52 protein-coding genes (2 of these 52 cut by a window edge) are annotated in these 56,893 nt (G+C 65.8%); 32 read left to right on the forward strand and 20 right to left on the reverse strand.

The genetic code is table 11. The annotated features are described in order from the left end of the window. The 6 genes from ACQR0U_RS10545 to ACQR0U_RS10570 form a co-directional block, all read left to right on the forward strand. Positions 1-214: the 3' portion of a gamma-butyrobetaine hydroxylase-like domain-containing protein gene (locus ACQR0U_RS10545; protein ID WP_315713523.1), read on the forward strand. The gene continues 77 nt to the left of window position 1, outside the view; 214 of the gene's 291 nt are visible here — the last part of the coding sequence; its start codon lies off the left edge, out of view; the stop codon is at positions 212-214. A 74-nt stretch (positions 215-288) separates the two neighbouring features. Then, complete coding sequence (locus ACQR0U_RS10550) at positions 289-1,074, forward strand: Crp/Fnr family transcriptional regulator (protein WP_315752353.1); 786 nt, start codon at positions 289-291, stop codon at positions 1,072-1,074. A gap of 163 nt (positions 1,075-1,237) precedes the next feature. Continuing rightward, on the forward strand, positions 1,238-2,653 hold the full coding sequence (locus ACQR0U_RS10555; RefSeq protein WP_434843166.1) for an ABC transporter substrate-binding protein: 1,416 nt from the start codon (positions 1,238-1,240) through the stop codon (positions 2,651-2,653). Further along, the gene (locus tag ACQR0U_RS10560) at positions 2,650-3,537 is read left to right on the forward strand and encodes an ABC transporter permease (protein ID WP_434843167.1); all 888 of its coding nucleotides are present in this window, start codon (positions 2,650-2,652) and stop codon (positions 3,535-3,537) included. Before ACQR0U_RS10555 ends, ACQR0U_RS10560 begins: the two co-directional genes overlap by 4 nt. Beyond that, positions 3,534-4,406: an ABC transporter ATP-binding protein gene (locus tag ACQR0U_RS10565; protein WP_434843168.1), complete on the forward strand. Its 873-nt coding sequence runs from the start codon at positions 3,534-3,536 to the stop codon at positions 4,404-4,406. The genes ACQR0U_RS10560 and ACQR0U_RS10565 overlap by 4 nt, the downstream gene beginning before the upstream one ends. 310 nt (positions 4,407-4,716) lie before the next feature. Continuing rightward, positions 4,717-5,475, forward strand: a complete 759-nt coding sequence (locus ACQR0U_RS10570; protein ID WP_434843169.1) for an SDR family NAD(P)-dependent oxidoreductase — start codon at positions 4,717-4,719, stop codon at positions 5,473-5,475. Positions 5,476-5,488: 13 nt separating this feature from the next. Here the strand turns inward: ACQR0U_RS10570 and ACQR0U_RS10575 are convergent, their stop codons facing one another. Both ACQR0U_RS10575 and ACQR0U_RS10580 read right to left on the reverse strand, forming a co-directional pair. Continuing rightward, positions 5,489-6,514, reverse strand: a complete 1,026-nt coding sequence (locus tag ACQR0U_RS10575) for a LacI family DNA-binding transcriptional regulator (RefSeq protein ID WP_316184077.1) — start codon at positions 6,512-6,514, stop codon at positions 5,489-5,491. 18 nt (positions 6,515-6,532) lie between these two features. Further along, positions 6,533-6,799, reverse strand: a complete 267-nt coding sequence (locus ACQR0U_RS10580; RefSeq protein WP_315713664.1) for a hypothetical protein — start codon at positions 6,797-6,799, stop codon at positions 6,533-6,535. Between ACQR0U_RS10580 and ACQR0U_RS10585 the strand changes: the two genes are divergently transcribed. The 5 genes from ACQR0U_RS10585 (at position 6,738) to ACQR0U_RS10605 (ending at position 12,894) form a co-directional block, all read left to right on the forward strand. Beyond that, on the forward strand, positions 6,738-7,877 hold the full coding sequence (locus tag ACQR0U_RS10585) for a sugar ABC transporter substrate-binding protein (protein ID WP_434843170.1): 1,140 nt from the start codon (positions 6,738-6,740) through the stop codon (positions 7,875-7,877). The two genes, ACQR0U_RS10580 and ACQR0U_RS10585, sit on opposite strands and share 62 nt — an antisense overlap. A 76-nt stretch (positions 7,878-7,953) precedes the next feature. Continuing rightward, the gene (locus tag ACQR0U_RS10590; protein ID WP_434843171.1) at positions 7,954-9,495 is read left to right on the forward strand and encodes a sugar ABC transporter ATP-binding protein; all 1,542 of its coding nucleotides are present in this window, start codon (positions 7,954-7,956) and stop codon (positions 9,493-9,495) included. Next, positions 9,492-10,472: an ABC transporter permease gene (locus tag ACQR0U_RS10595; protein ID WP_315713531.1), complete on the forward strand. Its 981-nt coding sequence runs from the start codon at positions 9,492-9,494 to the stop codon at positions 10,470-10,472. The genes ACQR0U_RS10590 and ACQR0U_RS10595 overlap by 4 nt, the downstream gene beginning before the upstream one ends. Next, entirely contained in the window at positions 10,469-11,449 is a 981-nt protein-coding gene (locus ACQR0U_RS10600) for an ABC transporter permease (protein ID WP_316192808.1), read from the forward strand. The genes ACQR0U_RS10595 and ACQR0U_RS10600 overlap by 4 nt, the downstream gene beginning before the upstream one ends. A gap of 461 nt (positions 11,450-11,910) precedes the next feature. After that, entirely contained in the window at positions 11,911-12,894 is a 984-nt protein-coding gene (locus ACQR0U_RS10605) for a phosphatase PAP2 family protein (protein ID WP_434843172.1), read from the forward strand. 79 nt (positions 12,895-12,973) lie between these two features. On the opposite strand, the gene ACQR0U_RS10610 is transcribed toward ACQR0U_RS10605, so the two are convergent. From ACQR0U_RS10610 to ACQR0U_RS10640, 7 genes are all read right to left on the reverse strand, one after another. After that, the gene (locus ACQR0U_RS10610; RefSeq protein ID WP_315713534.1) at positions 12,974-13,669 is read right to left on the reverse strand and encodes an ABC transporter ATP-binding protein; all 696 of its coding nucleotides are present in this window, start codon (positions 13,667-13,669) and stop codon (positions 12,974-12,976) included. Then, entirely contained in the window at positions 13,669-14,418 is a 750-nt protein-coding gene (locus ACQR0U_RS10615) for an ABC transporter ATP-binding protein (protein WP_316165893.1), read from the reverse strand. The genes ACQR0U_RS10610 and ACQR0U_RS10615 overlap by 1 nt, the downstream gene beginning before the upstream one ends. Next, complete coding sequence (locus ACQR0U_RS10620) at positions 14,415-15,707, reverse strand: branched-chain amino acid ABC transporter permease (protein ID WP_434843173.1); 1,293 nt, start codon at positions 15,705-15,707, stop codon at positions 14,415-14,417. The genes ACQR0U_RS10615 and ACQR0U_RS10620 overlap by 4 nt, the downstream gene beginning before the upstream one ends. Continuing rightward, on the reverse strand, positions 15,704-16,651 hold the full coding sequence (locus ACQR0U_RS10625) for a branched-chain amino acid ABC transporter permease (RefSeq protein WP_315752342.1): 948 nt from the start codon (positions 16,649-16,651) through the stop codon (positions 15,704-15,706). Before ACQR0U_RS10625 ends, ACQR0U_RS10620 begins: the two co-directional genes overlap by 4 nt. Before the next feature lie 118 nt (positions 16,652-16,769). After that, positions 16,770-18,002: a branched-chain amino acid ABC transporter substrate-binding protein gene (locus ACQR0U_RS10630; protein ID WP_434840896.1), complete on the reverse strand. Its 1,233-nt coding sequence runs from the start codon at positions 18,000-18,002 to the stop codon at positions 16,770-16,772. Between the two features lie 246 nt (positions 18,003-18,248). Continuing rightward, positions 18,249-19,520 carry a serine hydrolase domain-containing protein gene (locus tag ACQR0U_RS10635; protein WP_434843174.1) on the reverse strand — a complete coding sequence of 424 codons (1,272 nt, stop codon included), beginning with the start codon at positions 19,518-19,520 and terminating at the stop codon, positions 18,249-18,251. Positions 19,521-19,639: 119 nt separating this feature from the next. Continuing rightward, positions 19,640-20,860, reverse strand: a complete 1,221-nt coding sequence (locus ACQR0U_RS10640; protein WP_434843175.1) for an ABC transporter substrate-binding protein — start codon at positions 20,858-20,860, stop codon at positions 19,640-19,642. Positions 20,861-21,142: 282 nt separating this feature from the next. On the opposite strand from ACQR0U_RS10640, the gene ACQR0U_RS10645 reads away from it, so the two are divergent. Both ACQR0U_RS10645 and ACQR0U_RS10650 read left to right on the forward strand, forming a co-directional pair. After that, positions 21,143-21,835 (forward strand): TetR/AcrR family transcriptional regulator, encoded by a 693-nt coding sequence (locus ACQR0U_RS10645; RefSeq protein WP_315713541.1) that lies wholly within the window; start codon positions 21,143-21,145, stop codon positions 21,833-21,835. A gap of 51 nt (positions 21,836-21,886) precedes the next feature. After that, the gene (locus ACQR0U_RS10650; protein ID WP_434843177.1) at positions 21,887-23,932 is read left to right on the forward strand and encodes an acetoacetate--CoA ligase; all 2,046 of its coding nucleotides are present in this window, start codon (positions 21,887-21,889) and stop codon (positions 23,930-23,932) included. A gap of 21 nt (positions 23,933-23,953) precedes the next feature. Here the strand turns inward: ACQR0U_RS10650 and ACQR0U_RS10655 are convergent, their stop codons facing one another. Next, a complete protein-coding gene (locus ACQR0U_RS10655) occupies positions 23,954-24,859 on the reverse strand; it encodes a ribonuclease Z (RefSeq protein ID WP_434843239.1) in 906 nt (301 codons plus the stop codon). 232 nt (positions 24,860-25,091) lie between these two features. Here ACQR0U_RS10655 and dinB point away from each other — a divergent pair, with 232 nt between their 5' ends. The 17 genes from dinB (at position 25,092) to ACQR0U_RS10740 (ending at position 44,168) form a co-directional block, all read left to right on the forward strand. Continuing rightward, the gene (dinB, locus tag ACQR0U_RS10660) at positions 25,092-26,198 is read left to right on the forward strand and encodes a DNA polymerase IV (RefSeq protein ID WP_434843178.1); all 1,107 of its coding nucleotides are present in this window, start codon (positions 25,092-25,094) and stop codon (positions 26,196-26,198) included. 165 nt (positions 26,199-26,363) lie between these two features. Continuing rightward, complete coding sequence (locus ACQR0U_RS10665; protein WP_434843179.1) at positions 26,364-27,185, forward strand: chromate resistance protein ChrB domain-containing protein; 822 nt, start codon at positions 26,364-26,366, stop codon at positions 27,183-27,185. Further along, positions 27,182-28,573 (forward strand): chromate efflux transporter, encoded by a 1,392-nt coding sequence (gene chrA, locus ACQR0U_RS10670; RefSeq protein ID WP_315752339.1) that lies wholly within the window; start codon positions 27,182-27,184, stop codon positions 28,571-28,573. Before ACQR0U_RS10665 ends, chrA begins: the two co-directional genes overlap by 4 nt. 51 nt (positions 28,574-28,624) lie before the next feature. Then, the gene (locus ACQR0U_RS10675; RefSeq protein WP_316174313.1) at positions 28,625-29,539 is read left to right on the forward strand and encodes a DUF1259 domain-containing protein; all 915 of its coding nucleotides are present in this window, start codon (positions 28,625-28,627) and stop codon (positions 29,537-29,539) included. Positions 29,540-29,799: 260 nt separating this feature from the next. After that, on the forward strand, positions 29,800-30,468 hold the full coding sequence (locus ACQR0U_RS10680) for a Crp/Fnr family transcriptional regulator (protein WP_316174377.1): 669 nt from the start codon (positions 29,800-29,802) through the stop codon (positions 30,466-30,468). 88 nt (positions 30,469-30,556) lie between these two features. Further along, a complete protein-coding gene (locus ACQR0U_RS10685) occupies positions 30,557-30,760 on the forward strand; it encodes a YgaP family membrane protein (protein WP_315752337.1) in 204 nt (67 codons plus the stop codon). A gap of 70 nt (positions 30,761-30,830) precedes the next feature. Beyond that, entirely contained in the window at positions 30,831-31,718 is an 888-nt protein-coding gene (locus ACQR0U_RS10690; RefSeq protein ID WP_434843180.1) for an MBL fold metallo-hydrolase, read from the forward strand. Positions 31,719-31,869: 151 nt separating this feature from the next. Further along, the gene (locus ACQR0U_RS10695; RefSeq protein ID WP_434843181.1) at positions 31,870-32,217 is read left to right on the forward strand and encodes a hypothetical protein; all 348 of its coding nucleotides are present in this window, start codon (positions 31,870-31,872) and stop codon (positions 32,215-32,217) included. A gap of 180 nt (positions 32,218-32,397) precedes the next feature. After that, entirely contained in the window at positions 32,398-34,512 is a 2,115-nt protein-coding gene (locus ACQR0U_RS10700; RefSeq protein WP_434843182.1) for a protein-disulfide reductase DsbD family protein, read from the forward strand. After that, positions 34,509-35,147, forward strand: a complete 639-nt coding sequence (locus tag ACQR0U_RS10705) for a DsbA family protein (RefSeq protein ID WP_434843183.1) — start codon at positions 34,509-34,511, stop codon at positions 35,145-35,147. Before ACQR0U_RS10700 ends, ACQR0U_RS10705 begins: the two co-directional genes overlap by 4 nt. Before the next feature lie 497 nt (positions 35,148-35,644). After that, complete coding sequence (locus tag ACQR0U_RS10710) at positions 35,645-36,547, forward strand: LysR substrate-binding domain-containing protein (RefSeq protein ID WP_315713553.1); 903 nt, start codon at positions 35,645-35,647, stop codon at positions 36,545-36,547. 134 nt (positions 36,548-36,681) lie between these two features. Beyond that, positions 36,682-37,626, forward strand: a complete 945-nt coding sequence (kdgD, locus tag ACQR0U_RS10715; protein WP_315825338.1) for a 5-dehydro-4-deoxyglucarate dehydratase — start codon at positions 36,682-36,684, stop codon at positions 37,624-37,626. Between the two features lie 156 nt (positions 37,627-37,782). Continuing rightward, a complete protein-coding gene (gene gudD, locus ACQR0U_RS10720) occupies positions 37,783-39,138 on the forward strand; it encodes a glucarate dehydratase (protein ID WP_434843184.1) in 1,356 nt (451 codons plus the stop codon). A gap of 53 nt (positions 39,139-39,191) precedes the next feature. Next, positions 39,192-40,640: an aldehyde dehydrogenase family protein gene (locus ACQR0U_RS10725; protein WP_315713556.1), complete on the forward strand. Its 1,449-nt coding sequence runs from the start codon at positions 39,192-39,194 to the stop codon at positions 40,638-40,640. 147 nt (positions 40,641-40,787) lie between these two features. Next, positions 40,788-42,329, forward strand: a complete 1,542-nt coding sequence (gene garD, locus ACQR0U_RS10730; RefSeq protein ID WP_434843185.1) for a galactarate dehydratase — start codon at positions 40,788-40,790, stop codon at positions 42,327-42,329. 174 nt (positions 42,330-42,503) lie between these two features. Continuing rightward, positions 42,504-43,298, forward strand: a complete 795-nt coding sequence (locus ACQR0U_RS10735; protein WP_434843186.1) for a class II aldolase/adducin family protein — start codon at positions 42,504-42,506, stop codon at positions 43,296-43,298. Between the two features lie 291 nt (positions 43,299-43,589). Beyond that, positions 43,590-44,168, forward strand: a complete 579-nt coding sequence (locus ACQR0U_RS10740; protein WP_434843187.1) for a hypothetical protein — start codon at positions 43,590-43,592, stop codon at positions 44,166-44,168. A gap of 719 nt (positions 44,169-44,887) precedes the next feature. On the opposite strand, the gene ACQR0U_RS10745 is transcribed toward ACQR0U_RS10740, so the two are convergent. After that, complete coding sequence (locus ACQR0U_RS10745) at positions 44,888-46,336, reverse strand: PLP-dependent aminotransferase family protein (RefSeq protein WP_434843188.1); 1,449 nt, start codon at positions 46,334-46,336, stop codon at positions 44,888-44,890. Between the two features lie 64 nt (positions 46,337-46,400). Here ACQR0U_RS10745 and ACQR0U_RS10750 point away from each other — a divergent pair, with 64 nt between their 5' ends. Further along, positions 46,401-47,123, forward strand: coding sequence for a pyridoxamine 5'-phosphate oxidase family protein (locus tag ACQR0U_RS10750; protein ID WP_434843189.1), 723 nt, complete (start codon positions 46,401-46,403; stop codon positions 47,121-47,123). 323 nt (positions 47,124-47,446) lie between these two features. Here the strand turns inward: ACQR0U_RS10750 and ACQR0U_RS10755 are convergent, their stop codons facing one another. Genes ACQR0U_RS10755 through ACQR0U_RS10785 form a run of 7 tightly spaced genes read right to left on the reverse strand, consistent with a single transcriptional unit; the run spans position 47,447 to position 54,037 of the window. Then, positions 47,447-48,493: an ABC transporter substrate-binding protein gene (locus ACQR0U_RS10755; protein WP_316184107.1), complete on the reverse strand. Its 1,047-nt coding sequence runs from the start codon at positions 48,491-48,493 to the stop codon at positions 47,447-47,449. Further along, entirely contained in the window at positions 48,490-49,662 is a 1,173-nt protein-coding gene (locus ACQR0U_RS10760) for an NAD(P)/FAD-dependent oxidoreductase (RefSeq protein ID WP_434843190.1), read from the reverse strand. The genes ACQR0U_RS10755 and ACQR0U_RS10760 overlap by 4 nt, the downstream gene beginning before the upstream one ends. Then, entirely contained in the window at positions 49,646-51,040 is a 1,395-nt protein-coding gene (locus ACQR0U_RS10765) for an FAD-dependent oxidoreductase (RefSeq protein WP_434843191.1), read from the reverse strand. Before ACQR0U_RS10765 ends, ACQR0U_RS10760 begins: the two co-directional genes overlap by 17 nt. After that, positions 51,033-51,326 carry a (2Fe-2S)-binding protein gene (locus ACQR0U_RS10770; protein ID WP_315713565.1) on the reverse strand — a complete coding sequence of 98 codons (294 nt, stop codon included), beginning with the start codon at positions 51,324-51,326 and terminating at the stop codon, positions 51,033-51,035. Before ACQR0U_RS10770 ends, ACQR0U_RS10765 begins: the two co-directional genes overlap by 8 nt. Positions 51,327-51,330: 4 nt before the next feature. Further along, entirely contained in the window at positions 51,331-52,125 is a 795-nt protein-coding gene (locus ACQR0U_RS10775) for an ABC transporter permease (protein ID WP_315754392.1), read from the reverse strand. A 5-nt stretch (positions 52,126-52,130) separates the two neighbouring features. Beyond that, on the reverse strand, positions 52,131-52,985 hold the full coding sequence (locus tag ACQR0U_RS10780; RefSeq protein ID WP_316165860.1) for an ABC transporter permease: 855 nt from the start codon (positions 52,983-52,985) through the stop codon (positions 52,131-52,133). Further along, entirely contained in the window at positions 52,982-54,037 is a 1,056-nt protein-coding gene (locus tag ACQR0U_RS10785; RefSeq protein WP_434843192.1) for an ABC transporter ATP-binding protein, read from the reverse strand. Before ACQR0U_RS10785 ends, ACQR0U_RS10780 begins: the two co-directional genes overlap by 4 nt. 176 nt (positions 54,038-54,213) lie before the next feature. On the opposite strand from ACQR0U_RS10785, the gene ACQR0U_RS10790 reads away from it, so the two are divergent. Continuing rightward, a complete protein-coding gene (locus ACQR0U_RS10790) occupies positions 54,214-55,035 on the forward strand; it encodes an IclR family transcriptional regulator (protein WP_434843193.1) in 822 nt (273 codons plus the stop codon). A gap of 191 nt (positions 55,036-55,226) precedes the next feature. Here the strand turns inward: ACQR0U_RS10790 and ACQR0U_RS10795 are convergent, their stop codons facing one another. Both ACQR0U_RS10795 and ACQR0U_RS10800 read right to left on the reverse strand, forming a co-directional pair. After that, positions 55,227-56,237, reverse strand: coding sequence for a CobW family GTP-binding protein (locus ACQR0U_RS10795; protein WP_316171633.1), 1,011 nt, complete (start codon positions 56,235-56,237; stop codon positions 55,227-55,229). Beyond that, on the reverse strand, positions 56,234-56,893 hold the 3' end of the coding sequence (locus ACQR0U_RS10800; protein ID WP_410051831.1) for an amidohydrolase family protein. The gene runs 945 nt beyond the window's last position; only the last 660 of its 1,605 coding nucleotides appear in the window; its start codon lies off the right edge, out of view; the stop codon is at positions 56,234-56,236. Before ACQR0U_RS10800 ends, ACQR0U_RS10795 begins: the two co-directional genes overlap by 4 nt.

The raw sequence follows: 56,893 nt of genomic DNA on the forward strand, positions 1-56,893 counted from the left end.
TCCCGCGGAGCTGTCCGCCGAACGGCTGCGGCTGTCCTGCATGTGCGCGCATTGCAGGCGGGCCCGCCTCGACGGCCGCTTCCCGGCGCAGTTTCCCGGGATCGGCATCGTCGGGGTCGGAGATCTCGGTTACGGCTTGAACATCGCGTTTTCCGACGGCCACAATCGCGGCATCTATCCGAAATCATACCTTTGGGAACTCGTTGCCGCCTGAGGTGCGTCGCGCGGTGACGGATGGCACGAACATTGCTCCGCTTCTGATCAGTATGATCAATGCGGAGGCAAGACATGTTGCTGCAGGCAGCCAAATCAGCTGCGGACGCCGTGCCCTCTCCCATGACGTCAGCGCGCGCGGTGACCAGTTCGTCGCTCCTGCTCACCGAAAGCCAGCAATCCATCGGCGGCCCGCCGTCGCTGATCGAAAGGCTCAGCCTGCGCGAGCGTGAGCAGGTGCTCAAGCAGGGCCGCCGCAAGGTGCTGAACCGCGGCCAGACGCTGTTCAGCCAGGGCGCCAGGCACGACGGCATCTTCCTGGTCGAGAGCGGCCGCATCCGCGTGTTCTATACGTCGCCGCAGGGGCGCGAGATCACGCTGGCCTATTGGCATGTCGGCAATTTCGTCGGCGGTCCCGAGGTGTTCGACACCGGCGTGCATCAATGGTCCGGCATCGCCGCCAGCAATGCCAGCGTGATCCAGCTTCCCGGCAAGGAGCTGCGAACGCTGGTGGCGGAGATCCCCAATCTCGCGATCGGACTGATCGAAGGGTTGAGCTTCAAGGGAAAATGCTACTCCGCCCTGGCCCAAATGCTGGGGACGCGTTCGATCACCGAGCGGCTCGCTCATCTGCTGCTGCATCTCGTCGACCTCTATGGCGTGGATGATCCCGACGGCAAGGTCATTGCCGCGGCCTTCACCCATGCCGACATCGCCCACATGGTCGGGGCGACGCGGCAGTGGGTGACGATCAGCCTCAAGCGGATGCAGGAAAAGAATATCGTCCGCACCAGGCGTTCGCAGATCGTGGTCTGCCGGCCCGACGTCCTGGACGAGATGCGCGGCCAGGCCGCGGATTAGCCGGCCTGCTCATGCAAGCGGCTGTCATGAGCGAAATTGCCCAAGGAGTACGCAACCGGATTTTGACGGCAACTAATCCACCCGCTGCCGAACTCCGGATTTGCGCTCGTGGACGCGGCCTTCATCATGGCGCCATCAGCCATCCAACCGAACGGGGATGAGAATGGTCCGCTGCCGTCACGCGCTCTTGCTATCCGTCACCTGTCTGTCCCTGATCGCGGCGCAGCCCGTCGCAGCAGAGACAGTCACGATCGGCATAGGCACCCAGGACACCACGACCAACACGGTGACGGCCGGCACCATCGTGCGGCAGCTTCACCTGCTGGAGAAGTATCTGCCCAAGGACGGCAAATACGCCAACATCAAGTTCGAGATCGAGTGGCAGAACTTCACCTCCGGTCCGCCCGTCACCAACGGGATGATGGCGAACAAGCTGCAGTTCGGCATGATGGGCGACTACCCGCTGATCGTGAACGGCTTCACCTTCGAGAACAATCCCGAGAGCAAGAGCCGGCTGATCGCCGTCGCCGCCTACAGCCTCGCCGGCTCCGGCAACGGCATCGTCGTTCACAAGGACTCGCCCTACTACGAACTCTCCGACCTCAAGGGCAAGCTGGTCAGCGTGCCGTTCGGCTCGGCCGCACACGGCATGGTGCTGAAGGCGCTTCAGGACGGCGGCTATCCGGCGGATTTCTTCCAGCTGGTGAGCCAGACGCCGGAGGTCGGCTCGACCAACCTGCAGGAAAAGAAGATCGACGCGCACGCCGATTTCGTGCCGTTCGCGGAACTGCTGCCGTTCCGCGGCTTTGCGCGCAAGATCTTCGACGGCGTCCAGACCAACCTGCCGACATTCCATGGCGTCGTCGTCCGCACCGACTTCGCGGAAAAATATCCCGAGGTCGTCATCGCCTATGTCAAGGCGGTGATCGCCGCCAACCAGTGGCTGCGCCAGGATCCGAAGGCGGCGGCCGAAAAGATCCAGGAATGGACCGGGATCAACAAGGAGGTCGTCTACATCTTCCTCGGCCCCGGCGGCAACATGACCACGGATCCGACGATCAAGCCGGCGCTGGTGGATGCCGCCGCAACCGACGTCAAGGTGTTGCAGAGCCTCGGCCGCATGAAAGAGTTCGATCCGAAGACATGGGTCGACGACAGCTACATCCGCAAGGCCTATACCGAGCTGAAGCTGGACTACGACAAGGATCTCGCCAGCACCGCGAACTACGAAATCTCCGGCGAGGACAAGTTCTGCAACAGGCCGATCACCGAGCCGCGCAAGGCCGGCGAGGTCTGGGTCGACGGCGAGGGCATCATAGCCTTCAGCAGCGCGACCTGCACGCTCGGCGCCTATGCCGACTACAAGGCCAAGGGCAAGAAGATCAACGTCGCCTACGTCTTCGACACCGCGCGCGGTATCAAGCTGTTCGCCGACCAGGCGTTCTTCGCCGCGGCCAATGGCGAGATCGCGCCGTTCCTGCTGAAGAAGGATGCCGAGGCCTATGCCGCCAAGATCGGCGGCAAGGTGATGGGACTTGATGACGCCGTGAAGCTGGCGATGGCGGGAGGCAAGACTTGAGCAGCCCCGCTTTGATGACATCCCCCGACCAGGCTGCGGCGACCGCCGCGCCTGGCACCGCGATCCCGCCGAGCCGTCCGGACGTCTCCGCCCGCGCGGCACGCTGGTTCCGGCTGAACCAGGACAGGCTGCAGTCGGTGCTGATCGGCACCGCGTCGCTGATCCTGTTCCTGATCGCCTGGCACATGCTGACGACCTACCGCGTCGTCTTCTTCGTGAAGTTCGTCAACGTGCCGGCGCCGCTGGCGGTCTATGCGAGCTTCACCAAGGCGATCCACGATCCGAAATTCCTGATGCACATCCTGCTCAGCTGCCGCCGGATCTTCATCGGCTTCTCGCTGGCCGCATTGGTCGGCGTGCCGCTCGGCCTGATCATGGGCCGGTTCAAGCTGGTGCACGAGATCGTCTTCCCGGTCGCCGAGGTGCTGCGTCCGATCCCGGCGATCGCCTGGGTGCCGATGGCGATCATGCTGTGGCCGACCAACGAGCAGAGCATCGTCTTCATCACCTTTCTCGGCTCGTTCTTTCCGATCCTGGTCAACACGCTGCACGGCATGACGCTGGTCGACCCCGTGCTGGTGCGGGCCGCCAAGTGCCTCGGCGCGCGGGAGACCGCGATCTTCCGCGAGGTCTATTTCCCGGCGTCGCTGCCGCACATCTTCACCGGCCTCACCGTCGGCATGGGCGTCGCATGGGTGTCGCTGATCGCGGCCGAGATGATCTCGGGGCAGTTCGGCATCGGCTACTTCACCTGGGAAGCCTATTCGCTGGTCCAGTATGCCGACATCGCGCTCGGGATGATCGCGATCGGCGTGCTCGGGCTCGGCTCGAGCCTCGTGATCCGCGCAGCCGGACAGTTGGTGATGCCCTGGAGGTCGCGATGAGCCAAGCCGCAGCGGATACGAGACAGGGCCATATCGAGGTCCGCAACTTCGCCCTGAGCTACGAGACCATCGACGGCGCCGTCGAGGCCGTCACCGACACCCAGATCCACGTCGAGCCCGGTGAGTTCGTCTCGATCGTCGGACCGTCGGGTTGCGGCAAGTCGACACTGCTCAACGCCGTCGCGGGTTTCCTCAAGCCCACCAGCGGCGTCGTCACGGTCGACGGCCATGCCGTGACGGGTCCGAGCGCCGAGCGCGGCATGGTGTTCCAGCAATATTCGCTGTTTCCCTGGAAGACGGTGCGCGAGAACGTCGAGTTCGGGCTGAAGATGCGCGGCATGCCGAAGTTCGAGCGCGCACGCGCGGCGCGCACTCTGCTCGGGCTCGCCGGCCTCGAGGCGTTCGAGAACCATTATCCCGAGCGCCTCTCCGGCGGCATGAAGCAGCGCGTCGGCATCGTGCGCGCGCTCGCCACTGGTCCCAAGGTGCTGCTGCTCGACGAGCCGTTCGGCGCGCTCGACGCGCAGACCCGCATCATCATGCAGCAGATCCTCACCAACATGTGGCAGCGGCTGAAGATCTCGGTGCTGTTCGTCACCCACGACATCGACGAGGCGATCTTCCTGTCCGACCGCGTCTACTGCATGACCGCGCGCCCGGGCTCGATCAAGGCCGAAATCCAGATCCCGCTCGAGCGGCCCCGCCAGCAAGCGATGATGATGTCGTCGGAATTCCTGGCGCTGCGGCGCGGGCTGATGTCGCTGATCCGCGAGGAAAGCCTGAAGGCGATGGGCGGCGAGATCACCGATCTCGGCATGCAGGGACTCAGTATCGAGCTGCAGGGCCAGTCGATCGCCGAAATCCTCTGAGGCGCTCGATCCGCGACGTCCGCTCCAGCTACGCCCGAAGCGCCCGATGGTCGCACCCGGGCGGCGCATCAGTGCTGGCGTCCCTGCCGGTCCTGACGCAGAATGCCGGAAAGCCAAACAAGGGCATCGCAGGGGAGCGCCCGGATCCGTCAGCATCGGCATCGGGCGCGAGAGTTGCCCGCAGGCGCACATGAAGGGGTTCAGGCGAACGCGCACCGGCCGTGCATCGCACGGCACGGACGACGTTCGAGATCCGGCCAGTGTCGTCGTCGGGCGCGGCTGCTCTCCAGGCGCAACTGAGAGGAAGCCAATGCAGGGCACCATCTATCCAAGCCTCAAGGATCGGGCCGTCCTCGTGACCGGCGGCGGCTCCGGCATCGGGGAAGCCATCGTGCGCAATTTCGTCGACCAAGGCGCGCGTGTCGGATTCATCGACATCGATCTGGAGGCGTCGCAGCAGCTGCTGGCGAGCCTGCCCGCGGAGGCGAAGGTGCACTTCGCGCATGCCGACCTTCGCGACATCGGTGCGCTGAGGGCTGCGGTCGCCGGCGCCCGTGCGGCGCTGGGGCCGATCACCATTCTGGTGAACAACGCCGCGCGTGATGACCGCCACGCGATCGAGGACGTCACGCCGGACTATTGGGACGAGCGCATCGCCGTGAACCTCAAACATCAGTTCTTCGCGGCCCAGGCGGTCGCACCGGACATGATCCAGGCCGGAGGCGGCGCGATCGTCAATCTCGGCTCGGTGAGCTGGGTGCTGGGCCAGGGCAACATGCCCTGCTACACCACGGCGAAGTCGGCGATCCAGGGACTGACCCGCGCCCTCGCCCGCGATCTCGGACCCAGCAACGTGCGGGTCAATTCCATTCTTCCGGGCTGGATCATGACCGAGCGGCAGCAGAGACTCTGGCTGACGCCCGAGGGCGAGGCCGAGCTCATGCGCCGCCAATGCCTCAAGCGCAAGCTCGTGCCGGACGACATCGCCCGCGTGGTGCTGTTCTTCGCCGCCGACGACAGCGGCGCCTGCACCAACCAGAACTACATCGTCGACGGCGGCTGGGCCTGAGGCTCGACCATCATCACGAAGCCACGAGGTGCGGTCCGGTGCTGCCGCGTGCGACGATCTCGAAGCCGAGGTCGATCCGCCGCGTTCTCGGCCGCTTGCCGGTGGCGATCACCTGAAGCACCAGTTCGGACGCCACGCGCCCCATGTCGGCGCGCGGCGTCAGCACGGTCGACAGCGGCGGATTGGAGGCCGCCGCGAATTCCAGGTCGTTGAAGCCGATCAGCGACATCCGGCGCGGGACCTCCAGCCCCGCCTGCTGGCAGGCGAATAGCGCACCAAGCGCGATGTTGTCATCGCAGCAGAAGATCGCATCGGGAACTTCGCTCGCGAGCATCTCCTCGGTCAGCTTCCGCCCCAGCGAGATCGTCGCCTGCGCCGGCAGCCAGGCCACCAGCGACGTGCCGTCCAGCCCCGCTTCGGCCAGCGCCGCGCGATACCCCTCGAGCCGGGCGCGGGCCCGGTCGTCGCGCTGTCCCGAGAGATAGGCGATCCGCCGATGTCCCAGCTCGATCAGGAAGCGGGTCGCGGCGTAGCCGCCCTGGCGCTGCGAGAGTCCGACATTCAGATCGATCGGATCGTCGGTCAGCTCGAACGTCTGCACCACCGGAATCCGCGATCGTTCGAGAACGCGCCGCGCGGCCCGCGTCTGGTTCACTCCGACGAGGATCAGCGCCTCGATGTTCTGGCCCAGCAGCGTCCTGATCGCGCCCTCTTCCTCCTCCGCCGAGTAGCGGCTGCTGACGACGACGGGACGAAAGCCGAGCGGCAGCAGGGTGTCGTAGATCGCCTGCAGGTAGTCCGCGAAGATGCCGTTGGAGAGCGACGACACGACGATGCCAATCGAATGCGTGCGGGTCGAGGCGAGCCGGCTCGCCGCGAAGTTCGGCACATAGGCCAGCCTGTCGACCGCGGCATCGATCCGCTTGCGCAACTCCGGCGACACCATATCGGGCCGCCGCAGCGCCCGCGACACAGTGACAGCGCTGACATGGGCGATGCGCGCGACGTCCTCCAGCGTGGTGCGACGCTTCTGAGACATGATCCTTGCAACATTGATTCACGCGGATTTGTCCGAACCATATTCATGACATGCGACCGGCCGCTTGGCAAAAGCCGCGCGACGGTAATTGACAGCGCTGTCATTGATCAGTAACGCTTGGCGGGTCGAGATGACGAGCAATGCTCGCACAACCTCCGGAAACAAAGAGGCGTCTCGCACATGCGTCATTGATTTGGCGCGACAACAACAGGGGAGGTCACGAATGTCGTCCATGTCGATGAGGGCGCGATGCCTTGCCACTTGTGCATCGCTGGTGTTGGTCACGGCGTTTGCCGGCAAGGCGCTGGCGGAGCCGGAGATGGTCAAGGGACCGGCGACCGAGCCTGAATGCATGGTGCCGTGGACCGCGAACACCAAGTTCTTCAAGTTTCCGGCCAAGAAGGGCCCGTACCGCATCGCACTGGCGAACGGCTACATCGCCAATACCTGGCGCATCCAGATGATCCAGACCGCGAAGGCCTATGCGGCGCAGCCGGAGGTCAAGGCCAAGCTGAAGGAATTCAAGGTCGTCTCGACCGGCGAGGACGTGCCGGCCCAGATATCGGCAATCAACAACTTCATCGACTCCGGCTATGACGCCATCGTCGTCAACGCGCAGAACCCGACCGCGTTCGGGCCGGTGATCAAGCGCGCCAAGCAGGCCGGCGTGATCCTCGTCGCCTTCGACAACATCCTCGCGACGGAAGATGCGATCAACGTCAACGTCGACCAGAAGGGTCTCGGCGAACTCTGGGCGAAGTGGCTGGTCAAGAACGTGCCCAGCGGCGGCAAGGTGCTCGAGGTGCGCGGCGTCGCCGGCACCTCGGTCGACACCGACCGGCACAACGGCTTCCACTCCGTTCTCGATGCCTCCGGCAAGAAGTGGCAGGTCACCGAGGTCGTCGGCAAATGGGACGACGGCGTCGCCCAGAAGGCCACGGCGGATGCGATCGCGACCAATGGCCCGTTCGATGCGATCTCCGGCCAGGGCGGCGACACCGGCATCGTGCAGGCCATGCTCGACGCCAAGCACAAGATGGTGCCGTTCGGCGGCGAGACCGAGAACGGCTTCCGCAAGTTCTGCGCCGCCAAGGCGTCCGAAGGCCTGAAATGCTCTTCCGCCGGTACCGGACCTGCGCAGGTCGCGGTCGCGATCAAGGTCGCGCTCGCCGCGTTGGAAGGCAAGGTGGTGCCGCAATCGGTCAAGCTGCCGCTCGCCGTCGTGGAAGATCCGAACTTCAAGAAGGATCAGGACTACTTCCCGGCCCAGTCCGACAACTTCTTCGTCGGCAACTCCTTCCCGACCTGCGGCATCAACTTCACGGCGCAGGAGATCATGGGTCAGTCGAAGGAAAATCAATAGGCCGGTGTGATCGCTGGTCCGCGAGTTCTCTCGCGGCCAGCCCGTCCCTATTGCCCAAACGACTGAGGGAGCAAGCATGATCGCGGCCGAGCCGCTGTTTCGCGCCGAAGGACTGTCCAAGCGCTACGGCGGCGTGATCGCCCTCGACGGTGCGGACCTGGAGGTCCATCCCGGCCGCATCCACGCCATTCTCGGCGAGAACGGCGCCGGCAAGTCGACGCTAATCAAGCTGATGGTCGGCGTGGTCGCGCCGGACGAAGGCCGGATGACGCTTGAAGGACGCGCGGTCGCCTTCAGCGGTCCCTCCGCCGCGAACGATGCCGGCGTCGTCTGCATCTTCCAGGAGCTGTCGCTGATCCCCGACCTGTCGGTCGCCGACAACATCATGATCTCGCATCCGCCGACGCGGTTCGGCATGATCGACCGGCGCGCCCAGCGCCGACTTGCCGAGGAGGCGCTGCACCGCGCCGGCGCCAGCGACATTCATCCGCGCGCGCTGGTGAAGGACCTGCCGCTGTCGCGCCGCCAGATGGTCGAGATCGCGAAAGCGCTGTCGCGGCAGCCGAAGATCCTGATCCTCGACGAGGCAACCTCGGCGCTGACCGCATCCGACGTGACCAAGGTGTTCAAGGTGCTGAAGCGCCTGCGCAGCGAGGGGCTGGCGCTGCTCTACATCTCCCATCGCATGCACGAGATCGCGGAGCTCGCCGACGATTGCAGCGTGTTCCGCAACGGCCGCCGCATCTCGACCTTCCCGGCCGGCACCAAGACGGATGCCGAAGTGATCGAGCTGATGATCGGCCGTGAGTACAAGCATGCCTTCCCGGAAAAGCCGCCGCGGAAAATCATTGGCCGGCCGCCCGCGCTGCAATGCAGGAGCATCAGTTGGGGCGACCGGCTGAAGGACATCTCGTTCTCGCTGCAGGCCGGCGAGATCATCGGTCTCGGCGGGCTCGATGGCCAGGGCCAGCGCGAGCTGCTGCTGGCGCTGTTCGGCGTGCTGCGCGACTGTCGCGGCGACATTCTGATCGACGGCAACAAGGTGACGATCGACAGCCCCGTCACCGCCAAGTCGGAGCGCATCGGTCTCGCGCTCATCCCGGAGGACCGCAAGACCGAAGGACTGATGCTGCCGATGTCGGTGCGCGACAATCTCTCGGCCGCCGCCTTCGACCGGTTCGCGACATTCGGCATCATCGACCGGCAGCGGCAATCGATGCTGATCGAGGAGATGATCCGCCTGATCGAGATCAAGTCCGCCTCCCCCGATCTCGCCGTCAGCGCGCTCTCCGGCGGCAACCAGCAGAAGGTCGTGATCGCGAAATGGCTGATGAACAAGCCGCGCATCATCCTGCTCAATGATCCGACGCGCGGCATCGACGTCGGCACCAAGCAGGAGATCTACCGGCTGCTGCGCCGGCTTGCCGACGAGGGCGCCGCGATCCTGCTCTATTCGACCGACTATGACGAGCTGATCGGCTGCTGCGACCGCGTGCTGGTGATGTACGATGGCGCGATCAGGCGCGAGCTCGCGGGCGCCGAGATCACCGAGCGCGCGCTGGTCAGCAGTGCGCTCAATGTCGACGAAGGCGAGCGAGCGGAAGCGAGTCTGGCATGACCGAGTGGCGGTACTGGCTCTCCGAACAGCGCGGCACCCTGCTCGCGATCGGGATCTTCGTCGCGATGTTCCTGCTCTATGCGACCAATCATCCGGCCGGCTTCAGCGCCAACATGGTGCAGACCGCGGCCAACAAGGCGACGCTGCTGGCCTTTGTCGCGATGGCGCAGGCGATCGTGGTGATCACCGCCGGCATCGATCTGTCCGTCGGCATGATCCTGACCCTGACCAACTGCCTCGCATCCTGGATCGTGGTCGGCACCGCCACCGAGACCGCGCTGGGCGTGGCCGGCGTGCTCGGCACCGGCATCGTCTGCGGCATGATCAACGGCGCGATCGTGATCTTCGGGCGCCTGCAACCGATCGTGACGACGATCGCCACCGGGGCGATGTACTACGGCATCGCGCTGTTCCTGCGGCCCAATCCCGGCGGATCCGTCAACGAGACTCTGGCGGATGCCTTGACGGGAAGATTGTTCGGCGTGCTGCCCACGAGCCTCGTGGCACTGGCTGCGGCGGCGCTGCTGATCTGGGTACCCTATAGCCGCTCGGTCATCGGCCGCGCCGCGTTCGCGACCGGCTCCTCCGAGGTCGCAGCCTACATGTCCGGCGCGCCGATCCGGGCGGCCAAGTTTGTCGCCTACACCTTGGCTGGCCTGTTGTCGGCGATCGGCGGCCTGTTCCTGACGTTCTTCTCCTACACGGGCGAAGCCGCCTATGCGAGCGGCAATGCCTACACGCTGTTCTCGATCGCGGCCGTGGTGCTCGGCGGCGTATCGCTGATGGGCGGACGCGGCAGCGCGATCGGAGCGATCTTCGGCGCGCTCGCCTTCCGCACCATCGGCGATCTGCTGTTCGTGTTCGATTTCGATCCGCTGTGGCAGCCGCTGTTCCAGGGTCTCGTGCTGATGCTCGCGGTCTCGATCGGCGCGTTCGGCCTGGTGCGGGTGCGCAATCGGCTGGAGTGGTTCGGATGAGCGACGCAACGGCACCACGACCGGCCCATCGCGGGATCGCCATGCTGCGTCGGATCGATCCGGCGGTGGCGGCCTCGTTCGGCTGCATCCTGCTGCTGCTGCTGGTGGGCAGCCTCTATTCGCGCAGCTTCCTGTCGCCGGATTATCTGCTGCAGCAGTTGAAGGTCGCGAGCTTCCTGGGCGTGATCGCCACCGGCATGATGCTGGTGATCCTGCTCGGCCAGATCGATCTCTCGGTGCCCTGGGTTGTCACGACGGGCGCGATGATGGCCTGCGCGGCGGCCGCCCATGGCACGACCGGCGCCATCATCGCGATTCCCTGCGGCATTCTCTGCGGAGCCGCCATCGGTCTCCTGAACGGCATCGGCGTCGCCTATCTGCGCATTCCCTCGATGATCATCACCCTGGCGACCAACGCGGTCGCGCAAGGGCTGATGGTCGCCTACACCGGAGGCTTCGCGCCGCAGGATTCCGCCTCCAAGGCGATGCGCTATCTCGCCACCGGCAATATCGTGCCCGGCCTTCCCAACGCGGTGCTGGTGTGGGCGATCATCGGCGGCGCCGCGATCTGGCTGCTGTCGCGGACCACGTTCGGCCGCGCCATCTATGCCATCGGCAATCGCGAGCGCGCGGCCTATCTCTCAGGGATCGATACACGCCGCATCACCATGCTGGCGTTCGCGCTGTCCGGCGCCCTCTCCGCCTGCGGCGGCGTACTGCTCGCGGGCTACGCCTCCAAGGCGGCGCAGTCGATGGGCGACGCTTATCTGCTGCCCTCGATCGCAGCCGTCGTGCTCGGCGGCACGCACATCCTCGGCGGCCGCGGCAGCTATCTCGGCACCGTCGCCGGCGTCGTGCTGATCACCCTGCTGCAATCCATTCTGTCGGTGATGCAGATCAGCGAGGCCGGCCGCCAGCTGATCTACGGCGCGGTGATCATCCTGATGCTCCTGATCTACGGCCGCCAGAAGCTGTGATGCATGCGACGTCGCGACGGACTTTGCTGACAGCGACCACCTCTCGCGCAAGCCCGCGAGCGATCGGCCGCTGACCCCACAGCACCACCACAAGTAGCTCGCCCGCGACGACTGGTGAAGCCCTTCAAACCAAAGCTGCCTCGGATTCGCTCTCAGTCTCTTCTCACCGATTTACCCGTTTTCTATGGGCGCGAAGGCGGCCTCATCGCCGAATGTGCGTTCCTGTCCGGCACAACCGAAACAGGGTTCCAGGCTACGCTTGATTAAGCATCGTTGCACGGTATCTGCGTATTTTACCCGCCGAGGTTGATTTATTAGCCCGACCGGCCGTAACAAAACACCGACGGGAAACAAATCGAAATCCATTTGAAATGTGAGAGCGGACGACAATGTCGGACACCGCAGCCGGTGGTCTATTGCCTGATCTCAGCCGCCGCTGGCTCCCCTGGACAAAGAGCATCTTGCAACGGGCGCGTGACAGCGAGGATGCCGCGACGGCCTGGGCCGTGTTCCGGTTCAACTGGGCTGTCATGACAGCTCTTTGGGTGCTGTTCGGACTGTGCCTGATCTTCACGGATTTTCGCATCGAACCCGTCGGCTACATCATCGTGCTATCGACATCGGCCATCTATGGTCTCATCGGCTACGCCAACGCACGGTCGGCGCGGCGTGCCAAACCCTGGATGTTCTCATTCCTGACAGGAATGGCCCAGACCACACTGGCATCCACCGTGCTGGCATCACTGTCCTACATTGCGACGGCCGCCAACTTGCCGCTTCAGGACGCCAACCTGCTCGCCCTCGATCGCGCCCTTGGCTTCGACTTTCGCGACTACTTGTCGTTCGTCAATGACCGTCCCTGGGCCGTCCTGAGCCTCGCGTTCGGCTATCGATCCATTTCCTGGACGATCTGCATCATCGTCGTGGCCCTTCCCTTGTTGGGCCACTATCGCCGGTTTGCAGAGTTCAACCTCGCGATCAGCCTGACGCTGGCGCTGACATGCATCATCACCTTGTTTGTTCCTGCACTCGGCGTGTACCACGCTCTGGAGCTACCACCGTCGGCCTACGCAAACCTCATTCCCCAAGCCTATTTCGACACGGCGCGCGAGGTGCCCCTGGTTCGCGACGGGACGCTGCGCCTGTTGGACACCAGCCATCTCGCGGGGATCGTGACCTTTCCGAGCTTTCACGCGGCGGCCGCGATCCTCGACGGCTGGGCGCTGTGGTCATTGCGCTGGTTGCGACCGTTCAATGTCCTGATCCACGGCGCGATGCTGCTCTCGACCCCGATCGGCGGCGGACATTTCCTCGTCGACATGATCGCCGGCATCGCGATCGCGACGGCGTCGATCTGCATCGCGCGCCGTGTTGCCCTGAGGCTACGCGAACGCCACACCGCGTTTCCGCGCCGCATGCTGCGACATCCATTGCCTCAGACCTGAAGGATTCGGACAAGGCGTGTGTCTGTGGCACATCTGCCCGAGCTGCATCGGCGAAAACGTGCCGGCTGCTCCTGCGCCCTCATACTTCGAGCCACTCCTGCCGGACCGCGGTGTTGGCCTTGAGCTGATCCGGTGTCCCTTCGAATACGACGCGACCGTGGCCCATCACATAGACGCGTTTCGAAATGCGCATCGCGATCGAGAGCTTCTGCTCGACGAGCAGGATCGCGACGCCCGCCGCTGCGATCCGGGCAATCAGATCGCCGACCTGCTGCACGATCAGCGGCGCCAGACCTTCGGTGGGCTCGTCGATCATGATCAGGTCGGGGTCGCCCATCAGCGTGCGGCAGGTGGTCAGCATCTGCTTCTCGCCGCCCGACAGCACACCCGCAGGCGTATCGGCGCGCGCGGCGAGGTTGGGAAACATGTCGAGCATGTCCTGAAGGCGCCACTTCCCCGGCCGCCGCGTGTCCTTGATGCCGAGCACGAGGTTTTGCCGAACGGTGAGGCTCGGGAAGATGTCACGGTGTTCAGGCACATAGCCGAGCCCAAGGCGCGCGATCTTGTAGCTCGGCAAGCCGGCAATGTCCCGGCCCTTGAAGCGGATCGTCCCCTGCGGACTGACCTCGCCCATGATCGCCTTCACGGTGGTCGAGCGGCCGACACCGTTGCGGCCGAGCAGGCTGACGACTTCGCCGGCGGCGACGTCGAGGTCGACGCCCTGCAGAATATGGCTCTTGCCGTAGTAGGCGTGGAGGTTCCTGACCTCGAGCATCAGTGGGCCTCCTCGCCGAGATAGGCTTCCTTCACCTTCGGGTCGCGACGGATCTCCTCCGGCGTGCCCGACGCGATGATGTGGCCATAGACCAGCACCGAGATGCGATCGGCGAGACCGAATACCACGCTCATGTCGTGCTCGACGATCACCAGCGTCCGCCCCTCGGTGAGCCGCCGGATCAACGAGACGGCGCGCTCGGTCTCAGCGTGGCTCATCCCGGCGGTCGGCTCGTCGAGCATGACGACCGTCGCGCCGCTCGCGATGGTGACGCCGATCTCCAGCTCGCGCTGCTCGGCATAGGTCAACAACCCCGCGGGAATGTCACGCCGATGCGTGAGATGGATGTCATCGAGGATCTGGGCGGTCCGCTCGCGCACCTCCGGCAGGCTGTCGACGTTCTTCCAGAACGCGTAGCGATGTCCGGTCGCCCACAGCACGGCGCATCGGACGTTCTCCCAGACGGTCATGCGGGCGAATACGTTGGTGACCTGGAACGAGCGCGACAGGCCGCGCCGATTGATCTCGAACGGCCGCAGGCCGGAGATGAGCGTGCCGTTCAGCCTCACCTCGCCGGAGGTCGGCCTGATGTGTCCGCTGATCAGGTTGAACGTCGTGGACTTGCCGGCGCCGTTCGGGCCGATGATGGCGTGGCGCTCGCCCTTGGTGACGCTGAGATTGAGGTCGCGGATGACGCCGACATTGCCGAAGCGCTTCTCGACGGCGCGAACTTCGATCGCTGCGGTCATGCCAGATACCCCCGATCACGCGCCACGGTGGCGGCCCTGTCCCAGGCTCCGGCGATCCGCTGCCACGTCGACCGCGCGACAAAGAAGCCGGCGACCACCAGAATCGCGGCGACGCCCCATGTCGCCGGCGATTGCGGATTGAAGGCCACGCCGAACAGGTTGATGGCGTCACCACCCGAATAGCGCGCGACCGTCTCGATGGTCAGGATGACGCCGTAGGCGAGCGCCGCGGTCGGCACGACCGCAACGAGATAGGACGGGATCACCATTCCGAGCGTTCCGGCACGGACCAGCGGCCGGTGCATCATCAGCAGACCGGCAATGCCACCGGGTGAGAACATGACGATGCCGATGAAGATGATGCCAAAGTAGAGCTGCCATACGCTGGTGAGGCTCGTCAGCCCGAGCTGGAGATAGGTCACCAGGATCGCGCCGAGGATCGGACCGAAGAAGTAGGCCGTCCCGCCGATAAAGGTCGCGAACAGCACCAGGCCAGACTGGATTGCACCGAGATAGGCGGAATTCGCGATCTCGAAGCTGATCGCCGCGAGGCCGCCCGCAACGCCGGCGAAGAATCCGGCAAAACAATAGGCGAGATAGCGGACGACGTGCGGGTCATAGCCGATGAACTGGACCCGTTCGGGATTGTCGCGCACCGCATTGCTGATCCGCCCCAGGGGCGTCCGGGTCAGCGCATACATCGCGATTGCCGACAGCACCAGCCAGAACGCGATCAGGTAATAGACCTGCAGCTGCGGCCCGAAGGTCCAGCCGAACATGCGCGGCAGAGCGGTGCGGTCGGTGGTGATGCCGGCTTCGCCGCCGAACACCGAGCGCAGGATCAGCGACGACGACGCCACGAGCTCGCCGATGCCGAGCGAGATCATCGCAAACACCGTGCCGGCGCGCTTGGTCATGACCCAGCCGAGGATGATCGCGAAGGCGAGCCCGCCCAGCCCGCCGAACAGCGGAATGAAGGGCAGCGGAATCGGCCAGCCATGCGCCACCACCGCATTCATCATGTGACAGGCCGCGAAGCCGCCCAGGCCGTAGTGAACCGCATGACCGAACGACAGCAATCCGGTCTGACCAAGGAGGATGTTGTAGGAGAGCGCGAAGACGATCGCGATCCCGATCAGGCTGAACGAGGTCAGCGATCCGCCCGAATTGAACAGCAGCGGCAGCACGATCAGCGCCGCCACGCCGATCACCCAGACGGCATAGAAGCGGAGACGGGATCCGGCGGGCTTTGCCGCGAGATGAGACGCGGAGGTCACTGCTGCGGTCATGATTCGCGAGTCCCCATCAGGCCCACGGGGCGCACGATCAGGACGAGCACCAGCAGCAGGTAGGGAACGATCGGCGCGACCTGCGCGATCGTCACGTTCCAGATGTCGGTGAGCACCGATGGCCCGGCGGATGGATCGAGCGGGCCGAAGGCGCTTGCCAGCGAGCCGTTCAGCGCGACGGCGAAGGTCTGCACCAGGCCGATCACCAGCGAAGCGATGAAGGCGCCCGGCAGCGAGCCCAGGCCGCCGAACACGATCACCACGAACAGGATCGGCCCGAGCGCCGCGGCCATGTCGGATTGCGTCACCAGAGCGGGACCGGCGATGACGCCGGCGAGACCGGCCAGCGCGCTACCGACCCCGAACACCACCATGAACACGCGTCCGACGTTGTGGCCGAGATGGCCCACCATGTGGGGATGGGTCAGCGCCGCCTGAACGATCAGGCCGACCCTGGTGCGCTTGAGCACGATCAGCAGCGCCACGAAGATCGTCACCGACACCGCCAGCATGAACAGCTTGTAGGCCGGATAGTTGGTCGAGAAGATCGTGAACGCGGGAAAGTCCAGCAGCGCCGGGACGCGATAGTCGAGCGGCGTCTTGCCCCAGATCATCGAGACGACTTCCTCGATCGCGAATGCAAGGCCGAAGGTCAGCAGCAGCTCGGCGACGTGGCCATGCTTGTGCGTGTTGCGGAGCCCGTAGCGCTCGACGGCCATGCCGATGGCCCCGACGAGGAGCGGCGCCAGCAGCAGGGCCGGCCAGAAGCCGACCCATTTCGTGAGCTGGAAGCCGAAAAAGGCGCCGAGCATGTAGAAGCTGGCGTGAGCAAAATTGAGCACCCCCATCATGCTGAAGATGACGGTCAGCCCGCTCGACAGCAGGAACAGCAGCATGCCGAACAGCACGCCGTTGAGGGTGGAGATGACGATGAGTTCAAGCACGGTGCACCCGCGAATGTCCGGGGCTTCGATGCCCCGCCGCTCATTCCCTAACAGATCGACGCAGGGCCGACGCCGCTTCCCGCACGGTGAGGACGTGCGGGAAGCCAGCGCGGATCGGTTACGGCCGCGCCATCTTGCACGTCGTCGACACCATGGCTTGGGGCGTATCGACCCTGGAGACCAGGTGCCATCCCCAGCCGGTGTTCTCCTCGTCGAACGGCTCGTTCGCCGCGAGCTTGCCGAAGGACGAGACGTAGATCGGCTGCAAGAACTGGTGATCATCCTTGCGCATGAAGCCGGTGCCGCCGTCCAGCACCTCGAGCTTGAGGTCCTCGAGCGCGGCCGCGACCTTCACCGGATCGATGGAGTTGGCCTTCTCGGCCGCCGCCTTGAACATGCGCATCTCGTTGACCGCCCGCGGATACCACAGCGACATGTTGACCTTGGCGCGGAACGCCTTCTCGTAGTCCATCGCAGCCTGATGGCCCGAATTGGCGAAGCCTTCGGTCAGCTGGAAGACCTGATGATCCAGGCCGGTCTGCTTGATGGCGGTCGGGCCGCCGGCGCCGCCCGCATAATAAGTGTACCAGTTGACCTTCAGGCCGGCATCCGCGGCGGCCTTGAGCAGCAGCGCGATGTCCTGGCCCCAATTGCCGGTGATGACGCTGTCGGCGCCGGACGCCTTGATCTTGGCAATGTAGGGCGAGAAGTCCGTGATCTTCAGCAGCGGATGCAGCTCGTCGCCGACGATCTGGACATCGGGTCGCTTCGCCGCCAGCATCTTGCGCGCATCGCTGCGGACCGACTGGCCGAACGAATAGTCCTGATTGATCAGATACACCTTCTTGATGGAAGAGATGTCCTTCATGTAGTTGGTGAGCGCCTCCATCTTGATGTCCGAGCTGGCGTCCCAGCGGAAATGCCAGTAGCTGCATTTCTCGTTGGTCATGCTCGGATCGACGGCGGCATAGTTGAAGTACAGCACTTCCTTGCCGGGGTTGCGCGTGTTGTGCTTGTTGACGAAATCCTCCAGCGCGAGCCCGACGGATGATCCGTTGCCTTGCGTGATGTAGCGGACGCCGGCGTCGATCGCCTTCTGGGCCTGGATCAGGCTCTCTTGCGGATTGGTCTTATTGTCGAACGGCACGATCTCGACCTTGTGGCCGAGAATGCCGCCCTTGGCGTTGAGCTCGTCGGCCAGGTACTGGAACGTCTTCAGGCCACCCTCGCCGATGCTCGCGCCGCCGCCGGACAGCGGATCGATATAGCCGATCTTGACGGTGTCTTCGGCCTGCGCGGCATGACCGAGCATCGGGACGATCAGGGCAATGGCTAAAGTTAACTTGCGCATAGTCTTGTTTCCTCGCTGGCTGTCGACTTCAGTCGATCGATACGCATGATCGCGCAATTTGAAGAAGCAATGAGCAGAATAACGGCCGGATGACAAGCTCGGCATGACGTGAACGCCAGTTGCAGCTCCGGCAATGTGGAAGACAGGCCGCCCGCCGCCGATCGGACGTTTCATTCGGCGGAATGTTGGCGTCCACATCTTGGACGAACCCGCCGGGCACCCGAGGGGTGACAAGCGCTGCCCCGTTCATGTCGCTTGTTCCGCAAGCTGGGACAGCGCGGCGTAGGTTCCACGCTGATAGACAGGAAGAGCACGGCGGCCGGCAGCACCGCGCCCAGTGGCAATCGTGGCCCCTGTTCCCGCCGAGACCGGCACGTGATGCTGAATCAGATAGATCATGATCAGGTCATTGACGGGATCGGCCTGCCACCAGGTGCCGAAGATGCCCGGCCAGGTGATCGTGCCCGGTGCGCCACAGGCATAGGGATTGCCGGCGGCATCCTCGACGATCGCAAGCCCGAGCCCAAATCCACAGGTCTGCCACAGCGGCATGCCGGCGAAGGGAATCTGGCGCTGCGCGTCGATCAGCCGGTTGGTGCGCATCAGGTTGACGGTTTCGGGCCGCAACAGCCTGACGCCGTCCAGCTCGCCGCCTCCGAGCAGCATGCGCGCGAACCGATGATAGTCGGGCGCGGACGAGATCAGCCCGCCGCCGCCCGGCGTATAGGCCGGCGGCTCGTCATACATGACCGGCTCGACCTTCGCGAGCCGCCCCGCCGTCTCGTCATATCCGTACAGGCTCGCCAGACGATCTCGCTTGGCGTGCGGCAACCAGAAATCGCTGTCGACCATGCCGAGCGGCGCGAAGATGCGCTCCTGTAGCACCTGCCGAAGCGGCCTGCGTGCGACCCGGCCGATCAGGAAGCCGAGCACGTCGGTCGAATGACCGTAGTGGAAGCAGTCGCCGGGCTGATACGCCAGCGGCAGCGTGCCGAGCGCCGCGAGCCATTCGTCGGGCGTCGACCGGTTCATCGCGGGATCGCCGAGCGCGCGCTCATAGGCGACCTTCAACGGGCCTTCCGAGAAGAACGCGTAGGCGATGCCCGAGCGGTGCGTGAGCAGATCCTCGATGGTGATCGCGCGCCGGGCGGGCACGGTCTCGTCGAGCGGGCCGGCGGCGTCACGCAGGACCCGCAGATCGGCGAGCTCTGGAATCCAGCGGGAGATCGGGTCGGCCAAGGCGATCCTGCCTTCCTCGACCAGCATCATCGCCGCCACCGAGGTGATCGGCTTGGTCATCGACGCGATCCGGAACAACGTATCCGGGCGCATGGGGCTCCTGGTTTCGACATCGCGCCAGCCGATCGTCTCGGCATGAACGACCTCGCCGCCGCGCGAGGTGAGAGACACGATGCCGGCGAGCTCGCCGCGATCGACGAATTCGGCGAGTCCCGGGCCGATCGCTGCAAGCGCCGCAGGATCGAAGCCCCGACGGCGGCGGACGGCTTCGCTGGTCATGAGTGGCGCTCCGACGGACAGAGTTCGGTCTTCGGCGCCGGCCGGCGCGGGTGACGGAGAGACAGCAGGGTATCCTGGCGCGCAAGCGACGCTCGGTCAGGCCATGGCCGATGAGAGGATTAGTCCGCCTTGACGTCGTCGGTCAGAATCGGACCCGATATGATCCAGCGCTGACCGTCGAATTTCATCATCTGGAATTGCTTGCTGATGCGGTAGTCATCGGGGGTTGTCGTCACCGACATCCCCGGCAGCCCGAGATCGGGAACGAAGCCCTTGATGCTGGTCGCCTGCTTCATGATGTTGGCGCGCGTCAGCTCGTCGCCGCATTGCCTGAGAATGTGGACGAGCAGGGCCGCCGTCGAGTAGCCATAGGTCGCAAAGCCGCTGTTGGCGTCCTCGCCGGGCGCGTATTTCGCCATGAACGCCTTGTAGCGCTTCATGCCCTCGTCATCGGCCCATTGCGGATCGAGCGGATCCTTGCCGTAGGCGACCGAGATGATGTCCTTGGCATTCTCGAGCCCTGCGGGCACGAGCACCTGACCGACCGCCGTCGCGTTGACCTCCAGGATGTGGACGGGCTTCCAGCCAAGCTCGCCGGCCTTCCTGATCGATTGCGCCGCGAATTTCGGCGTCGACATGTTGTAGAACAGATCGGCACCTGAGGCCTTGAGCGTCACCAGCTGGGAATCGATCGTCGGATCGGACAGCTCGTAGGACAGCTCCTTCACGATCATGCCGGCCTTGGCGCCGAGCCCGTCCTTCAGCCCCTTGACGTAGTCTTTGCCGAGGTCGTCGTTCTGATACAGGATGCCGATCTTCGCGTTCGGATGGTTCTCCAGAATGTATCTGGCGTAGATGTGCGCTTCCGACTGGTAGTTCGGGTTGGCGGAGATCGTCCACGGAAAGTTCTTGGGATCGGTGAAGCGGGACGCTCCGCTTCCCGCCAGAAGCTGCGGAACGCCCTTGCCGTTCAGATATTTCTGGACCGCAGCGTTCGGCGGCGTGCCGATGATCTGGAACGTGGTCAGCACCTCGTCGCTTTCGACCAGCTTGCGCACCTGCTCGACGGTCTTCGGCGGGCTATAGGCGTCGTCATACTGGATGAGGTTGATCTTGCGCCCGTTGACGCCGCCCTGCACGTTGATCATGCGGATATAGGCCGCTTCCGCCTTGCCGATGGCTCCGAAAGCGGAAGCCGGCCCGCTGAGCGGGTTCGTCTGGCCGATCTTGATCTCGGTGTCGGTGGCGCCGACGTCGTATTTCTTCTGGGCGAACGCCGGGGCTGAAAGCGCCACACCGAGCATCAGCACGGCAGCCGCCGTCGACTCGATCCGTGTCATGTGTCCTCCCGTGAGCGGCTGATCCATGGCCAGCCGATTCTCTTTGATGATGTCCGCGCACGACGAGACTGGCAGCGCGTTGGCCGCCGCCCGATCGTCGACCGTTTTCCATCAGGTCTCCGAGACCTACCGTCCGACCGGCCGGCGGTCAAGTTCATTCATTTAGCACTAAATGAAAATGTTGGAAGCCCGAAGTCCTGCTTGACCGGGCGCGCCCACCCCCTCATCGTCAAACACCAACGGCGCCGTTCCTGTCTGCGCCGATCAGGGACCATGGAGAGCATGCCAGCACAGCCGAAATCCGAGGGACGCCGCACGCGCGCGGAACAGCGCGCGACGACGGTGAAGCTGATCCTCGACACCAGCGAGGAGCTGTTCGCGCAGCTCGGCTATTTCGGCGTGACGATCAAGGATGTGGCCGACAGGATGGGCATCCATCCCGCGCTGATCCATTACTACTTCGAGGGCAAGAGGGCGTTGTTCGATGCCGTGTTCGAACGCCGCATGGAATATGCTGTCACGGTGCGCACGGCCGGGCTGGATGCCTACGAGGCCAAGGTCGGAGATCGTCCGACCGTTGAAGGCGCGCTGCGCGCCTATTATGACGGCGCGTTCGACGTCTACGTCAACGAAGAGGACAACTGGCGACACTTCGGCCGCATCTTCGCACAGGTCGCCAACGCGCCGGGCTATGGCGTGGAGATGATGGACACCTATCTCGATCCCATGGTGCTGCGTCTCATCGGGCTGCTGCAGAAGGCGTTGCCCGACGCCACGCCTGAGGACCTGTTCTGGAGCTTCCAGTTCACCTCCGGCGCCTACTCGCTGATCCTGTCACGGACCGGCCGGATCGACCGCCTGTCCGGCGGCCTGTGCAAGTCCGACGATTTCGCCGCGGTCCGCGAGCGGTTCGTGACCTTCATGGCCGGGGGCTTCAACGCGCTCTACAAGCGGCGGAAGCAGAAGTCGAAATGAGCGCCTCTTGGCGTCTCCTGGCCGTACCATGCAAACAAGCCGGAACGAATGATGATAGCTCCCTACGTCCCGCAAATGGCTCTCTATCGGCAATGGCTGAGGGACAATCGCGGCCTCCACTTCGAGAACTTCGAGCAGATGCGGCAATGGTCCATCCGCGACCTCGACGGCTTCTGGCGCAGCATCTGGGACTATTATGACCTGCAGTCGCCGACCGCGTTTTCGACCGTCCTGGGCAAGCGCACGATGCCGGGAGCGGTCTGGTTTCCGGGCGCTTCGGTCAACTACGCCCAGCAAGTCTTTCGTCACGTCGAAGCCGCCGATGCGGCGGGCCTGCCTGCGATCATCAGCAGTCACGAGGACGGCAGGCTCACGGAGACGACCTGGCCCGAGCTCCGGCGAAAGGCAGCCGCCCTGGCGCTGCATCTGCGCGAGCAAGGCATAGCGCCCGGCGACCGGGTCGCCGCCTATCTGCCCAATATACCCGAGGCCATCATCGCGTTTCTCGCTTCGGCGAGCATTGGCGCGATCTGGAGCGTTTGCGCCCCCGACATGGCCGCGCCCGCCGTGATCGACCGGTTCAAGCAGATCGAACCCAAGGTGCTGATCGCCTGCGATGCGGTCACCTATGCCGGCCGCCGGCACGATCGCCGCGGTGTCATCGAGGAGCTGCGCCGGTCGTTGCCGACACTCGGCCACGTCATCCTGCACAGTGACGATGCCGGCGCGCCGGTGAGCGGCGGGGTTCGTCTCTCGGACGTTCTGGCAAGAACGAGCCCTGGCGTCGATGCCTTCGAACCGGAGTGGCTTCCGTTCGATCATCCGCTCTGGATCGTCTACTCGAGCGGCACCACCGGGCTGCCGAAGCCGATCGTGCATGGTCACGGCGGCATCATCATCGTCACGCTGGCCCTGCTCGGGCTGCACAACGACATCGGCTGCTCCTATCAGCCCAATTCGTTCGGCGAGCGCTATCACTGGTACAGCTCGACCGGCTGGATCATGTGGAACAACCAGGTCGGCGCGCTCCTGAACGGGACCACGTGCTGCGTCTTCGACGGCAGCCCCGCCGGGCCGAAGGATCGTCCGGACTGGACCACGCTGTGGCGATTCGTGGCGAATTCGAAATCCACCTTCTTCGGTGCGGGCGCGGCGTTCTTCGCGAGCTGCGTCAAGGCGGAGATCAACCTGACCGACGCGGGCGATCTGTCCCATCTGCGTTGCCTCGGGTCCACCGGCTCGCCGCTCAGCGCCGACACGCAGGCCTGGTTCGATCAGCGGTTCGCGGCGCTGTCGCAGGTCAATGGCAGCCGGGCGCAGGCGCAAATGTGGTGGGCCAACATCTCGGGCGGCACCGATTTCGCCGGCGCCTTCATCGGCGGCAACCGCGAATTGCCGCAGGTGCCCGGAACGATGCAGTGCCGCGTGCTCGGAGCAGCGGTCGAGGCCTTCAACGACCAGGGCCAGCCTGTCATCGGCGAGGTCGGAGAGCTCGTCTGCACCGCGCCGATGCCGTCGATGCCGCTGCGGTTCTGGAACGACGCGGGGAATGTCCGCTATCTCGCGAGCTATTTCGACGCCTTCGAGACGCGCGAGGGCGGGCCGGTCTGGCGGCACGGCGACTGGCTCAAGGTCGATCCGGACGGCTCCTGCGTGATCTATGGCCGCAGCGACGCGACCATCAATCGCCACGGGCTGCGCATGGGGACGAGCGAATTGTACTCGGCCATCGAAGCGCTGCCGGAGATCCTGGATTCGCTGGTCGTCGATCTCGAATATCTCGGCCGAGACAGCTACATGCCGCTGTTCGTGGTGCTGCGCGACGGCGTCGCGCTCGATGCGGCGATGAAGCGGAAGATCAACATGGCGGTGGAAGCCAGCCTGTCGCGACGCTTCGTGCCTGACGACATCTTCGCGGTTGCCGAGATTCCGCGCACGCTGTCCGGCAAGAAGCAGGAGCTCCCGATCAAGAAGCTCCTGCTCGGGCAGCCGCTCGACAAGGTCATCAACCGCGATGCGATGGCCAATCCCGATTGCCTCGACTGGTACATCACGTTCGCCCAGAGCCGTTTGCAGAGCGGCTCAGGGGCGACGTAGCAGACGTACCCGAGCGAGCCGCTAGACCACCAGCCGGTCGAAATCGATCGCGACACGGCTGTCAGGAAAGATCTCCCGCGCCTCGGCGAGGATCTCCTCGTCGGGATAGCGGCCGGAGATGTGGTTCAGGACGAGCTGCCTGACGTTGCTGGACGCCGCCAGCCCGGCGGCCTCCGCGGCCGTCAGGTGGCCGTAGTCGCGAGCCATGGCCGAATCGCGCCGGAGGAAGGTCGCCTCGATCACGAGCATGTCCGCGTCGCGGACGTACTCGTGCAGACCCTCGGTCGTTTCCGCATCGCCGGCGATGACGAGCTTCTTCGCCCCCTGCGGAGGCCCCAGAACATCCTCGGGATCGATGGTTCGGCCGTCCTCCAGCGTGACCGGCCGGCCCTCCGCCAATGCCTTCCGCACGGGCCCATCAGGCACCGCGAGCGCTGCCAGACGATCTGGCTTCAGATGGCGGCGCGCTCGACTCACAAATGCGAAGCCGAAGCTGTCGGTGTCGCGGTGCCGGACGGGAAAGCAGTTGATCATAAACTCGCCGGCGTCGAGAACCTCCCCGCGCCTGAGCGGAACGAGCTCAAGCGAGATCGGCGCGCGGCCCTCGCCCCACAGCCCTGCGAGCATTCGGACCACCACATCGAGCGTGTCGGGGCCGCCGTGGACGCGCATGATGTCAGCGCTCCTGCGCAGCCGCAGGGTGGAAAACAGCCCGGGAATGCCGAGGACATGGTCGAAATGGCCGTGGGTGAGCAGGATCCGATCGAGCCGGCGAAAGCCTGCCCCACTGCGGAGCAGCTGACGCTGGGTCCCCTCGCCGCAATCGACGAGAATGCGATGCCGGCCTGCTCGAACGAGAAGGCCGGGATGATTGCGGTCCGCCGACGGAACGCTCGCCGAGGTCCCCAGGAAAGTGAGCTCGAACATCACAGCTGCTTCAGGCCCATGGTCGCAACGTCGTGAGCGGCTTTGACGGCAGGTCCCGACTGCGTTGCTTCGTCTCGATCACGGTCGGCGATCCCTTCTCATGAGCGTGCTTCCGTCGTCGCCGATTGAAGGCTGAGGGAGACCGACGTCGCAACGTCTTTGTAAGGGACGTTGTTGGCAGCCAGCACTTGGCTGTGCAGACTTCATCGCCGCGCTCTGATAGAGCTTGGCCATGCCAAGCTCCGGCCCGGAACAGGATGGCGCGCCGACGGCCATTCGCAAGATCATCCACATCGACATGGATGCATTCTACGCGTCGGTCGAGCAGCGGGACAATCCCGAGCTGCGCGGCAAGCCCGTGGCCGTCGGGGGATCGCGCGAGCGCGGCGTGGTGGCAGCCGCAAGCTACGAGGCTCGGGCGTTCGGCGTGCGCTCGGCCATGCCGTCGGTGACGGCAAAGCGCCAGTGCCCGCACCTGATCTTCGTCAAGCCGCGCTTCGAGGTCTACAAGGCCATCAGCCAGCAGATCCGCGCCATCTTCGCCGAGCACACGCCGATCATCGAACCTCTGTCGCTGGACGAGGCCTATCTGGACGTCACCGAGAATCTGCAAGGCATCCAGCTGGCACGCGACATCGCCTTGCAGATCCGGGCCAAGATCAAGGCCGAGACCGGACTCAATGCCTCCGCGGGAATCTCCTACAACAAGTTCCTCGCCAAGCTGGCCTCGGACCATCGCAAGCCCAATGGGCAATACGTCATTTCGCCGGAGATGGGTCCGGCCTTTGTGGAGGGGCTGCCGGTCGGCAGGTTTCATGGCATCGGCCCGGCGACCGCAGCGAAATTCAACGCGCTCGGAATTCACACCGGGCTCGACATCCGCAACCAGACCCTGCCCTTCCTCCAGCAGCATTTCGGCAAGGCTGGCCACCACTACTATTGGATCTCGCGCGGCATCGACAATCGTCCGGTCCGAGCCAATCGCATCCGCAAATCAGTCGGCGCCGAAAACACCTTCTCGACCGACCTGACCGACTTCGAGCCGATGCTGGCGGAGCTGCAGCCGCTGATCGACAAGGTCTGGCAGCATTGCGAAGCCAGCGGCAACAGGGGCCGGACGGTCACGCTGAAGGTCAAGTTCGCGGACTTCGAAATCATCACACGCAGCAGGTCCGTCGCCAACCTGGTCGCGAGCCGGGAGGATCTGGCACGCTTGTCCGTCGCGCTGCTTCAGAGCGAGATGCCCCTGGCCAAGCCGGTGCGGCTCCTCGGCGTCTCGCTGTCATCCTTGCAGCAGCAAGACATCGCGGTGGAAGCCCAGCTGCCCCTGCTGATCTGAGGCGGGTCGACCCCAATGGCGACCGCGGCGGTCCCCCGATCGTTCCAGCACAGGGATGGGTTGACAGCCGAACAATCGAGCGCTTTATTCTGCCGCACGGGGATGTGCGATCTCCCCGCGAGGCAACATGCCCAAGAATCGCGTCCTGGTCACCAAGGGCGCAGCATGTCATCATCATACACCTCGATCTCACCCGAAAAATTGTCTCGACTGATCGGCACGGCGACCTCGCCACGGCTCGTCGACGTGCGTGTCGACGAGGATTTCGCCGCCGACCCACGCCTCATCCCCGGCGCCGCCAGGCGCTCCCATCTCGACGTCCAGCAATGGGCACCGAGCTTCACCGGCCAATCGGTTGTCGTGATCTGCCAGAAAGGCAAGAAGCTGAGCGAAGGTACCGCGGCCTGGCTCCGGTGCAGCAACGTCGCAGCCGAGGTCCTCGAGGGCGGCCACGTCGGCTGGACGGAGTCCCAACTCCCGACCGTGCCCGCAGACAGGATTCCCGCGAGGGACGACCGCGGCCGCACCGTCTGGGTCACGCGATCACGTCCCAAGATCGACCGCATCGCCTGTCCATGGCTGATCCGTCGCTTCGTCGACCCTGCAGCGGTCTTCCTGTTCGTGACGCCGGCCGAAGTCGAAGCCGTCGCCGAGCGTTTCCAAGCCACTCCCTTCGACATCGAGAATGTCTTCTGGAGCCACCGCGGCGAGCTTTGCACCTTCGACGTCATGGTCGAGGGGCTCGGTCTGCGGACACCACCCTTGGAACGACTCGCCACGCTGGTGCGGGCCGCGGATACGGCGCGACTTGATCTCTCGCCCGAGGCTCCCGGCCTCCTTGCCGCTTCACTCGGGCTGTCGCGAATGTACGACGACGATCTGGAGCAGTTGAGCGCGGGGCTGCTGCTCTATGATGCCTTCTACCGCTGGTGCCGCGACGCCACGAAGGAGGCGCACAACTGGCCGTCCAGCAAGGTGAAGTCATGACGGACCTCGTAGCATCGCGGAAGCCGGTTGCGGCCGAGCACGCCCATGGCATCTCCTTCAACGACGCGCTTCTCGTGTGGATCCGGGTGGCCTGTCTGAGTTTCGGCGGCCCCGCCGGCCAGATCGCGGTCATGCATCGCATCCTCGTCGAGGAGAAGAACTGGATCTCGGAGAGCCGCTTCCTGCACGCCCTGAACTACTGCATGCTGCTGCCGGGACCCGAGGCGCAGCAGCTTGCGACCTATATCGGCTGGCTGCTGCACCGGACCACCGGCGGCATCGTTGCGGGCACACTTTTCATTCTGCCCGGCATTTTCGCCATCATGGGCCTCAGCTACATCTATGCGGCCTATGGCAATGTCGGCGTCGTCGAAGCCTTGTTCTTCGGCCTCAAGGCGGCCGTGCTGGCGATCGTGATCCAGGCCGTCGTCCGCGTCGGCAAGCGCGCGCTACGCAATCGGATCATGATCGGACTGGCGGCCGCAGCCTTCGTCGCGATCTTCTTCTTCCGCGCGCCGTTTCCGATCATCATCATTGCTGCCGGAGTCATCGGCTTCGTCGCTGCCCGCCTCGGCCGGCCGGAATTCGCAGCCCTCGAACACGGCGGCAAGAACGCCGGTGCGATCGACAGCATGCTCGGCGAAGCCGTGCCGGATCACGTCCGTCCGAACGCTTCGCGCGCGCTGCGCGTGGCGGCCGTCTGGCTCGCGATCTGGCTCGCCCCCGTCTTCGCACTGCTGATCCTGCTCGGGCCGAACGACGTCTTCGGTCAGATCGCTATCTTCTTCAGCAAGATGGCGATGGTGACGTTCGGCGGCGCCTACGCCGTGCTCGCCTACGTCGCGCAACAGGCCGCGGAGTACTATCACTGGGTTGCTCCGCGCGAGATGCTCGACGGCCTCGGCATGGCGGAGACGACTCCCGGTCCCCTGATCATGGTCGTCCAGTTCGTGGGCTTCATGGCCGCGTTCCGCGGGGCGAGCGGGCTGTCTCCCATGCTCGCAGGCACGCTGGGCGGACTGCTGGCGACGTGGGTGACGTTCGCGCCCTGCTTTCTCTGGATCTTCGTCGGCGCGCCCTACATCGAGGCGTTGCGGGGAAACAAGGCGCTCGGCGGCGCGCTCTCGGCCATCACCGCCGCCGTCGTCGGCGTGATTCTCAATCTCTCGATCTGGTTCGCGCTGCACACCCTCTTCCGCGAGACCTTTCCGATCCAGGGATTCGGACTGTCATTCGACGCGCCCCGGCCGATGAGCATCGACCTGCCGGCCGTTGTCCTGTCGGTTGCGGCCGCCACGGCCATTTTCCGCTTCAACGTGGGAATGCTCGTCGTGCTCGCCGCCTCGTGCATCGCGGGCATCCTGATGCGCTTTGCGGGCGTCATCTGAGAGCACGCTGCGACGGAACATGGGGCAGTGCCAGACCAAAAGGAGCGAACGATGAGAAGCACGATCTGGAGTCTGTTGGGCCTCGGCGCCTGCCTCCTCGCACACGGCGCCGGACCGATCGTCTCGACGGCGCGCGCACAGGACATCGATTGGCAGAAGGTCGACGAGACATTGGGCCGGAAGCCGTCCGTGGCGGGAGACGTCCGCCGGTACGGCTTCCCGCGCACCGATCTCGCGGTGACCCTGGACGGCGTAACCATCAGGCCGGCGCTCGCGCTCGGCGGCTGGGTCGCGTTCAAGCCGGCGCATGGCGCCACCATGATCATGGGCGATCTCGTCCTGCTGGAATCAGAGATCAACCCGGTGATGGCGAAGATGATCGCCGGCGGGCTCGAAATCAGCGCCGTGCACAACCATCTGCTCCGCGCGAGCCCAGCAACGTCCTACATGCATGTCGTCGGTCACGGAGATCCGGTCAAACTCGCGTCCGCCATCCGCGACGCCCTCGCCGACAGCAAGACACCGTTGACGGTTGCGGCGTCGCCGACCACGCCGCCACCGGCCATCGATCTCGACACGGCACAGCTCGATCAGATCCTGGCGGTCAAAGGACAGGCCAATGGCGGAGTCTATCAGTTCAGCGTGCCGCGACGCGATCCCATCGTCGAGGGCGGACTATCCTTGTCTCCCGTCGCGGCGATGGGCGTCGCGACGGGCATCAACTTCCAGCCGACCGGCGCAGGCAAGGCCGCCGTCACCGGTGACTTCGTGCTGAGCGGGGAGGAGGTGAACCCCGTGATCCGGACGCTCCGTGCCCACGGCATCGAGGTCACGGCGCTGCATAGTCACATGCTGGACGAACACCCCCGCCTCTTCTTCATGCACTTCTGGGCGAACGATGATGCGATCAAGCTCGCCAAGGGTTTGCGGGCGGCGCTCGACAAGACGGCAAGCACCAAGAGCTAAGAGCAAAGAGCGAGGAAAGGCGCGGTCCGAGAGTGTGCGGGCCTTGCTCTGCCGGCAGGTGCGGCAACCTTTTGGTCTGGCCCACCTGCAACGGCCGCGCATGCGTGAGACGCCGATCGGTGGCAAGGCAACGCGCTGCCGGAGTCCATGCGAGCTCTCTCGTCCGAAGATTGGGGACGGGGGCAGATCCCGTCCCTCGACCCACGCGCGATCCTATGGCAAGTCTGGACGACGCCGATGTGGCGCAGCCGGATGTCGTAATGCCGTCGAAGCAGGACTGGACGCTCGCTTTCCCGCCGTTGCGGCAATTGCCGGAGGAGATCTCCGCGCAGTTGCGCGAGGCCAGCCTCATTGTCGAGCTTCCGGAAGGCAGCCGGATCTTCGGCCCCGGCCAGGCGCCGGACTCCTTCCTGCTGCTGCTGGACGGGACCATCCGCGTGCAGCAGACGTCCGAGTCCGGCCGCGAGATCGTGCTCTACCGCGTCCAGGCAGGCGAGAGCTGCGCGCTGACCACGGCCTGCCTGATGGGTTACGAGGAATACCAGGCCGAGGGCATCGCGGAAACCCGGATCCGTGCCGTGGCGATCCCGCGCGCGCTGTTCGACCGGCTGATCGCCAGCTCGCGCGAATTCCGCCAGTTCGTCTTCACCGCGTTCAGCCGCCGTGTCACCAATCTCTTCCGCATCATCGAGGAAGTCGCGTTCGAGCGGATCGATGTGCGGCTCGCGCAGAAGCTTCTGGATCTCGCCGGGGCGAAGCAGCAGATCGCTGCGACGCATCAGGAGCTCGCCAACGAGCTCGGCAGCGCGCGCGAGGTCATCAGCCGGCAGCTCAATGAATTCGCAAGGCGCGGCTGGTTGCGAATGGCTCGCGGAATCGTCGAGATCACCGACAGACCGGCGCTCGTCCAGCTGGCCCAGCATGGCTAGGAACCGGCGTCTCTTGGTGACTTAGTTACATACCCGCGCAATGTCCCGCTCTATCGTCTGCATCATCGCAAGCCAAAGGGAGCGCGACATGACACAGAACATTGGCAAGATCGACCGGCTGCTCAGGATCATCGTCGGACTCGCCATCCTCAGTCTCACGGTCGTAGGGCCGCACACCTTGTGGGGCCTTCTGGGCCTGATCCCGCTGGGCACCGCACTGATCGGCTGGTGCCCGCCCTACGCGATGCTCGGCATCAATACCTGCGGAACGAAGTCCAATCCGACGTCTTAGACCGTTCTGGACGACAAAACGGGGCGTGGGCGGCGATGCCGCCCCGGAGCCAAATCGTGGAGCAGCAGCCATGTCCTATCCAATCGATCTCGGCGTGCAGCCGAAGGTGGCCGGATTCTTCGATCCTGACACCAGCACGATCAGCTACGTGGTGAAGGACCCGTCATCGCCGTCCTGCGCGATCGTCGATCCCGTCCTCGACATCGACTACGCAGCCGGCCGCATCAGCACCCGCTCCGCCGACATGCTGATCGACTACGTGAAGATCAACGGCCTCAGGCCGGAGTGGCTGATCGAAACGCATGCGCATGCCGACCATCTCTCCGCTGCGCCCTATATCCAGGACAAGCTCGGCGGCAAGATCGGCATCGGCGAACATATCCTGACCGTGCAGGAGACCTTCGGCAAGGTCTTCAACGAGGGCACGGAATTTCGCCGCGACGGCAGCCAGTTCGACCGGCTGTTCAAGGATGGCGACACCTATCAGGTGGGACAGATGACGGCCTTCGTGATGCACACGCCCGGCCATACGCCGGCCTGTGCCACACATGTGATGGGCGATGCTGCTTTCGTCGGCGACACCCTGTTCATGCCGGACGGGGGAACGGCGCGGGCCGACTTTCCAGGCGGCGATGCGCGCACGCTGTACCGCTCGATCCGGAAGATCCTTGAGACGCTGCCGCGCGAGACCCGGCTGTTCATGTGTCATGACTATGCCCCCAACGACCGCGCGGTGCGCTGGGAAACGACCGTCGGCGAGGAGCGACTCCACAACATCCACGCGCGAGACGGGATGACCGAGAACGAGTTCGTCGCGCTCCGCGAGGCCCGCGACAAGACGCTCGGCATGCCGCGCCTGATCATTCCATCACTTCAGGTCAACATCCGCGCAGGACATCTGCCTCCCGCGGACGCGACGGGAAAGACATTCCTGAAGGTACCGATCAACGTACTTTGAGAACCACTCGCTTTGCTCACGCGATGCCGGCTTGGCCGCGAGCTCGCGGTGTCACGAAGATGTCAGTTGCCAGGAGCGGCCGGTCTGCGCGACCAGTCCAAACTGGAGATCTTGATCCAAGATGAGGCGTGCTGATTTCGAGATGCCAGCGATGACACGCCGCCTGATAGCGGCGCTGATCGCGCTCGTCTTGAGTCTGGCGCCTCTGCTCGGAACGTTCGAGGTTGCAACGGCAGACGCCGGCGCCGGTGCCGGTGCGCACCAATGGTCCCGAACGACCACGAGCGCGCCCAAGCCCTGCAGGAAGGCCGTCATCCCGGGCATGATCAACACGTGTCCGTTTGCCGCGGCTGGTCTGACCGCCGTCCCGGCGAGCGACAATCCTGCGGCACAGCCGGTTGCCGCCTCCCGGACGCTGTCCTGGCACGCCTATGATGAGGCGCTGACGACGCAATGCCACGCGTCTTCGCCCTACCGTCCTCCCTGTCGCCACGCCTGACCGTTCCGTGCCCATCGGCTCACGGGCAGCGTAACGCCGTGACTTGAGCGAACGAATATCCAAACATCGATCGCGGGTCACGCGGATCGGCTCGTGGTGCCCGTCTCCAGGCGCGCCCCGCGCCGGATCGCGCGGCGCAAACTGCCACCGCAATGTGCGATCAGCGCGCAGGAGATCATCATGTCCATCCGTCATCTTGGCCGGCTCGCATGGCTGCTCGGCCTGCTCCATCTTGCGGCGACGGCCGCCGCCGCGGGTCAGTTGCGGCCGCAGCCGAACGTCGACACGCGCCTGCTGGTCGGCGACGTCACGCGCGCAGACGGCGGCCCGGCCGCGGCATGGGCCGGACTGGATGTCAGGCTGGATGCAGGCTGGCACACCTATTGGCGCTCACCCGGCGATGCCGGCGCGCCACCCGAATTCGACTGGAGCGGCTCACGCAACGTCGCCGATGTCACCGTCGAATGGCCGGCGCCGAGCCGCTTCAGCGAGCAGGATATCGACACGTTCGGCTACGCTGAGCACGTGCTGTTTCCGTTGCGCGTGCGGCTCGAGGATGGAGCGGCGCCCGCACATCTCACACTGAAAATGGTGCTGTTCGTCTGCTCGGTCATCTGCACCCAGCAGGAGGCCCATCTCGAGGCCGACATCCCCGCCGTCTCGCACCGGCCGAACGATCAGGCGCTGATCGACGAATGGCGGCAGAGCGTCCCCCGCGCGAGTTCGCCCGGGCTCTCCATCACGGCGTTGCGCATCGATCGGCAACCAAAGCCGCATCTGCAGCTCGAGGCGCATGCGACGCCGCCGCTGCACGCGCCCGACGTCTTCCTTGATGGGAACGATGCCGTGTCCGGCGGCCGTCCCCGGGTGAGCCCGATGTCGGACGGCGGCGTACGGATCACCGTGCCGGTGCAAGGCCTCGATCAGGCCGGTCCGGGACAACGCCTGCGGGTCACCCTGGTCGATGGCGACCGATCGATCGAGGCCATGCTTCCGGTGGATGCCGATCAAGCTGCTCGCGCTTCTGCGGCCAAAGCAGCCACACCGGCACCGCGTCCTTCGGCGGCATCGATCTGGGCCATTCTCGGCGTGGCCCTGCTCGGCGGCTTCATCCTCAACTTCATGCCCTGCGTGTTTCCGGTGCTGTCGCTGAAGCTCGTTTCGCTGGTCGATCACGATCCCGCACACGCGCCCTCGCCGCGTCGGGCATTCCTGGCGACGGCCGCCGGCATCGTCGCCTCGTTCGTGACCCTTGCCATCATCCTCTCCGCACTCAAGGCCGCCGGCGCCGAAGTCGGCTGGGGCCTGCAGTTTCAGCAGCCCGCTTTCCTCATCGCGATGATCATCGTGCTCGCGGCATTCGGTGCCAACCTGCTCGGCCTGTTCGAGATCAACCTGCCGTGGTGGATCGCCGGCCGCCTCGGCAACGCTGCGAGCCGCAGGACGATGGCAGGTCATGCCATCAACGGCTTCGTCATGACGCTGCTGGCCACGCCGTGCTCGGCGCCGTTCGTCGGCACCGCCGTCGCTTTCGCGCTGTCGCAGGCCGCGCCGCAGATCTTGCTGGTGTTCACCACGCTCGGGCTCGGCATGGCTGCGCCATATCTGTCTCTCGCCGCGGCGCCGGGCCTTGCCGCACTCTTCCCGCGGCCCGGCCGCTGGATGCTGAAGCTGCGCGCCGTCGCAGCGGCGGCGATGGCGGCGACCGCGCTATGGCTGCTGATCGTGCTCGCCGACGTCAGTGGCTCCCCGACTGCGGCCATCCTCGGCGCTGCGCTGCTCGTGACTGCGCTGATCATGGCGGCGCTCCGCTTCCCGTTGCGGCGAACGATCGCTGGAGCCTGCCTCGCCATCGCGACAGGGCTGGCGCTGGCGGCAGCGACCTACATCAAGACGCCGGACGGAGCGGACCGGGTGGCCGGAATCGCCTGGCAGCCGCTGGTGCCCGCCGAGATCACGGCACAGGTGCGCGCCGGCCATACGGTCTTCGTCGATATCGGCGCCAGTTGGTGCGTCACCTGCAAGGTCAACGAGAAGCTCGTGCTCGACAGCACGGCCGTGCGCAGCCGACTCGCGTCAGGTGTCGTTGCCGTCAAGGCGGACTGGACCTCGCCCAGCGACGCGATCGCGACCTATCTGCGATCCTTCGGCCGCTACGGCCTGCCGTTCAACGTCGTGTTCGGCCCGGGCGCTCCCAACGGCATCCTGCTTCCCGAACTACTGACGTCGCAGATCGTGCTGGACGCCATCGACACCGCATCGACCATCCCTCATCAGGAGAACGACAAGACATGACCACGAAGACCTTTGCCGCATCGATCGCTATGCTGCTGCTGTTGACTGCGGCTATCCTGCCGCTCCAGGCTCGCGCCGAGGACGACGACACCGACATTCTGAGCGAGGCGCGCATCCTGCACGATCCCGCAATCCCTGCTGTCGGAAACGCCGAGGGCGACATCACGATCGTCGAGTATTTCGACTATCAGTGTCCGTATTGCCGCAAGATCAGCCCGGAGCTCGCCAAGGTGGTTCGCGACGACGGTCACGTCCGTCTCGTCTTCAAGGATTGGCCGATCTTCGGCGGCGCCTCGATCTACGCGGCACGCCTCACCCTGGCGGCGAGATATCAGGACAAGTTCGCCGAGGCCCATGAGGCGCTGATCTCGCTCAATGAGAAGCTGTCCGAGGCCAAGGTCGATGCGGCGCTCAGCGGTGCCGGAATCGACCTCGCCCGCGCCAAGGCCGACCTCGCGGCCAAGCGCGCCGACATCGACGCCGTGCTCGCGCGCAACCACGAGCAGGCCACGGGCCTCGGCTTCCGCGGCACGCCGGCCTTCATCATCGGCCATTTCCGCATCCCCGGCGTCCCCAATGCACAGGCTTTCAAGCAGGCCATTGCGGATGCCCGCGCTGCTGCATCCGCCAAGTGAGCAGGCACCTGACGCTCGCCATGGACAGCCGCAGCGCCGCGCCCGCAACGTGCGGCTCAGTAGCTGGCCACAACGGAGAAGGAGATCTCGTTCCGGACGTTTGGGACAGCGGAGCTTCCTGATTCACTTCCGCGATAGGATAGAGTGAGGTCGTGATGGGGTTGGCCGGCACGGTCAGGCCGATCTCGGCCTTGGCGAGGTGGCAGCCGGGGTCGTCGGCCGCGGCATGGCCGGCGATGCGCGGCGCACGCCGCGGGCGTATTGCATTGCAGATGTCAACATGTGCGCGGGCACCACGGCGGCCGGCGACTCGGGATTGCATCATCGCTTCGCTCCGCGCATGACGGCCGCGGCAGGCAGTGGCCCCGCCTGATGCGAACCGCCGAGCTGGGCGCGTCTGCCAAGCCGCGGCCGATGATCCCGCCAACATTCCCACGGCACCCAATCGATGCTACCAAGCCCGCACAATCCGCCGTATCCATGCCGAGGACGCATCGATGTTCGACCTCAACCAGCTGCGCTGCTTCGTCACCGTGGCCGAGGAGCTGCATTTCGGCCGCGCCGCGATCCGGCTCAACATGACGCAGCCGCCGCTGTCGCGGCAGATCCAGGTGCTGGAGCACATCATCGATGCGGTGCTGCTGGAGCGCACCAGCCGCTCGGTCAAGCTGACGCCGGCCGGGCGCAGCTTTTTGCCCGAGGCGCGGCGCATCCTGAAAATGGCCGAGAGCGCCGCCCAGGTGGCGCAGCGCATTGCCAGCGGCAAGAGCGGCTCGCTCAAGATCGGCTTCACCGCGGCCGCGGCTTACAGCTTCCTGCCCGATCTGGTCGCCGCCTGCCGCAGCGAGCTTCCAGAAGCCGATCTGTCGCTGAAGGAAATGGTCTCCGGCGACCAGATCGAGGCGCTGGCCTCCGGCCAGATCGACGCCGGCCTGCTGCGGCCGCCGATCGCGCGCCCCGAATTCGCCACCCGCCGCGTCGTCGCCGAGCCGCTCTGCGCCGCGCTGCCGCGCCGCCATCGTCTCGCCTCCGCCGAGGCCGTGTCGATCCGTGATTTCGACGGCCAGAACTTCATCATGTATTCGCAGACCGAGGCGCGCTATTTCCACGATCTCCTGGTGTCGCAGTTCATGCGTGCAGAGGTGCTGCCCCGCTACGTGCAGCATCTGAGCCAGATCCACTCGATCCTGGCGATGGTGCGCGCCGGCCTCGGGCTTGCGATCGTGCCCGAAGCTGCCTCCAGCCTGAAGATCGCCGATGTCCGGCTGCGGCCGCTGAAGCTGCGCAACCCGACGCCGGCCGAGCTGTTCCTGGTCTGGCGGCGCGATCACGACAATCCGCTGCTGCCGGCACTGGTCGAGCTGGCCGGCAATCTCGCCGTGCAGCACGCGGAAGATTGATATCTGATCCGCATCAATCGATACCGTCATTGGCTTGGACCGGCATCGAACTTGGTCCTACGACATCGCCCGGGGGAATGCGCGCCGGCGCCGGCCGCGCCCGTTCCCAAGGACATTCGTGAAGGACCCGCGCGATGAGCAAGATGACCCCGACGGAAATGGCTGCGAAGATCGGCAGCGGCCTGCTCTCCTTCCCCGTGACGCCGTTCAAGGCCGACTATTCGTTCGACGAGGCCACCTATCGCGCCAACATGGACTGGCTGTGCGGCTATGACGTCGCGGGCCTGTTCGCTGCCGGCGGCACCGGCGAGTTCTTCTCGCTGACCGCGGCCGAGGTGCCGGAGGTGGTCAAGGTCGCGGTCGACGAGACCAAGGGCCGCGTGCCCGTGCTCGCTGGCACCGGCTACGGCACCGCGATCGCGCGCGAGATCGCGATTGGCGCCGAGAAGGCCGGCGCCGACGGCCTCCTGCTGCTGCCGCCCTATCTGATGCATGCCGAGCAGGACGGCCTCGCCGCCCATGTCGAGGCGGTCTGCAAATCGGTCAAGATCGGCGTCATCGTCTACAATCGCGACAACGCCATCCTGCAGCCGGACACCCTGGCACGGCTGTGCGAGCGCTGCCCGAACCTGGTCGGCTACAAGGACGGCATCGGCGACATCGAGCTGATGACCCGTGTCTACACCAGGATGGGCGACCGCCTGACCTATATCGGCGGCCTGCCGACCGCCGAGACCTTCGCCCTGCCCTATCTCGACATGGGCGTGACGACCTACTCCTCGGCCGTGTTCAACTTCGTGCCGGAGTTCGCGACGAACTTCTATGCCGCAGTGCGCAAGCGCGACCACGCCACCATCCAGGCCGGATTGAAGGATTTCATTTTGCCGCTGATCGCGATACGCAACCGCAAGAAGGGCTACGCGGTCTCGATCATCAAGGCCGGCATGAAGGTGATCGGCCGCGATTCCGGCCCTGTCCGCCTGCCGCTGACCGATCTGACCGCGGAGGAGATGGCGGAGCTGACGGCGCTGGTGAAGGCGCTGCCGGGCGCCGTCTCGGCACAGCAGGCGGCGGAGTGATCTTGCTGTCATTCCGGGGCAAGGCCGCAAGGCCTTGAACCCGGAATCTCGGAGTTGATGGATAAGAAGAGACGCAAGCCAATCTCTGGATTCCGGGTTCAGCCCTGACGGGCTGCCCCGGAATGACGGAGATAGGAAGAAGACCGGGAGGAGCACATGAGTCACGCAGCCACCAGCACCGGAATCTCCGGTGCGCCGGTCGTCACCGGCATGGAGGTCATTCCGGTGGCCGGCCGTGACAGCATGCTGCTCAATCTCAGCGGGGCGCATGGGCCGTTCTTCACCCGCAACCTCGTCATCCTCACCGACAATGCCGGCCACACTGGCGTCGGCGAGGTGCCCGGCGGAGAGAAGATCCGGCAGACGCTGGAGGATGCGAAGAGCCTGATCGTGGGCAGGAGCATCGGCGCCTGTAACACCATCCTCGCCACGATGCGTACCGCCTTCGCCGACCGTGACGCCGGCGGCCGCGGCAAGCAGACCTTCGATCTGCGCGTCATGATCCATGCGGTGACCGCAGTCGAATCCGCGCTGCTCGACCTGCTCGGCCAGCATCTCGGCCTGCCGGTGGCGGCCCTGCTCGGCGAAGGCCAGCAGCGCGCCTCCGTCGAGGCGCTCGGCTATCTGTTCTTCATCGGCGACCGCAAGAAGACCGACCTGCCCTACGCCACCGGCGAGCGCGAGAAGGACGGCTGGTATACGCTGCGACATCAGGAGGCGATGACGCCCGAAGCTGTGGTGCGGCTCGCCGAGGCGACGCACGAGGCCTATGGCTTCGCCGACTTCAAGTTGAAGGGCGGCGTGCTCCGAGGCGAGGCCGAGATCGAGGCGGTGACCGCCATCGCGAAGCGCTTCCCGCAGGCGCGGGTCACGCTCGATCCCAACGGTGCCTGGTCGCTCGATGAGGCGATCCGGCTGTGCAAGGACATGCACGGCATCCTGGCCTATGCCGAGGACCCGTGCGGCGCCGAGGCCGGCTTCTCCGGCCGCGAGATCATGGCGGAGTTCCGCCGCGCCACGGGCCTGCCGACCGCCACCAACATGATCGCCACCGACTGGCGGCAGCTCAGCCATGCGCTGCGGCTCGGGGCGGTCGACATTCCCTTGGCCGACCCCCATTTCTGGACCATGCAGGGCTCGGTGCGCGTCGCCCAGACGTGCCGCGACAATGGCCTGACCTGGGGTTCACACTCCAACAACCATTTCGACATTTCGCTGGCGATGTTCACCCACGTGGCCGCCGCTGCGCCGGGCAAGGTCACCGCCATCGACACCCACTGGATCTGGCAGGACGGCCAGGCGCTGACCAAGGCGCCGCTGCAGATCAAGGGCGGCAGGATCGCCGTGCCCGAGCAACCCGGGCTCGGTGTCGAGGTTGACCGCGGCGCCATCGAAAAGGCGAATGCGCTGTACAAGAGCCACGGGCTCGGTGCACGCGACGACGCCGTCGCAATGCAGTATCTGATCCCCGGCTGGACCTTCGACGACAAGCGCCCCTGTCTCGTGCGATGACGGGGGCGATCGGTTAGATTGTCCGAGCAATCGCGCAAAGTCTGGAGAACAACATGAACGCGATCCTCAAGAATTTCATTGCCGGCGAGTGGGTCGACGGCAGCGGGGTGACCCGCAACATCAATCCGTCCAACACCAACGATGTCGTCGGCGAATACGCCAAGGCCGACAAGGCGCAGACAGAGAAGGCGATCGCCGCCGCCAAGGCCGCCTTCCCGGCCTGGTCGCGCTCGACGCCGCAGGAGCGCTATGACGCGCTCAACAAGATCTCGGCGGAGATCCTGTCGCGCAAGGAAGAGCTCGGCCGCCTGCTGGCGCGCGAGGAGGGCAAGACGCTGCCGGAGGGCATCGGCGAGGTCGCCCGTGCCGGCCAGATCTTTGCGTTCTTTGCCGGCGAGGCGCTGCGCCTCACCGGCGAGAAGGGCGCCTCGGTCCGTCCGGGCCTCGACGTCGAGATCACCCGCGAGGCCGTCGGCGTCGTCGGCATGATCACGCCCTGGAATTTCCCGATCGCGATCCCCGCCTGGAAGATCGCGCCCGCGCTCTGCTACGGCAACACGGTCGTGTTCAAGCCGGCGGAGCTGGTGCCCGGCTCGGCGCATGCGCTGTCCGAGATCATCGCGCGCTCCGGCCTTCCCGCCGGCGTCTTCAACCTCGTCGTCGGCTCCGGCTCGGTGGTCGGCCAGACCCTGCTCGAGCATCCGGATGTTCACGCGATCTCCTTCACCGGCTCGGTCGGCACGGGGCGCAAGATCGCGCAGGCCTGCGTGCTGTCGAACCCGATGAAGAAGTTCCAGCTGGAGATGGGCGGCAAGAATCCGATGGTCGTGCTCGACGATGCCGACGTCAAGGTCGCGGTCGAAGCCTGTGTCAACGGCTCCTATTTCTCGACCGGCCAACGCTGCACGGCGTCCTCGCGCCTGATCGTCACCGAGGGCATCCACGACAAGTTCGTCGCGGCGATGACCGAGCGGCTCAAGGGCCTCGTGGTCGATGACGCCGTCAAGCAGGGCACCCATATCGGCCCGGTGGTCGACGCCAACCAGCTCGAGCAGGATCAGCGCTATCTCAAGATCGGCCAGGACGAAGGCGCCAAGCTCACCTGGGGCGGCGAGCTGCTCAACCGCGAGACGCCCGGCTTCTACATGCAGCCAGCGCTGTTCACCGAGGCCACCAACGCGATGCGCATTGCCCGCGAGGAGATCTTCGGACCGGTCGCCTGCGTCATCCGCGCCAAGAACTACGACGAGGCGCTGGCGATCGCCAACGACACCGAGTTCGGCCTCGCGGCCGGCGTCTGCACCACCAGCCTGAAATACGCCTCGCACTTCAAGCGCAACAGCGAGGCCGGCATGGTGATGGTCAATTTGCCGACCGCCGGCGTCGACTACCACGTCCCGTTCGGCGGCCGCAAAGGCTCGAGCTACGGCGCCCGCGAGCAGGGCTCCTACGCGCGGGAGTTCTACACGACGGTGAAGACGGCCTACACCTTCCCGGTGTGAGCCTCGTCCGCCGTGAGCTAACAGACGGGCCGCATCGACGGTCCACTCCCTCTCCCCGTTCTTACAGGGAGAGGGGATGAAAGAAGCAAGTAGGCAGGCACGGCGCTCCGCGCCTTTGCCCACCCACCGGAGCGGAACGGAGCCAGCATGAACCAGCAGGTCGTCGCCAACCAGGAGCCCCGCATCATCAAGCTCAACGCGCGCGACAACGTCGCGATCGTGGTGAACGATTTCGGCCTGCCTGCCGGCACCAAATTTCCCGATGGCCTGACGCTGAGGAGCTTCGTCCCGCAGGGCCACAAGACCGCACTGGTCGACATCGCCGAGGGCGCGCCGATCGTCCGCTACGGCGAGATCATCGGCTATGCGAAGTCGCCGATCGCATCCGGCGAATGGGTGGACGAGGCTCGCATCGACATGCCTGAGGCCCCTGCCCTCGATCAGCTCGAAATCTCCACCGCGGTGCCGGCGCCGCTGCCGCCGCTCGAAGGCTACACCTTCGAAGGCTATCGCAATCGCGACGGCTCGGTCGGCACCCGCAACGTGCTCGGCATCTCGACCTCGGTCCAATGCGTCAAGGGGACGCTCGAATTCGCGATCAAGCGCATCAAGAGCGAGCTGCTGCCGAAGTACCCGAATGTCGATGACGTCGTCGCGCTCACCCACGCCTATGGCTGCGGTGTCGCGATCACGGCGCCAGATGCCGTGGTGCCGATCCGAACCCTGCAGAACCTCGCACTGAACCCGAATTTCGGCGGCGAGATCCTGGTCGTCGGCCTCGGCTGCGAGAAGCTCGCGCCGGAGCGGCTGCTGCCGGAGGGCACTGAAGACTCGATCGTCCGCATGCAGGACGAAGCCTTCGACGGCTTCGGCGCCATCGTCGACGCCATCATGACCCAGGCCGACCGTCGCCTCGCCGACCTCAACAAGCGCACCCGCGAGACCTGCCCGGCGTCCGATCTCGTCATCGGCCTGCAATGCGGCGGCAGCGATGCGTTCTCTGGCGTCACCGCCAACCCTGCAGTGGGCTTCGCGGCGGACCTGCTGGTCCGTGCCGGCGCCACCGTGATGTTCTCGGAGGTGACCGAGGTTCGCGACGCGATCCAATTGCTGACCCGGCGCGCCATCAACGAGGACGTCGGCCGCGCGCTGATCCGTGAGATGGACTGGTACGATTCCTATCTCGCGCGCGGCGGCGCCGATCGCAGCGCCAACACGACGCCCGGCAACAAGAAGGGCGGCCTCGCCAACATCGTCGAGAAGTCGCTGGGCTCGATCGTGAAGTCGGGCTCCGGTCCGATCCACGGCGTGCTGGCGCCGGGCGAGAAGGCCAGGCAAAAGGGCATGCTGTTCGCGGCGACGCCGGCCTCCGACTTCATCTGTGGCACCTTGCAGCTCGCATCCGGCATGACCTTGCAGGTGTTCACCACGGGCCGCGGTACGCCCTACGGCCTTGCGGCGGCGCCCGTCATCAAGGTCGCGACCCGCAGCGAGCTGGCGCGGCGCTGGAAGGATCTGATCGACTTCGACGCCGGCCGCATCGCTACCGGCGAGATGACGATCGAGGAAACCGGCTGGGAGTTGTTCAAGCTGATCCTCGACGTCGCCTCCGGTCGCACCAAGCCATGGTCGGACCGCTGGGGCATCCACAACGATCTGACCTTGTTCAATCCGGCTCCGGTGACCTGAGGGAGGGCTCACCCTGCCATGCCAATTGCCTCGCTCAAACCTCTCCCCGTCGTTGCGAGCGAAGCGAAGCAATCCAGGGTCCCAGCCACCATCCTGGATTGCTTCGCTTCGCTCGCAATGACGCGTATGTTGAAGCAACGAGCCTAGACAACGAAGGCCGGGAGGAAGAGCCAGATGTCCAGCTTCAGCCGCTTCGCCGCGATTGCCGTAGCAGCCTTCCTCCTCTCCGCCGGCCCTTCCCGCGCCCAAGACGCCATCCCCGGCGTTCCCCGCGAGTTGCTCGAGGACATCGCGACCGGCAGCCGCATCCTCGCCGATCTCGGCGTCGTCGACGCCTTCGGCCATGTCAGCGCGCGGCATCCCACCAATCCGCACCACTTCCTGATGGCACGCTCGATCGCGCCGGCGCAGGTCACGGCCAATGACATCATGGAGTTCGACGAGAACGGCGAGCCGGTCGATGCGAGGAACCGCGCGGTCTTCCTCGAACGCTTCATCCATGCCGAGGTCTACAAGGCCCGTCCGGACATCAACGCCGTGGTACACACGCATTCGCCGGGCGTCGTGCCGTTCAGCGTCAGCCATACACCCTTGAAGCCGCTGTATCACAACGCCGCCTTCCTCGGCACCGGCGCGCCGGTGTGGGACATCGGCAAGGAGTTCGGCGCCACCAACATGCTGGTCAGCAACAATGTGATCGGCAAATCGCTGGCGGCCACGCTTGGCGACAAATCGGTGGTGCTGATGCGCGGCCACGGCGACGTCGCGGTTGGACCGTCGGTCAAGGCCGCCGTGTTCCGCGCCTATTACACCGACGTCAATGCGAAGCTGCAGGCGCAGGCGATCGGGCTCGGCAGCGACGTCACCTATCTCAGCGCCGAGGAGGCCGCCAAGGCCGACGCAGTCAACATGGTGATCATGGACCGCGCCTGGGCGCTGTGGAAGCAGAAGGCGCAGTCGGCGAAATAGTCCCGGAGATTGAAGATCATTCCGGGGCAGCGCCGCCCCGGATTCCTGTGACGCGCCGAGCCCGCTGCACCGCGCCTTCCGTCTCGACATGGAGCGCGAGCGAGTGCGCGGCGTGCGCACGGAACTTTCCATTCCTTTTGCGGTATCGACCGACCACCCGTGCCGTACAGCGCCGGGCTTGCGCTGGCGCGATGTACGCTGCCGCCCTGGCGTCCGACCTCTTTTTGCCGCAAAGCTGACACATCGCTTAACCTCTCGCGCCGTCATGATTCCTCCAGGCTCACCCCGCGGATGCCCCTGCATTTTCCTCGTCTTGCTGCCGTTGCGCTCGGTCTCTTCCTGGGTACGCCCTGCCTGGCTCAGCAGCCGATGCCGGTGACGAGCTCGCCGGAGGAGCGGCCCGACATCGATCTCTACGCGCTGATGTCCGGCACCTGCCGGACCGCGAAGGTCGACGGCCGCGAATTTTCCTGCAAGACGGTGGCGTTCTTTCACAGCGAGAAGGGGCGCGCCCATTTCACCGTCGCGCTCGACGATCCCGCTGACGAGAGCCACATCATCGCGTTCTCCGGCATCAATGGCCGCAGGTCGATCCAGAACGTCTACGAACTGCCGATCGACAGGATGCTGCTGAATTCCAAGCATCGCCCGAAGGTCGATGGCATTCCGGTGCCGGTGACGAAGAGCTCGGCCGGCATGTGCCGTCAGGTCGGCAACTTCGCGATGCTCAAGGTCACGAGCGTGACCTGCTCCGCCAAGGACGACAGCGGCCGCGCCTATGAGCTGCAGTTCGTCTCCGACGGCACGCCCATCACCTTGCGCCGGGTGCGCCAGACGATGACGAACGCCGAGCACAATCCCTATGAATGAGCGCGTCGCGATTGCGGCGACCGCGCGCATCCGCGTCGCCTGACGCGCATCTGCTCCAATCCGCATCTCGAACAGCCATGAACATGAGGGCGCGTTCTCGCGGCAGATGATGCCCGAGGCTTACGATCCGTCTCGCCCTCGGAAGTGCAAAGGGCGCAGGGAATGCCGGGTGAAGGCCCCACCCATGGCCCGCCTGCGAAAAAAATGCAGGCGGCAGGTACCACAGGCAAAGCCGGTTCAACCCGGCATTCCCTGCGCGATGGTCTTCACGCTTATACGCAGTCTCCCTGGTGCGCCGGGCTTGTTGGCCACCATTGCGACAATGCGCTTGCGCGCACTGCGCGTGATACCAGCATCGGGGTATCAGGACGCTGCGACTTCACGTCCGCGTATTGCCGTTCGTCCGCACGCTTGACAAGCATGCTGCGGCAACAGCGCGGCCATCGCATCCCCACCTCGCGTGTCGTGACGATCGCGCGCTACGCCCCTCTGCGGTGAGGCGGGATGCGCTACCAAAGCACGATTTTCGAAAAAACGAAAGAGAAAAATGCAGGCGCGCGATCGGTCGTCAAGAGCGCGTTGAACGAACTGAACAAAATCCAGACCGGCGCGTTGCGCGCGACACGCAAGCGGAGCCTCTGTGTAGATTCCCGGAAGCTCATAGCCCTGCTGATTTGCCCGACGTGCCGGCTCGGCCACACTCGCGGCATCGATGATGCTCAGCGGCGGCGCGCCGCCGCGCCCAGGATGTCCTGGGTGGCGCGCCCGAGCCGCCTGGCGGCATCGGCGAGATCCTTCGCTGCAAAGCCCGAATAGCCCAGGATGAAACCGTCGGGCCCGCGCTGCACGATCCGTGCATCCGACAACAGCCGGCATTCGATGCCGGCCCGGTCGCGGATCAGTTTCGCCGTGCCCTTCGGCGCTGCCGGCGGCAAGGTCGCCAGCAGATGCAGTCCTTGCGACGGCGCGGCCAGTTGCAGGCTGCCTTTGCCGTGCTTGGCGAGCGCCTCGGCGACGACGTCGCGCGCCTGGCGATAGCGCGGGCGCAGCCGCCGCATGTGGGCTGCGAGCACGCCGTCGGCCATCAGGTCGGCCAGAGCGTCCTGCATGAAGGCCGGCGGAAACCGGTCCTGCGCCGCGCGCGCTGCGACGACCCGCGCGACCAGCCTCGGCGGCACCACGAGGTAGCCGAGCCGCAGTCCCGCGAACAGCGTCTTGCCGAAGGTGCCGAGATAGATCACGCGCTCGCCGCCGATGCCGGCCAGCGCGGTCAACGGCGGGCCGGCGAAGCGGTACTCGCTGTCGTAGTCGTCCTCGAAGATGTAGGCGTCCGCCCTGCGCGCCCAGTCGAGCAGCGCGATGCGCCGCGCCATGCTCATCGCAACGCCGGTCGGAAACTGATGCGATGGCGTCACGTAGGCGGCCTTGGCCGCCATGTACGCCGCCTCGCCCGAGCTCACTATGATTCCTTCATCATCGACGGGCACCGGGACCAGCTTCGCGCCGGTCGTGCTCAACGTATGGCGCGAGGCGACATAGCCGGGATCCTCGAACCAGACGGGATCGCCCGGCGCAAGCAACGCGTCGATGCATAGCCGCAGGCCATGCTGGGTGCCGCTCACGATGAGAATGCAGCTTGGGTCGCAGCGTACGCCGCGATTGGCGGCAAGGTAGTGCGCGACCTGGCTGCGCAGATGCAGGCTGCCGCGCGGATCGCCATAGCCGAGCTCATCCGGCGCGGCGCGGGCGATGCGGCGCCGGCTGGCCGCGGCGAGTCGCCGCAAGAGCACGGGATCGACCAGCGTGCAGCCGAGCGCGAACGGCCGGCGCGGCGGAATGCGAACATCCAGCTCGGCGACCGGCGCGGCGACCTGCGGTGCGGGCAGCCGTGCCGCGACATAGGTGCCGGCGCCGTGGCGCGCCTCGACCAGGCCGTCCGACAGCAGCGCCTCATAGGCTGTGACGATCGCATTGCGGCGGACGCCGAGCTGCTCGGCGAGCCCGCGCGTCGAAGGCAGACGAAGGCCGGGCGCGAGCAGGCCATCTACGATGCCGGTGCGCAGCGCGCCGTGCACCTGCTGCGACTGGCTGCGGATGGTGCGGTCGAGGTGGATCGGCAGCGCCAGCACGTCGTCTCGGCGCCGCGAAGTGGTTGGCTGCTTTCGCATCGAAGTGGAACTCCCGGCAACCACTTTGCCATGGCATGACGTCGACGGAAACAGGAGACTGACGATGTCCGAACAACAGATGCCGAGCTATCCCGTCGACGACACCAACCGGGTCAAGCGGCGGCATCAGCGCGCCCACTACGATCATGCGACCGTCCATGCCCTGCTCGACTCCGCAACGCTGTGCCACGTCTCCTATGTCATCGACGGCCAGCCCTATTGCACGCCGACGCTGTATTGGCGCGAGGAAACGACGCTGTATTGGCATGGGTCGAGCGCCAGCCGCATGTTGCGCAGCCTGTCCGAGGGACAGCCGGCCTGTCTCACCGTGACCCATCTCGACGGCCTGGTGCTGGCGCGCAGCGCCTTCCATCACTCGGCCGACTATCGCTCGGTGATGGCGTTTGGCCATGCCCGGCTGATCGAGGATCCGGCGGAGAAGGAGCGAGCGCTGGTGATGATGGTCGATCGGCTGTTTCCCGGCCGCACGGCGAGCCTGCGCCCGACCACGGAGCAGGAGCTCAAGGCCACGTCGGTCGTGACCATGGAGATCGAAAAGGCATCGGCGAAGATCCGCGCCGCGGGCGTCATCGACGATGAGGAGGACTACGCGCTGCCGATCTATGCCGAGCGCATTCCTGTGCACACCCTGATCGGGCCGCCGGAGCCCGATGGCCGGTTGCTGCCGGGCATCACCCGTCCCGCGACGCTGTCAGGTTTCAGCGCTGGACGGCGGCTCGATGAGGCGCTGACGGAGGCGTATGCGACGAGCTATCCGGCGGGGTAATGCGCGTAGCTACCACGCGATCCGAGGGTGCCTTGCGCAACCCTGGATCGCCTCGTCGCTACGCTCCTCGCAATGACGATCGGAGCAGGCGTAGCGCCACTTTCCGTCATCGCCCGGCTCGACCGGGCGATCCGGTACGCCGAGACGGCTGTGATGGCATCGAGAGCAACGGCGGACTGGATATCCCGCTTTGGCGGGATATGACGATGGAACTGCAAACGCGCTGGCTCCCCGGCCGTCATCGCGAGCACCAGCGAAGCGATCCAGGGCCGCATGAAAGGTCTGAATCGCTTCGCTCGCAATGACGACGGAACGAAGCCTGCCTACCGCTCGATCATCCTGTTCCAGCGCGTATTCCATTCCGGGCGCCTGGCGTTGATGACGTCCCAGTCGAGCGTGATCGCGCTCTTCATGTAGCCGTGGAAGGTCGCGAGCTTCTGCTCGGCCGCCGGCGTCGTGGCTTTCGCGGTGGTGTTGGACGGCACGATGTTGCCGGCCGCCAGCGCCTTGGCCTGCGCTTCCGGCGACAGCAGATAGGCGGCGAGCTTCTGCGCCAGCTCGGATTCGGAGTTGTTGGCGATGACGCATTCGGCGACCATCAGCACGACCGAGCCTTCCTTCGGCTGCGCGTATTCGACAGCGATGCCCTTCTCCTTCAGGGTCGACACGGCGGTCGGCGTCAGCGGGAAGATCGCGGCCTCGCCGGTCTGCACCATCTCGGAGATCTTGGCCGAGTTCGGAATGTATTCGAGCACGTTCTTGCCGATCGTGTCGGGAAACGCCTTGAAGCCCGGCTCGACATTGGCCTCGCTGCCGCCGTTGATGCGGTTGACCATCAGGAAGGCGTGCAGGCCGAAGGTCGAGACCGAGGCCGACTGGAACACGACCTTGTCCTTGAACTTGGGATCGGCGAGATCGAGCCAGGAGGTCGGCGCCGCCCAGCCTTTCTCGTCGAACAGCTTCTTGTTGTAGGCAAGGCCGGTCATGCCGATGTCGATGCCGGCGGCGATGTCGTCCTTGAGTCGCGCGAACGGCTCGAGCTGGCCGAGCGCCTCGCTCGGCTTCAGCTTCTCGCACAGACCAAGGCCGGCGGCGCGGATCATCACGCCGTCGTCGAGAAACATCACGTGCATCTGCGGCTTGTCTTTGGCCGCGATCGCCTTGGCGAGGATCTCCGACGAGGTGCCGGGCACGACGACGATCTTGACGTCGTTGGCCTTCTCGAAGTCCGGAAACACCGCCTGCGTATAGGTGCGCTCGAAATTGCCGCCGTTCATGCCGACATAGAGCGTCTTGGTTTCCGCATGCGCGGCCGATGCAGCGAGCATGAGTGCAAAGGCTGGGCCGAGCGTGGCGCGAGCATCGATCATGGCGAGGTCTCCTTCGATCCTGTCGTCATTGCTGCTTGAGAGGCATCGCCCGGCTGCGATGCAGGTGAGAAACGGGTGATGGCGAAAGGGACGATCGGCGTCGAGGTTTCGCCGTCGCGCACCAGCTCGGCCAGCACCTCGCCGACCCCCGGCGCGATCTGGAAGCCGGCGCCGGAGAAGCCGAAGGCGTGAATCAGTCCCGGCGTCGTCGCGCTCGGCCCGATCACCGGATTGCGGTCGGGCATCGTCGCCTCGGTGCCGCTCCAGAACCGGATCGCCTGGGCATGGCGCAGCGGGCCGAACAGCTCGCTGGCGCGCTGCATGATGGCAAGCACGCCGTCGCTGCGGGGGCGCGAATAGTCGGGATCGGCGAGCGGCGCGGCGCGTTCGCCGCCGACGACGACGTTGCCGCGCGTGACCTGCCGCGCGTAGATGCCGCCGCCCTCGATGCCGATGTTGACGCCGAGAAATAGATCGAGCGGCTCGGTCACGATCATCGACGGATAGGTGCGCTCCAGCGGCACGGGCTCGTCGAACGCGCGCGCCAAGCCGTCGGCCCAGGCGCCGGCGCTGTTGATCACGGTACGCGTCCTGATGGCAACGTCGCCGGCCTCGATCACGAAGCCCTCGAATGTCCTGGTGGCGCCTGTGACCTCCGTGTTCTCCAGCACCTCGGCGCCGGCGCGACGCGCCGCTGCGGCGAAGGCGGTGGCGACCAGCCGGGGATTGGCGTGGCCGTCGCCGGGACAGAATGAGCCGCCCACGACGCCGCCCGCGATGCCGAAGCGCTCGTGCAGTTGATTGTGGCCGATCAGCTCGAGAGCGAGCCCGAACGGCGCGACCTCGGCGGCGTAGCGCTCCAGGCTCGCCATGTCCGCAGGCGTCCGCGCCAGCTTGAGATGGCCGGAGCGCAGGAACTCGCCGTCGATGCCGATGAGCTGCGCGAGCCGCGGCCAGATTGCATGCGCGCGCTGCGACAGCGGCAGTTGCTCGGGCGGGCGGCCCTGGCGGCGCACGCCGCCATAGTTCACGCCGCTCGCCTGAGCGCCGCAGAAGCCCTTGTCGAGCAGCGTGACGGAGAAGCCCATGCCGCGCAGCGCCAGCGCGGCGGAGCTGCCGACCAGCCCGCCGCCGACGATCGCGACATCGCAGTCAATGCGCCGGGTCATGCTGCCTCTCGTCGAGGGACAGACTCACGGCCACCGGGATCGGCTTGATCGGCGCCTGCGCGCGCAGCCGGCCGACGGCGCCGACGTCGCGGCGTGTCTGCGCAGCCAAGAGCTCCGCGGCGGCCACGCCGCACATGCGGCCCTGGCAGCGGCCCATGCCGATGCGCGTCACCGCCTTCAGACGATTGATCTCGGTGAGCGAGAAATCCCTGATCGCGCGCCGCGCCTCGCCGGCATCGATCTCCTCGCAGCGGCACAGCAGCGTGTCATCGGCGATGTCGCCCGCCCAATGCGATGGATAGGGAAAGGCGGCTTCGAGCCCATCGCGCAGCCGGTCGATCCGCGCCAGCGCATGTTCGAGGGCGGTAGCGCGCATCGAATCATGCGGCAGGCCACGATCCTCCAACAATGCCAGCGCGGCCCGCTCGCCGGCGGATTCCGCGGCATCGGCGCCGGCGATGCGGGCGCCGTCGCCGGCGAGGTACACGCCCGCGATGCTGCTGCGGCCACCGGCGTCGCGAACCGGACGATGCGCGCCGTCGCGCGCATCGAAGCGAAAGGCGCAGCCGGCGAGATCAGCAGCCTGAGTCTCCGAGCGCAGACCGAGGCCGTAGCCGACGCCGTCGCAACTGATCGCGTGTTCGCGCCCGCCGGCCCGATAGACGATGCGCGCCACCCGGCTCTCGCCCTCGATCCGAAGCTGGGACACGCCAGACCGCACGCGCGTTCCGCGCAGCGTCAACTCCACCGCCATGCGCAATCCACGCAGCACGATGCCCGGCGCGAGCGGCAACGCGCGCAGCAGATTGAGCTTCGCAGACAAGGGCGCCGCGTCGAGCACGGCGGCGACGTCGACGCCGGCCTTCATGTATTGCCAGGCGACCAGATAGAGCAGCGGGCCGGAGCCAGCGAACACCACGCGCCGGCCGATCGCACAGCCCTGCGCCTTCAGCGCGATCTGCGCGCCGCCGAGCGTAAACACGCCCGGCAGGGTCCAGCCGGGGATCGGCAGCACGCGATCGGTCGCCCCGGTCGCGAGGATGAGTCCATCATAATTGATGCGATGGCTGATGCCGTCGCGGAGAATGGCGGCCGCGCCGTCGCGCAGATTCCACAGCAGCGTGTTCGACTGATAGTCGATTGCGGTGCCGAGCGCCGCAAAGTCGTGATGCAGCCGCGCGGCCTTCGAAGCCTCCGAGCCGTAGCGCGCCGTGGCATCGCGGCCGTCGGGACTCAGCGGCTGGCGATAGATCTGGCCGCCGCAGGCGTGGCCTTCATCGACCACGATCGGCCGCAGGCCGGCCGCGACCAATGTCATCGCGGCGCGGATGCCGGCCGGGCCGGCGCCGACGATCAGGGGAGATGCGCGCTCAGCCATGGCCGCGCCCTCGTCGTGTGATGATGTCCATGCCTTCGGTAAGCGGCGTCGTGCAGGCGCGCAGCCGCTCGCCGCTCGCGAGCTGCACCCAGCAGTCCTGGCAGGCGCCCATCTGGCAGAAGCCGGCCCGCGGCGCGGCGGAAAACTCGCTGTAGCGAAGCCGGTCGACCTGGCAGAGCATGGCCGTCAGCACGGTGTCGCCGGCGCGGCCGTCGCAGGGCACGCCATCGATCGTGAAGGAGATGACGGCGCTGTCGTTGCGGACGAGGCGATGCAACAGCGGCATGGTGTCAGCCTTGGCCCACGAGGATCTTGTCGAGGCCGAAGATGCGGTCGAGCAGCAGCATCGCCGCCGCCGTCACCGCGATCATCAGCGCCGATACGGCGGCCATCATCGGGTCGATCGATTCGGTCGCGTACATGTACATGCGCACCGGCAGGGTGATCGTGGCGGGCGAGGTGATGAAGATCGACATCGTGAGCTCGTCGAAGGAGTTGATGAAGGCAAGCAGCCAGCCGCCGGTGATGCCGGGCAAAATCATCGGCACGGTAATGCGGCGGAACACGATCCAGCCGGAAGCGCCCAGGGTCACCGCCGCCTGCTCGGCGCTGCGGTCGAGGCCGGACAGGGCGGCCAGAACCAAGCGGAGCACATAAGGCGTGACGACGACAATGTGACCTGCGGTCAGCCACAGCAGGCTGCCGGTGGCGCCGAGCAGCGCGAACAGCCGCAGCAGCGCAACGCCGAGCACGAGATGCGGGATCATCAGGGGCGACAGGAACAGCGCGTTCAGCGCCGCGCGGCCGCGGAAGTCGTAGCGATCGAGCGCGAGGCCGGCGGCGACCGCGAGCACGACCGCAATCGTCGCGGCTGTTGCCGCAACCCACAGGCTGTTGAGGAAGGAGGCGACGAAATCCGGATGCGCGAACACGGCTGTGAACCAGCGCAGCGAGACCTGCGTGGTCGGCAATGTCAACGTGTTGGCTGGCGTGAACGCGACGAGGCAGATCACGATGAGCGGCGCCAGCACGAAGCCAGTAACGAGCGCATGAAAGACCAGGGCGATCGGACCGTTGTGGCGCATGCCGCTCACCCCAACATCCGCCTGGCGCGCGCCTCGACGACGCGCTGATAGGCCAGCATGATGACGAGATTGATCACCAGCACGAGAATCGCGATGGCGGCCCCCAGCGGCCAGTTCAGCTCGTGCATGTATTCGTCATAGACCAGCGTCGCCGCCATCTTCAGCCGCCGGCCGCCGAGCAGCGCGGGGATCGCGAAGGCCGAGGCCGAAAGTCCGAACACCACCAGGCTGCCCGACAGCAGCCCCATCGTCACCTGCGGCAGCACTACGCGGCGCAGCGCCGTGAAGCGCGAGGCGCCGAGCGTCCAGGCGGCGGCCTCGACCATCGGATCGAGCTTCTGCAGCGAGGTCCAGACCGGGATGACCATGAACGGCAGCATCACATGGACGAGCGCGATGACGATGGCCGTCTCGGTGTAGAGGATCCTGACCGTGCCGAGCCCGAGCGCACGGAAGGCCTCGTTGACGAGGCCCGTGGGGCCGAGCAGCATGCTCCAGCCAAAGGCGCGCACCACGACCGAAACCAGCAGCGGGCCGATGATCGCGAGCAGGAACGCCGAGCGCCAGGGCTCGCGCATGCGCGCCAGGATGTAGGCCTCGGGCGCGCCGATCACGGCGCAGATCAGCGTGGTCAGCGCGGCGAGCCGCAGCGTGCGCCAGAAGATATTGAGAAAGTAGCTGTCGGAGAGGATGCCGATGTAGTGCGCCAGCGTGGTCTCGTCCTTGACGCCGGTCGCGGCGTCATAGACGTGGAACGACAGCGCCAGGGTGAGCCCGAGCGGCACGACCACCAATGCGGTGAACAGCAGCGCGCCCGGCGCCGCCAGCAGCCATGGTGTCGTCGCGCGCGTGCCGCTCATGCCGACTGCGCTCCGTCGGGCTTCGACGCGCGTGCGCTGGCGCTGCTCCAGGCGAGACCGACCTGATCGCCCTCGCACGCCGGCTCCTCGCCCGCATTGGGCAGGGCGACGCCGATCAATCCGGCGGGCGTCTCCACGGTGAAGAACCAGGTGCTGCCGAGGAAGAAGCGCGCTTTGATGCGGCCATCGAGCACGCCGGCGCCGGGAGCTGTCAGGCCGATCTTCTCCGGCCGGATCGCGAGCACGGCGGCCGTGCCGTCGGTGAGGTCAGCCCCCTCGCACGGCAGCAAGCGCCCGCCGATCTCGACGCCGCCGCTGCGCCGCACGCCGGACAGCCGGTTCATCTTGCCGACGAAGGAGGAGATGAACGGCGTCGCCGGATTTTCGTAGAGCCGATAGGGCGCGTCGATCTGCATGATGCGGCCCTGCTCCATCACCACCACGCGATCGCTCATCGACAGCGCCTCGCTCTGGTCGTGCGTCACCATGATCGTGGTGGTGCCGACGCGCTGCTGGATGCCGCGCAGCTCGAACTGCATCTCCTCGCGCAGCTTGGCGTCGAGATTGGACAGCGGCTCGTCGAGCAGCAGCACCGGCGGATCGATCACGAGCGCGCGCGCCACCGCGACGCGCTGACGCTGCCCGCCGGAGAGCTGGCGTGGATAGCGGTCGGCGAGCGCGGCGAGTTGCACCAGCGCCAGCGCCTGTTTGACGCGCGCCTCGCGCTCGGCCCTGATCACCTTGCGCATTTCGAGTCCGAAGGCGACGTTCTGCGCCACCGTCATGTGCGGAAACAGCGCGTAGCTCTGGAAGACGATGCCGAGGCCGCGGCGATCGGGCTTCTCGTGGGTGATGTCGCGACCGTCGAGCGTGATGCGCCCCGACGTCGGCTCGACCAGGCCGGCGATCATCTGCAGCGTCGTGGTCTTGCCGCAGCCGGAGGGGCCGAGCAGCGAGATGAACTCGCCCTTGGCGACGCTGAGATTGACGTCGCTGACCGCAGCGACATCGCCGTAGAGCTTCGTCAAACCGTCCAGCGTCAGGAAACCCATGCGTCCTCGCGCGGGAGGCTTCCTGTCATCGCCCGGGATTGCCGCCCTGGGGCTCTTTCATGCCGGCGGGCCACGCAGACGGTCAATCATGAATTCCGATATCCTGAATTTATCTATCTGATATTCTGCTATATGAAATCCATGTGACGAATTCGACGCCAACATTCACCGATCAGATGACGACAGCCGACACCGATTCGTCCTCCAGCCTTCGCCGGGCCCTGAAGCTGCTCCGCATCCTCGCCGAGGGCGACCCCGACGGGCTGCGGCTGAAGGACATCGCGGAGACCGCGGGCTGCAGCCAGCCGACCGCGCACCGCATGCTGCAGGACCTCGTGGCGGAGGGCTTTGCCGAGCAGGCCGCCGGCAAGCGCTATCGCCTGGCGCTCGACTTCTACGTGCTCGCCGCACGCGCCGGCCAAGCCAGCGGCCTGCGCGAGGCGGCGCGGCCGGCGCTGCTGCGGCTGTCGGCGACCTTGAGCGACACGATCTTCCTGCTGGTGCGCAACGGCTTCGATGCGGTCTGCCTCGACCGCGTCGAAGGACCGTTTCCGATCCGCTCCTTCACCGGCGACATCGGCGGCAAGGTGCCGCTCGGGCTTGGCCAGGGCAGCCTCACGATTCTCGCCAACCTGCCCGAGGACGAGCAGGAGGCCGTGATCCGCTTCAACATCCCGCGCCTGCTCGATCGCGGCTTCCTCGACGAGGCCTCGCTGCGCAGTGCGCTGGCGCAGGCGCGCGCGCAAGGCTGGGTCAATACCAGCACCGGCCTCATTCCCGGCATGGCCGGCGTCGGCGTGCCCGTGCTCGACGCGCAGGGCCGCGCGGTGGCGGCGCTCAGCGTGGGCACGCTGGCGGAGCGGCTGAACGCGGACCGGCTGCCGCATGTGGTCAAGATCCTGCAGGGCGAGGCGCAGGTGCTGGCCGGCAAGCTCAACCCGTTCGACGTGGCTTTGCGCTATCCATCACGGAGCTTGAGCACGATCGGGGGGAATTAGTCCTTCTCCATCACGACCACCGTCATTCCGGGGCAAGGCCGCAGGCCTTGAACCCGGAATCCCGACGTTGCCTTGCGTTCGTTTCCAACAATCTCGAGATTCCGAGTTCAATCGCGCACACGCCGTCACGTGTGCACGATTGCCCCGGAATGACGCCAAGTCCTCTCGTGCTGTCCAACCGAGACAACCGCCTAGGTCACCCACTCCGCGCGGATGCCGCCCCTCGCTGCTCCGCGCTCGGGCTCCCGCCAGGAGAACGTGAACAACCCCATCGGCTCGACCTGTTCGAGCTCATCGCGGGCAATGTCGCGCGCGATCACGACGATGAAGGGCGCTGGGGGCTTGTCGACGGTCAGTTGGCGTGGCGGCGAGAACACCGTGCCGACGCTTTCGACCAGCAATGGGCGCGGTGCTTCCTGCACCTTGACGAGCCCCTTGATGCGCAGAAGGCGCTCGCCGAGCCGACCCGCGACGTTGTCCAGCCAACTGGCGAGATCGGCATAGCCGATCTCATGGCGCGGCCGGACCAGGCAGAGCGCGAGGCGCGGATGCGCGGCGGCGAGATCAGGCGCGACGTCGCGCAGCGGCGGGGACGCCGTAAGCGGCGCAAAGGCCGCCGACACCACAGCGGCGCGATCCGCGTTGGCGACGGCCTTCGCGACTGGATTGAGCTGCGCGATCACCACCGGCGCATCGGTCAGCCCCTCCGGCGCAAGATCCGCCTTGGTTGCAATGATCCGATGTGCCGCGGCCCATTGGGCCGCGGCCTCCTCGAACGTCGCGACGTCCAGGCCGCGCGTGAGATCGTAGGTCGCGACGACGACGACGCGCATGCGGTGCTCGGCCAAGGTCGCGAGCTGGCGCAGCACCGGTCCTGGCATCGACAGGCCCGAGGTCTCCAGGATGATCCGGCGCAACGGCGGCAGGCCGGCGGGCCGCGGCGCCATGATCAGGCGGTCGATGGTGAAGGCGAGATCGCTGCCGACCTGGCAGCAGACGCAGCCGTTCGACAGCATCGCCAGCGGCACGTCATCGCCGCTCTCGCGCAGCAGCACGCCATCGAGCCCGACCTCGCCGGCCTCGTTGACGATCACGGCCGTGTCGGACGCCGTCTCCGCGCTCAGCACATCGCGGAGCAGCGTCGTCTTGCCCGATCCGAGGAAGCCGGTCAGGACGAAGAAGTCGATGATGCCGACGCTCATGGCGCCGCGGCGTCCTTGTCTTTATCCTTGGCGGCGTATTTCTCCGGCACGTCGCTCTCCCAGCTCGCCTTGACCAGCTCACGGACGTCGGCGAGCAGCTCCTCGGTGTCGTAGATGATGCCGTCCTTGATCGTGAATTTCAGGCCGCGATGCCACTCGACTGCATTGGTCGCATCGTTGAAGCGCATCGCGCCGGTGCCGTAGAGCAGCTTGAAATCGGTCAGCGGATTGTGGTCGTGGACCAGCATGTCGGCGCGCATGCCGATGTCGATGGTGCCGATCTCGTCCTGCAGGCCGCAGAGTGCTGCGCCCTGCGATGTCGCCGAGCGGATCACCTCCAGCGGATGGAAGCCGGCCTCCTGCAGCAACTCGAGCTCGCGGACATAGCCGAAGCCGAAGATCTGGTAGATGAAGCCGGAATCCGATCCGGTGCAGACACGGCCGCCGCGGTTCTTGTACTCGTTGATGAACGCCATCCAGAGCCGGTAGTTCTCCTTCCACTCGATCTCGTTCTGGGTCGACCAGCGATACCAGTACGAGCCGTGGCCGCCGCGCTGCGGCGTGAAGTAGTCCCACATCGACTTCCAAGTGTACTCCTTGTGCCAATAGGCCTGGCGCGCCCGCATCAGGTCGCGGTTGGCGTCGTAGATCGTAAA

It is taken from the genome of Bradyrhizobium sp. HKCCYLRH3097, assembly GCF_051167875.1.
In the GTDB taxonomy this organism is placed as follows: domain Bacteria; phylum Pseudomonadota; class Alphaproteobacteria; order Rhizobiales; family Xanthobacteraceae; genus Bradyrhizobium.

Excerpts from the sequence above, each read along its gene's own strand:
- ACQR0U_RS10565 (WP_434843168.1), top strand. The coding sequence starts at position 3,534 with ATGAGCCAAGCCGCAGCGGATACGAGACAGGGCCATATCGAGGTCCGC.
- ACQR0U_RS10740 (WP_434843187.1), top strand. The coding sequence starts at position 43,590 with ATGCCCCTGCATTTTCCTCGTCTTGCTGCCGTTGCGCTCGGTCTCTTC.
- ACQR0U_RS10760 (WP_434843190.1), bottom strand. The coding sequence starts at position 49,662 with ATGACCCGGCGCATTGACTGCGATGTCGCGATCGTCGGCGGCGGGCTG.
- dinB (WP_434843178.1), top strand. The coding sequence starts at position 25,092 with ATGCCAAGCTCCGGCCCGGAACAGGATGGCGCGCCGACGGCCATTCGC.
- ACQR0U_RS10695 (WP_434843181.1), top strand. The coding sequence starts at position 31,870 with ATGACACGCCGCCTGATAGCGGCGCTGATCGCGCTCGTCTTGAGTCTG.
- ACQR0U_RS10600 (WP_316192808.1), top strand. The coding sequence starts at position 10,469 with ATGAGCGACGCAACGGCACCACGACCGGCCCATCGCGGGATCGCCATG.
- ACQR0U_RS10795 (WP_316171633.1), bottom strand. The coding sequence starts at position 56,237 with ATGAGCGTCGGCATCATCGACTTCTTCGTCCTGACCGGCTTCCTCGGA.
- chrA (WP_315752339.1), top strand. The coding sequence starts at position 27,182 with ATGACGGACCTCGTAGCATCGCGGAAGCCGGTTGCGGCCGAGCACGCC.
- ACQR0U_RS10645 (WP_315713541.1), top strand. The coding sequence starts at position 21,143 with ATGCCAGCACAGCCGAAATCCGAGGGACGCCGCACGCGCGCGGAACAG.
- ACQR0U_RS10555 (WP_434843166.1), top strand. The coding sequence starts at position 1,238 with ATGGTCCGCTGCCGTCACGCGCTCTTGCTATCCGTCACCTGTCTGTCC.
- ACQR0U_RS10595 (WP_315713531.1), top strand. The coding sequence starts at position 9,492 with ATGACCGAGTGGCGGTACTGGCTCTCCGAACAGCGCGGCACCCTGCTC.
- ACQR0U_RS10615 (WP_316165893.1), bottom strand. The coding sequence starts at position 14,418 with ATGACCGCAGCGATCGAAGTTCGCGCCGTCGAGAAGCGCTTCGGCAAT.
- kdgD (WP_315825338.1), top strand. The coding sequence starts at position 36,682 with ATGAGCAAGATGACCCCGACGGAAATGGCTGCGAAGATCGGCAGCGGC.
- ACQR0U_RS10590 (WP_434843171.1), top strand. The coding sequence starts at position 7,954 with ATGATCGCGGCCGAGCCGCTGTTTCGCGCCGAAGGACTGTCCAAGCGC.
- ACQR0U_RS10705 (WP_434843183.1), top strand. The coding sequence starts at position 34,509 with ATGACCACGAAGACCTTTGCCGCATCGATCGCTATGCTGCTGCTGTTG.
- ACQR0U_RS10585 (WP_434843170.1), top strand. The coding sequence starts at position 6,738 with ATGTCGTCCATGTCGATGAGGGCGCGATGCCTTGCCACTTGTGCATCG.
- garD (WP_434843185.1), top strand. The coding sequence starts at position 40,788 with ATGAACCAGCAGGTCGTCGCCAACCAGGAGCCCCGCATCATCAAGCTC.
- ACQR0U_RS10650 (WP_434843177.1), top strand. The coding sequence starts at position 21,887 with ATGATAGCTCCCTACGTCCCGCAAATGGCTCTCTATCGGCAATGGCTG.
- ACQR0U_RS10765 (WP_434843191.1), bottom strand. The coding sequence starts at position 51,040 with ATGGCTGAGCGCGCATCTCCCCTGATCGTCGGCGCCGGCCCGGCCGGC.
- ACQR0U_RS10725 (WP_315713556.1), top strand. The coding sequence starts at position 39,192 with ATGAACGCGATCCTCAAGAATTTCATTGCCGGCGAGTGGGTCGACGGC.
- ACQR0U_RS10570 (WP_434843169.1), top strand. The coding sequence starts at position 4,717 with ATGCAGGGCACCATCTATCCAAGCCTCAAGGATCGGGCCGTCCTCGTG.
- ACQR0U_RS10735 (WP_434843186.1), top strand. The coding sequence starts at position 42,504 with ATGTCCAGCTTCAGCCGCTTCGCCGCGATTGCCGTAGCAGCCTTCCTC.
- ACQR0U_RS10680 (WP_316174377.1), top strand. The coding sequence starts at position 29,800 with ATGCCGTCGAAGCAGGACTGGACGCTCGCTTTCCCGCCGTTGCGGCAA.
- ACQR0U_RS10770 (WP_315713565.1), bottom strand. The coding sequence starts at position 51,326 with ATGCCGCTGTTGCATCGCCTCGTCCGCAACGACAGCGCCGTCATCTCC.
- ACQR0U_RS10785 (WP_434843192.1), bottom strand. The coding sequence starts at position 54,037 with ATGGGTTTCCTGACGCTGGACGGTTTGACGAAGCTCTACGGCGATGTC.
- ACQR0U_RS10755 (WP_316184107.1), bottom strand. The coding sequence starts at position 48,493 with ATGATCGATGCTCGCGCCACGCTCGGCCCAGCCTTTGCACTCATGCTC.
- ACQR0U_RS10780 (WP_316165860.1), bottom strand. The coding sequence starts at position 52,985 with ATGAGCGGCACGCGCGCGACGACACCATGGCTGCTGGCGGCGCCGGGC.
- ACQR0U_RS10775 (WP_315754392.1), bottom strand. The coding sequence starts at position 52,125 with ATGCGCCACAACGGTCCGATCGCCCTGGTCTTTCATGCGCTCGTTACT.
- ACQR0U_RS10665 (WP_434843179.1), top strand. The coding sequence starts at position 26,364 with ATGTCATCATCATACACCTCGATCTCACCCGAAAAATTGTCTCGACTG.
- ACQR0U_RS10655 (WP_434843239.1), bottom strand. The coding sequence starts at position 24,859 with ATGTTCGAGCTCACTTTCCTGGGGACCTCGGCGAGCGTTCCGTCGGCG.
- ACQR0U_RS10675 (WP_316174313.1), top strand. The coding sequence starts at position 28,625 with ATGAGAAGCACGATCTGGAGTCTGTTGGGCCTCGGCGCCTGCCTCCTC.
- ACQR0U_RS10575 (WP_316184077.1), bottom strand. The coding sequence starts at position 6,514 with ATGTCTCAGAAGCGTCGCACCACGCTGGAGGACGTCGCGCGCATCGCC.
- ACQR0U_RS10690 (WP_434843180.1), top strand. The coding sequence starts at position 30,831 with ATGTCCTATCCAATCGATCTCGGCGTGCAGCCGAAGGTGGCCGGATTC.
- ACQR0U_RS10790 (WP_434843193.1), top strand. The coding sequence starts at position 54,214 with ATGACGACAGCCGACACCGATTCGTCCTCCAGCCTTCGCCGGGCCCTG.
- ACQR0U_RS10640 (WP_434843175.1), bottom strand. The coding sequence starts at position 20,860 with ATGACACGGATCGAGTCGACGGCGGCTGCCGTGCTGATGCTCGGTGTG.
- ACQR0U_RS10620 (WP_434843173.1), bottom strand. The coding sequence starts at position 15,707 with ATGACCGCAGCAGTGACCTCCGCGTCTCATCTCGCGGCAAAGCCCGCC.
- ACQR0U_RS10685 (WP_315752337.1), top strand. The coding sequence starts at position 30,557 with ATGACACAGAACATTGGCAAGATCGACCGGCTGCTCAGGATCATCGTC.
- ACQR0U_RS10635 (WP_434843174.1), bottom strand. The coding sequence starts at position 19,520 with ATGACCAGCGAAGCCGTCCGCCGCCGTCGGGGCTTCGATCCTGCGGCG.
- ACQR0U_RS10630 (WP_434840896.1), bottom strand. The coding sequence starts at position 18,002 with ATGCGCAAGTTAACTTTAGCCATTGCCCTGATCGTCCCGATGCTCGGT.
- ACQR0U_RS10710 (WP_315713553.1), top strand. The coding sequence starts at position 35,645 with ATGTTCGACCTCAACCAGCTGCGCTGCTTCGTCACCGTGGCCGAGGAG.
- ACQR0U_RS10700 (WP_434843182.1), top strand. The coding sequence starts at position 32,398 with ATGTCCATCCGTCATCTTGGCCGGCTCGCATGGCTGCTCGGCCTGCTC.
- ACQR0U_RS10610 (WP_315713534.1), bottom strand. The coding sequence starts at position 13,669 with ATGCTCGAGGTCAGGAACCTCCACGCCTACTACGGCAAGAGCCATATT.
- ACQR0U_RS10750 (WP_434843189.1), top strand. The coding sequence starts at position 46,401 with ATGTCCGAACAACAGATGCCGAGCTATCCCGTCGACGACACCAACCGG.
- gudD (WP_434843184.1), top strand. The coding sequence starts at position 37,783 with ATGAGTCACGCAGCCACCAGCACCGGAATCTCCGGTGCGCCGGTCGTC.
- ACQR0U_RS10550 (WP_315752353.1), top strand. The coding sequence starts at position 289 with ATGTTGCTGCAGGCAGCCAAATCAGCTGCGGACGCCGTGCCCTCTCCC.
- ACQR0U_RS10745 (WP_434843188.1), bottom strand. The coding sequence starts at position 46,336 with ATGCGAAAGCAGCCAACCACTTCGCGGCGCCGAGACGACGTGCTGGCG.